The sequence below is a fragment of the Exiguobacterium sp. S22-S28 genome (assembly GCF_043359615.1).
GTDB lineage: Bacteria > Bacillota > Bacilli > Exiguobacteriales > Exiguobacteriaceae > Exiguobacterium_A.
This window is the reverse complement of sequence record NZ_JBHFFC010000006.1, coordinates 1-48,417: the sequence shown is the minus strand read 5'-3', so window position 1 is coordinate 48,417 and position 48,417 is coordinate 1. Positions and strand designations below refer to the sequence as shown.

Annotated in this window: 47 protein-coding genes and 7 tRNA genes; 40 read left to right on the top strand and 14 right to left on the bottom strand. The window is 49.3% G+C overall.

Annotated elements, in window-relative coordinates:
* The first annotated feature begins 14 nt into the window (after positions 1–14).
* The 20 genes from ACHA8N_RS02075 (at position 15) to ACHA8N_RS01980 (ending at position 13,880) form a co-directional block, all read left to right on the top strand.
* Positions 15–89: transfer RNA gene (locus ACHA8N_RS02075), tRNA-Asn, on the top strand.
* A 2-nt stretch (positions 90–91) separates the two neighbouring features.
* Positions 92–166: transfer RNA gene (locus tag ACHA8N_RS02070), tRNA-Glu, on the top strand.
* 12 nt (positions 167–178) lie between these two features.
* Positions 179–251 (top strand) — tRNA-Thr (locus ACHA8N_RS02065).
* 35 nt (positions 252–286) lie between these two features.
* Positions 287–370: transfer RNA gene (locus ACHA8N_RS02060), tRNA-Tyr, on the top strand.
* Positions 371–374: 4 nt separating this feature from the next.
* Positions 375–447, top strand: a tRNA-Lys gene (locus ACHA8N_RS02055).
* Between the two features lie 6 nt (positions 448–453).
* A tRNA-Gly gene (locus ACHA8N_RS02050) sits at positions 454–525 on the top strand.
* Positions 526–539: 14 nt separating this feature from the next.
* Positions 540–615: transfer RNA gene (locus ACHA8N_RS02045), tRNA-Ala, on the top strand.
* Positions 616–836: 221 nt separating this feature from the next.
* On the top strand, positions 837–1,745 hold the full coding sequence (gene rocF, locus ACHA8N_RS02040) for an arginase (protein WP_393964574.1): 909 nt from the start codon (positions 837–839) through the stop codon (positions 1,743–1,745).
* Between the two features lie 125 nt (positions 1,746–1,870).
* Positions 1,871–2,434: an RNA polymerase sigma factor SigW gene (sigW, locus tag ACHA8N_RS02035; RefSeq protein ID WP_026834285.1), complete on the top strand. Its 564-nt coding sequence runs from the start codon at positions 1,871–1,873 to the stop codon at positions 2,432–2,434.
* 16 nt (positions 2,435–2,450) lie between these two features.
* Positions 2,451–3,065 carry an anti-sigma factor gene (locus ACHA8N_RS02030; RefSeq protein ID WP_393964573.1) on the top strand — a complete coding sequence of 205 codons (615 nt, stop codon included), beginning with the start codon at positions 2,451–2,453 and terminating at the stop codon, positions 3,063–3,065.
* 80 nt (positions 3,066–3,145) lie between these two features.
* Positions 3,146–4,006 carry a diadenylate cyclase CdaA gene (gene cdaA, locus ACHA8N_RS02025; protein WP_147511508.1) on the top strand — a complete coding sequence of 287 codons (861 nt, stop codon included), beginning with the start codon at positions 3,146–3,148 and terminating at the stop codon, positions 4,004–4,006.
* Positions 4,006–5,292, top strand: a complete 1,287-nt coding sequence (locus ACHA8N_RS02020; RefSeq protein ID WP_147511509.1) for a CdaR family protein — start codon at positions 4,006–4,008, stop codon at positions 5,290–5,292. The genes cdaA and ACHA8N_RS02020 overlap by 1 nt, the downstream gene beginning before the upstream one ends.
* Positions 5,293–5,321: 29 nt before the next feature.
* Positions 5,322–6,677: a phosphoglucosamine mutase gene (gene glmM / locus ACHA8N_RS02015; protein ID WP_393964572.1), complete on the top strand. Its 1,356-nt coding sequence runs from the start codon at positions 5,322–5,324 to the stop codon at positions 6,675–6,677.
* Positions 6,678–7,155: 478 nt separating this feature from the next.
* Positions 7,156–8,952 (top strand): glutamine--fructose-6-phosphate transaminase (isomerizing), encoded by a 1,797-nt coding sequence (glmS, locus tag ACHA8N_RS02010; protein ID WP_147511511.1) that lies wholly within the window; start codon positions 7,156–7,158, stop codon positions 8,950–8,952.
* Between the two features lie 83 nt (positions 8,953–9,035).
* Positions 9,036–9,569, top strand: coding sequence for an Imm64 family immunity protein (locus tag ACHA8N_RS02005; protein WP_147511512.1), 534 nt, complete (start codon positions 9,036–9,038; stop codon positions 9,567–9,569).
* Positions 9,570–9,588: 19 nt separating this feature from the next.
* On the top strand, positions 9,589–10,164 hold the full coding sequence (locus tag ACHA8N_RS02000; RefSeq protein WP_393964571.1) for a hypothetical protein: 576 nt from the start codon (positions 9,589–9,591) through the stop codon (positions 10,162–10,164).
* Positions 10,165–10,269: 105 nt separating this feature from the next.
* On the top strand, positions 10,270–10,869 hold the full coding sequence (locus tag ACHA8N_RS01995; RefSeq protein ID WP_393964570.1) for a short chain dehydrogenase: 600 nt from the start codon (positions 10,270–10,272) through the stop codon (positions 10,867–10,869).
* 372 nt (positions 10,870–11,241) lie between these two features.
* A complete protein-coding gene (locus tag ACHA8N_RS01990; RefSeq protein WP_393964569.1) occupies positions 11,242–11,802 on the top strand; it encodes an isochorismatase family protein in 561 nt (186 codons plus the stop codon).
* 126 nt (positions 11,803–11,928) lie between these two features.
* Positions 11,929–12,825, top strand: coding sequence for a phosphotransferase enzyme family protein (locus ACHA8N_RS01985; RefSeq protein WP_393964568.1), 897 nt, complete (start codon positions 11,929–11,931; stop codon positions 12,823–12,825).
* Between the two features lie 65 nt (positions 12,826–12,890).
* Positions 12,891–13,880 carry an NAD(P)/FAD-dependent oxidoreductase gene (locus ACHA8N_RS01980; protein ID WP_393964567.1) on the top strand — a complete coding sequence of 330 codons (990 nt, stop codon included), beginning with the start codon at positions 12,891–12,893 and terminating at the stop codon, positions 13,878–13,880.
* A gap of 51 nt (positions 13,881–13,931) precedes the next feature.
* On the opposite strand, the gene ACHA8N_RS01975 is transcribed toward ACHA8N_RS01980, so the two are convergent.
* Positions 13,932–14,285: a winged helix-turn-helix transcriptional regulator gene (locus ACHA8N_RS01975; RefSeq protein WP_393964566.1), complete on the bottom strand. Its 354-nt coding sequence runs from the start codon at positions 14,283–14,285 to the stop codon at positions 13,932–13,934.
* 125 nt (positions 14,286–14,410) lie between these two features.
* On the opposite strand from ACHA8N_RS01975, the gene ACHA8N_RS01970 reads away from it, so the two are divergent.
* From ACHA8N_RS01970 to ACHA8N_RS01935, 8 genes are all read left to right on the top strand, one after another.
* Positions 14,411–15,268 (top strand): SDR family oxidoreductase, encoded by an 858-nt coding sequence (locus ACHA8N_RS01970; RefSeq protein WP_393964565.1) that lies wholly within the window; start codon positions 14,411–14,413, stop codon positions 15,266–15,268.
* Positions 15,269–15,342: 74 nt separating this feature from the next.
* On the top strand, positions 15,343–16,194 hold the full coding sequence (locus ACHA8N_RS01965) for a PPK2 family polyphosphate kinase (RefSeq protein ID WP_393964564.1): 852 nt from the start codon (positions 15,343–15,345) through the stop codon (positions 16,192–16,194).
* A gap of 152 nt (positions 16,195–16,346) precedes the next feature.
* Entirely contained in the window at positions 16,347–16,685 is a 339-nt protein-coding gene (locus tag ACHA8N_RS01960; RefSeq protein ID WP_028107224.1) for a zinc ribbon domain-containing protein YjdM, read from the top strand.
* Positions 16,686–16,824: 139 nt separating this feature from the next.
* The gene (locus ACHA8N_RS01955) at positions 16,825–17,250 is read left to right on the top strand and encodes a DMT family transporter (RefSeq protein WP_026829591.1); all 426 of its coding nucleotides are present in this window, start codon (positions 16,825–16,827) and stop codon (positions 17,248–17,250) included.
* 12 nt (positions 17,251–17,262) lie between these two features.
* Complete coding sequence (locus ACHA8N_RS01950; protein WP_393964563.1) at positions 17,263–17,931, top strand: Crp/Fnr family transcriptional regulator; 669 nt, start codon at positions 17,263–17,265, stop codon at positions 17,929–17,931.
* 12 nt (positions 17,932–17,943) lie between these two features.
* Positions 17,944–18,414: a DMT family transporter gene (locus ACHA8N_RS01945; protein ID WP_393964562.1), complete on the top strand. Its 471-nt coding sequence runs from the start codon at positions 17,944–17,946 to the stop codon at positions 18,412–18,414.
* A 3-nt stretch (positions 18,415–18,417) separates the two neighbouring features.
* On the top strand, positions 18,418–19,131 hold the full coding sequence (locus tag ACHA8N_RS01940; RefSeq protein WP_393964561.1) for a YjjG family noncanonical pyrimidine nucleotidase: 714 nt from the start codon (positions 18,418–18,420) through the stop codon (positions 19,129–19,131).
* 100 nt (positions 19,132–19,231) lie between these two features.
* A complete protein-coding gene (locus ACHA8N_RS01935) occupies positions 19,232–19,711 on the top strand; it encodes a GNAT family N-acetyltransferase (RefSeq protein ID WP_393964560.1) in 480 nt (159 codons plus the stop codon).
* A 70-nt stretch (positions 19,712–19,781) separates the two neighbouring features.
* On the opposite strand, the gene ACHA8N_RS01930 is transcribed toward ACHA8N_RS01935, so the two are convergent.
* On the bottom strand, positions 19,782–20,384 hold the full coding sequence (locus ACHA8N_RS01930) for a hypothetical protein (RefSeq protein ID WP_393964559.1): 603 nt from the start codon (positions 20,382–20,384) through the stop codon (positions 19,782–19,784).
* Between the two features lie 123 nt (positions 20,385–20,507).
* On the opposite strand from ACHA8N_RS01930, the gene ACHA8N_RS01925 reads away from it, so the two are divergent.
* From ACHA8N_RS01925 to ACHA8N_RS01915, 3 genes are all read left to right on the top strand, one after another.
* On the top strand, positions 20,508–21,560 hold the full coding sequence (locus tag ACHA8N_RS01925; RefSeq protein ID WP_393964558.1) for a YcjF family protein: 1,053 nt from the start codon (positions 20,508–20,510) through the stop codon (positions 21,558–21,560).
* Positions 21,561–21,614: 54 nt separating this feature from the next.
* Positions 21,615–22,250 (top strand): peroxiredoxin-like family protein, encoded by a 636-nt coding sequence (locus ACHA8N_RS01920; RefSeq protein ID WP_393964557.1) that lies wholly within the window; start codon positions 21,615–21,617, stop codon positions 22,248–22,250.
* 170 nt (positions 22,251–22,420) lie between these two features.
* Entirely contained in the window at positions 22,421–23,380 is a 960-nt protein-coding gene (locus ACHA8N_RS01915; protein WP_393964556.1) for a type I phosphomannose isomerase catalytic subunit, read from the top strand.
* 33 nt (positions 23,381–23,413) lie between these two features.
* On the opposite strand, the gene ACHA8N_RS01910 is transcribed toward ACHA8N_RS01915, so the two are convergent.
* Positions 23,414–24,745, bottom strand: a complete 1,332-nt coding sequence (locus tag ACHA8N_RS01910; RefSeq protein WP_393964555.1) for a sugar phosphate nucleotidyltransferase — start codon at positions 24,743–24,745, stop codon at positions 23,414–23,416.
* Between the two features lie 35 nt (positions 24,746–24,780).
* Between ACHA8N_RS01910 and ACHA8N_RS01905 the strand changes: the two genes are divergently transcribed.
* Positions 24,781–25,392, top strand: a complete 612-nt coding sequence (locus tag ACHA8N_RS01905) for a response regulator (RefSeq protein WP_393964554.1) — start codon at positions 24,781–24,783, stop codon at positions 25,390–25,392.
* Here the strand turns inward: ACHA8N_RS01905 and ACHA8N_RS01900 are convergent.
* From ACHA8N_RS01900 to ACHA8N_RS01890, 3 genes are read right to left on the bottom strand one after another with little or no spacing between them, the layout of a single operon-like run.
* Positions 25,376–26,242, bottom strand: coding sequence for a glycosyltransferase family 2 protein (locus ACHA8N_RS01900; protein WP_393964553.1), 867 nt, complete (start codon positions 26,240–26,242; stop codon positions 25,376–25,378). The genes ACHA8N_RS01905 and ACHA8N_RS01900 overlap by 17 nt on opposite strands.
* Positions 26,239–27,378 carry a glycosyltransferase family 4 protein gene (locus ACHA8N_RS01895; protein ID WP_393964552.1) on the bottom strand — a complete coding sequence of 380 codons (1,140 nt, stop codon included), beginning with the start codon at positions 27,376–27,378 and terminating at the stop codon, positions 26,239–26,241. Before ACHA8N_RS01895 ends, ACHA8N_RS01900 begins: the two co-directional genes overlap by 4 nt.
* Complete coding sequence (locus ACHA8N_RS01890; protein ID WP_393964551.1) at positions 27,375–28,562, bottom strand: lipopolysaccharide biosynthesis protein; 1,188 nt, start codon at positions 28,560–28,562, stop codon at positions 27,375–27,377. The genes ACHA8N_RS01895 and ACHA8N_RS01890 overlap by 4 nt, the downstream gene beginning before the upstream one ends.
* Before the next feature lie 50 nt (positions 28,563–28,612).
* On the opposite strand from ACHA8N_RS01890, the gene ACHA8N_RS01885 reads away from it, so the two are divergent.
* Positions 28,613–29,767 carry a glycosyltransferase gene (locus tag ACHA8N_RS01885; RefSeq protein WP_393964550.1) on the top strand — a complete coding sequence of 385 codons (1,155 nt, stop codon included), beginning with the start codon at positions 28,613–28,615 and terminating at the stop codon, positions 29,765–29,767.
* Between the two features lie 47 nt (positions 29,768–29,814).
* Here the strand turns inward: ACHA8N_RS01885 and ACHA8N_RS01880 are convergent, their stop codons facing one another.
* Positions 29,815–34,275 carry an MFS transporter gene (locus tag ACHA8N_RS01880; protein WP_393964549.1) on the bottom strand — a complete coding sequence of 1,487 codons (4,461 nt, stop codon included), beginning with the start codon at positions 34,273–34,275 and terminating at the stop codon, positions 29,815–29,817.
* A 141-nt stretch (positions 34,276–34,416) separates the two neighbouring features.
* Complete coding sequence (locus ACHA8N_RS01875) at positions 34,417–35,943, bottom strand: methyl-accepting chemotaxis protein (RefSeq protein ID WP_393964548.1); 1,527 nt, start codon at positions 35,941–35,943, stop codon at positions 34,417–34,419.
* A 204-nt stretch (positions 35,944–36,147) separates the two neighbouring features.
* Here ACHA8N_RS01875 and ypfJ point away from each other — a divergent pair, with 204 nt between their 5' ends.
* Complete coding sequence (gene ypfJ, locus ACHA8N_RS01870; RefSeq protein WP_393964547.1) at positions 36,148–36,993, top strand: KPN_02809 family neutral zinc metallopeptidase; 846 nt, start codon at positions 36,148–36,150, stop codon at positions 36,991–36,993.
* A 48-nt stretch (positions 36,994–37,041) separates the two neighbouring features.
* Here ypfJ and ACHA8N_RS01865 read toward each other — a convergent pair whose 3' ends face one another.
* Together ACHA8N_RS01865 and ACHA8N_RS01860 are read right to left on the bottom strand one after the other, a co-directional pair.
* Positions 37,042–37,431: a nuclear transport factor 2 family protein gene (locus tag ACHA8N_RS01865; RefSeq protein ID WP_393964546.1), complete on the bottom strand. Its 390-nt coding sequence runs from the start codon at positions 37,429–37,431 to the stop codon at positions 37,042–37,044.
* 14 nt (positions 37,432–37,445) lie between these two features.
* On the bottom strand, positions 37,446–37,928 hold the full coding sequence (locus tag ACHA8N_RS01860; protein ID WP_393964545.1) for an RrF2 family transcriptional regulator: 483 nt from the start codon (positions 37,926–37,928) through the stop codon (positions 37,446–37,448).
* A 211-nt stretch (positions 37,929–38,139) separates the two neighbouring features.
* On the opposite strand from ACHA8N_RS01860, the gene cydD reads away from it, so the two are divergent.
* From cydD to ACHA8N_RS01845, 3 genes are all read left to right on the top strand, one after another.
* Positions 38,140–39,870, top strand: a complete 1,731-nt coding sequence (gene cydD, locus ACHA8N_RS01855; protein ID WP_393964544.1) for a thiol reductant ABC exporter subunit CydD — start codon at positions 38,140–38,142, stop codon at positions 39,868–39,870.
* Positions 39,867–41,585: a thiol reductant ABC exporter subunit CydC gene (gene cydC / locus ACHA8N_RS01850; protein ID WP_393964543.1), complete on the top strand. Its 1,719-nt coding sequence runs from the start codon at positions 39,867–39,869 to the stop codon at positions 41,583–41,585. The genes cydD and cydC overlap by 4 nt, the downstream gene beginning before the upstream one ends.
* A gap of 134 nt (positions 41,586–41,719) precedes the next feature.
* The gene (locus ACHA8N_RS01845; RefSeq protein WP_393964542.1) at positions 41,720–42,370 is read left to right on the top strand and encodes a cyclase; all 651 of its coding nucleotides are present in this window, start codon (positions 41,720–41,722) and stop codon (positions 42,368–42,370) included.
* A 45-nt stretch (positions 42,371–42,415) separates the two neighbouring features.
* Here ACHA8N_RS01845 and kynB read toward each other — a convergent pair whose 3' ends face one another.
* From kynB to kynU, 4 genes are read right to left on the bottom strand one after another with little or no spacing between them, the layout of a single operon-like run.
* Positions 42,416–43,039 (bottom strand): arylformamidase, encoded by a 624-nt coding sequence (gene kynB, locus ACHA8N_RS01840; RefSeq protein ID WP_393964541.1) that lies wholly within the window; start codon positions 43,037–43,039, stop codon positions 42,416–42,418.
* A 13-nt stretch (positions 43,040–43,052) separates the two neighbouring features.
* The gene (kynA, locus tag ACHA8N_RS01835) at positions 43,053–43,892 is read right to left on the bottom strand and encodes a tryptophan 2,3-dioxygenase (protein ID WP_393964540.1); all 840 of its coding nucleotides are present in this window, start codon (positions 43,890–43,892) and stop codon (positions 43,053–43,055) included.
* 20 nt (positions 43,893–43,912) lie between these two features.
* Positions 43,913–45,295, bottom strand: a complete 1,383-nt coding sequence (locus tag ACHA8N_RS01830) for an amino acid permease (protein WP_026834236.1) — start codon at positions 45,293–45,295, stop codon at positions 43,913–43,915.
* A 9-nt stretch (positions 45,296–45,304) separates the two neighbouring features.
* Positions 45,305–46,582 (bottom strand): kynureninase, encoded by a 1,278-nt coding sequence (gene kynU, locus ACHA8N_RS01825; RefSeq protein ID WP_393964539.1) that lies wholly within the window; start codon positions 46,580–46,582, stop codon positions 45,305–45,307.
* 111 nt (positions 46,583–46,693) lie between these two features.
* On the opposite strand from kynU, the gene ACHA8N_RS01820 reads away from it, so the two are divergent.
* Genes ACHA8N_RS01820 through ACHA8N_RS01810 form a run of 3 tightly spaced genes read left to right on the top strand, consistent with a single transcriptional unit; the run spans position 46,694 to position 48,394 of the window.
* The gene (locus ACHA8N_RS01820; RefSeq protein ID WP_393964538.1) at positions 46,694–47,317 is read left to right on the top strand and encodes a TetR/AcrR family transcriptional regulator; all 624 of its coding nucleotides are present in this window, start codon (positions 46,694–46,696) and stop codon (positions 47,315–47,317) included.
* 45 nt (positions 47,318–47,362) lie between these two features.
* A complete protein-coding gene (locus ACHA8N_RS01815; protein WP_147511544.1) occupies positions 47,363–47,815 on the top strand; it encodes a DUF4385 domain-containing protein in 453 nt (150 codons plus the stop codon).
* A gap of 45 nt (positions 47,816–47,860) precedes the next feature.
* A complete protein-coding gene (locus tag ACHA8N_RS01810; protein ID WP_393964537.1) occupies positions 47,861–48,394 on the top strand; it encodes a DM13 domain-containing protein in 534 nt (177 codons plus the stop codon).
* Positions 48,395–48,417: the final 23 nt, after the last annotated feature.

The window sequence follows — 48,417 nt, the reverse complement described above, 5'->3', positions numbered from 1 at the left end:
TTATTTTTATTTATTCCGCAATAGCTCAGTGGTAGAGCAACCGGCTGTTAACCGGTAGGTCGTAGGTTCAAATCCTACTTGCGGAGCCAATGGCCCGTTGGTCAAGCGGTTAAGACACCGCCCTTTCACGGCGGTATCACGGGTTCGATTCCCGTACGGGTCACCATTTTTATTTTTCGCCGGTGTAGCTCAGCTGGTAGAGCAACTGACTTGTAATCAGTAGGTCGCGGGTTCGACTCCTGTTGCCGGCACTGTTTTTTTCAATTGTATAGTTCCTAGACAAACTGGGGGGGTAGCGAAGTGGCTAAACGCGGCGGACTGTAAATCCGCTCCCTCGGGTTCGGCGGTTCGAATCCGCCCCCCCCCACCATGTCGAGCCATTAGCTCAGTTGGTAGAGCATCTGACTTTTAATCAGAGGGTCGCAGGTTCGAATCCTGCATGGCTCATATTTTGCGGAAGTAGTTCAGTGGTAGAATACGACCTTGCCAAGGTCGGGGTCGCGGGTTCGAATCCCGTCTTCCGCTTTTTATTTTTATTTGGGGCCTTAGCTCAGCTGGGAGAGCGCCTGCCTTGCACGCAGGAGGTCAGCGGTTCGATCCCGCTAGGCTCCACCAAATTTTGCTTAAAGATCTTAAGCGAGTTTCGTTCGACTTAAGTTTTTTTATATTTGAAATGCCTGCAATTAAAGTACGTACGCGAAAGCACTGTGAGAATCCTCACGGTGCTTTTTTGTCGTCTGATCTTTGTATAATCATGCGTCATCGTGTCGAGTTGAACCATCGTCTTGTTACCGCTTACAATTAAGGTAACTTACTAAGTAAAGGGGAACAGGTCGATGAACATTGCATATATCAGCGTACCGTATCGGTATGGTCAAGGAAAACCGGGGACAGAGCAAGGACCGGCTGCAGTCGAAGAAGCAGGATTACTCGAGACACTTGCGGTCAACGGACAAGAGACAGCGCGCTATGGGGAAGCAGCTGTTTTATCTGAAGATGCGGTCCGGGAAGAAGATTCGCAATTGAAACGGCTAGAAGGTGTCGTTCATACGACAAACGACTTACATTTGATTGTCCGCGATGCACTGAGTGAGCAACGTTTCCCGTTACTCGTCGGAGGCGATCACAGCATGGCGATCGGAACCATCGCCGGGTTGCGACAAGCCGTTCCGCGTCTTGGTGTCATCTGGTTTGATGCGCATGGTGATTTGAACACACCGGAGACTTCACCGTCCGGTAATATTCATGGAATGCCGCTTGCTGTAGCACTGGGAGAAGGTCACCAGCGTTTAACGGAAATCGGTGGAAACGATATTAAATTACAACCGGAACACCTTGTCTTCATCGGCTTACGAGATGTCGATGCCGGAGAACAGGAACTGATCGATCGTCTTGGCATCCGTGTATATGACATGGAAGCGATTCGGACACGGGGCATGGATGTCATCATGGAAGAAGCAATTGCCTATTTAAAAGAGACGACTGATGCGTTTTACCTCAGTTTCGATATGGACGGACTTGATCCAAGCCTCGTGGAAGGAACCGGAACACGAGTCGCCGATGGGATCATGCTTGATGATGCGAAGACGGTTTTACGTCATTGCGCCGGACAAGATGATTTTATTGCTGCTGAATTCGTAGAGGTCAATCCATTGTTGGAAGAAGAAAACGGGACAGCGATTCTTGCAAATGAATTGATTGGAAACTTGCTCCAGTATATGCAGGCGCACCGTTTAGTAAAATAATGGATGGAACTTGAACTCTTTTCGTCAGAGTTCAAGTTTTTTTTGTTACAATTCAAATTGAGATGAAACATTTGTTGGTCGACTCCGTATAAGAGATTGACCGCATAGAGCGGGGGGTATTCAAAGTGGAAGAAACAACACTACGCTTGATTGAGCGGGTGAAGCAGGGCGACCGTGATGCATTTGCGGCACTTGTTGATCTATATAAAGAAGGTGCCTTTTTAGTCGCCTTCCGTGTTCTACGTGATCGAATGGAAGCAGAGGATGCTACGCAAGAAGCCTTTATCCGTGTGTTCACGAAAATTGAATCGTATAATGCCCAGTGGAAGTTCCGAACGTGGTTGTACCGGATCGTGACGAACGTGTCGATTGATCGACTTCGCAAGAAACGTCCCGATTATTCCCTTGATGCCGAGATGTCGGGGACTGAGGGATTGACGTTGTATTCCCAGCTCGAAAGCAAGGACCAGTTGCCGGAAGATCAAGTCATTGATTCTGAACAACGCCAAGATGTGGGGGAAGCGATTGCCGGCTTACCTGAAAAATACCGGATTCCACTTGTTTTGAAATATATTGAAGATCTTTCGCTCAAAGAAATCAGTGAGCTGATCGATTTACCAGTCGCTACGGTTAAAACTAGAATTCATCGAGGACGCGAAGCGCTGAAAAAGCATTTTGCCAAACGATGAGAAGGAGGCACTCACCATGACACGAGAAAAAGTGTATGAACGGATACAGGATTATTTAGATCAAAACCAACCTCCGGAAGACTTCAAACGACTTGAAGCGGAGTTACGGGAAGCAAATGCGATGGACGAGTTCGAAGAGTATCGGCTCCTCGATGCTGAGTTACGTACGCTTCCAGCACCCAAGCTTTCGGCGGACTTTACATCCCGCGTGCTGGCACAATTGCCCGAACAGGTGGACCAACCGAATGTAACTCCGCTCAGAAAATCGTCCCGCTTCGGCGGGAAGATGAAGCAGTATCCGTTACTTGCGGCCGCTTCGATCTTCATGTTGTTATCCGTCGGCAGTCTCGGCGGTTACCTGACACAGGAAGAACACGATTTGTCCTATACGAATGTACCTGGCATCGTCGCTGAGAATGGTGAAGTTGTTGTTCCGAAAGGGGTTACCGTCAATCAAGATCTTTATGTTGAAGGGGGAAACGTCCGGATTGAAGGCAACGTCAACGGCGACGTGACGACAGTGGATGGAAAAGCCTACACGGCCAGTGCCGGAAACGTCACGGGCGAGATCAAACAGATTGATCAACTGTTTGAACGGGTCTGGTACGGAATTAAACGAATCTTTGAATGAGTCAGGTGGGACGAGTCTAACTCGTCCCTTTGTGCTATAATGAAAGCTGTTTAAATCAGATGAGATAGGGGGCACGGTTGGTGAATTACTTCAACTGGCAACCACTTCAATTTCAATTGTTGAAACTGGGAGAAAACGTACATTGGTACGATTATATTAACGACGTGATTGATATCGCGGTCGTGACATTCGTCATTTACCGTCTGATGATCATTGTCAAAGGCACAAAAGCAGTCCAATTGATCAAAGGGATTTCGGTTATTTTGATCAGCTGGTTCTTAAGCGGATTCTTCGGACTGAAGACGTTACAATTTCTGCTGAACCAAATCATTACGTATGGTCTGCTCGGGATCATCATCATTTTTCAACCGGAGTTACGCCGAGGGCTCGAACACCTTGGACGAACGAGTAAATTCTTTTCACGGAGTGCAGTGAGTGATGAGGATGAACAAGTCCGGATTGTTGATGCATTGGTGACATCAGCACAATACATGTCCAAACGCCGGATTGGAGCACTCGTCACAATCGAGCGGGAGACAGGGCTTAGTGAGTACGTTGAAACCGGTATTCCGCTGGGATCACAAATCACGAGTCAGTTGCTGATCAATTTGTTTATTCCAAATACGCCGCTCCATGATGGAGCCGTCATCGTTCAACAAGGAAAACTGGCGGCAGCTGCTTGTTATCTGCCGTTGTCTGAGAGTGCACATATCTCGAAAGATCTCGGAACACGTCATCGGGCAGCGATTGGCGTCAGTGAAGTGACGGACAGTGTCACACTCGTGGTTTCTGAAGAAACAGGCGGTGTCTCGCTCGCCATTAACGGTCGACTGTACCGGGAGCTTGACGAAGCTTCACTGCGGACAAAATTAATCGAAACGATCGTGAAAGCCGAACCGACGAATACTTCCTTCTTCAACTGGATGGGGGCGAAAAAATAATGTTCGAGAAATGGTTCAATGAACGTTGGTTTCTCCGAATCGTTGCTGTTTTGCTGGCGGTCATGCTGTATCTGATGGTGGCAGGCACGAATTCGAGTGGGAAAAGTGATGCTGCCAGCCTGTTGCCGGTCGCTGGTCAAGGATCGACGAAATTCGATGTACCGGTGACGGTCAAGTATGACGAAGCACAATGGGTTGTCTATAACACGCCAAAAACAATCGAGACGACAGTCAAAGGGCCGTCGAGCAGTTTAACCATGCTCCGGCTCGTCAAAGACTTTGGTTTGTCGATTGATTTGACAGGTCTGGATCCCGGATACCATCGTGTCCGCCTGGCTGCCAGCGGGTTTGGCAAAGATGTTGAAGTGACCCCGAAACAGGAAACGATTGAAGTGTTCCTCGATAAAAAGGTCACGAAAGAAGTCCCGGTTCAAGTCGCTTTGTTAAATAAAAATAAGATTGCAGAAGGTTACGTTGTTGGTGAAGCGCAACCGACCCAACAAACCGTCTCCGTGACAGGCGGGGCAGAGAAATTACAAGCCATCACGGCGATTCAAGTTCCGATTGATGTCACGGGGCGGGCCGAGACGTTTAAAGAATCGTTTAACGTCAAAGCCACAGATGCAAACGGGAATGCCATCAGTGCAACGTATGATCCCGAGCAACTCGAAGTAACCGTTCCGATTTATAAAGAAAGTAAAACCGTCCCGATTAATGTCGAGACAAAAGATGCTGTCAAAAAGGGATATAAAGTCGTCAAAATTGTTCCGGTCACGACGGAAGCCCGTTTATATGGAACAAAAGAGGAACTGTCCCGCATCGGTTCGGTCGAAACGGAAGCCGTCTCCTTAAAAGGATTGACACAGACAGTGGATCGAACCGTCAAATTGATGGAGCCGGACAATGTGACTGCAATGGAGCCAACGTCCGTCACGGTCAGTATCGTCGTCGAGAAAGAGAATGCCAAAGCGACGACCGAAACTGTCGAAGATCGGGCGGAAAAAACGATTTCCGGTATATCGGTGACGTTAAACGGATTCGATGAATCGAAGTATACGATTGATTACGAACAAACGATTGATCTTGTCGTCCGTGGTAATGAAGCGGATCTCGCTTCGATTGATGCGACGGATATAAAAGCTGTCTTAGATGTGACAGGTTTAAAAGAAGGTACACACGGCTTACCGATTTCATATCAGACGTCCAAAGCGTTTGATGTGTTGCGTCCGGATAACATGGATATCACACTTAAAGCGATTCCCCGGACATCGATTCAAACCAATTAAATCAACTTTTTGAAATGAGGAAATTATATATGGGTAAGTATTTTGGAACTGACGGCGTCCGCGGCGTCGCAAACGTAGAACTGACACCTGAACTGGCATATCGTCTTGGCCGGACAGGCGGATATGTCTTAACGAAACACGAAAGCACACGTCCGAAAGTCTTGATCGGGCGCGATACACGCGTCTCCGGACAAATGCTTGAGAATGCCTTGATTGCCGGACTCTTGTCAATCGGAGCGGAAGTCATGCGTCTTGGTGTCATCTCGACACCGGGGGTCGCGTACTTGACGAAAACAATGGATGCGACAGCGGGCGTCATGATCTCCGCGTCACACAATCCGGTTGAAGACAACGGAATCAAATTCTTCGGTTCAGACGGCTTTAAACTTGATGATGCGACAGAACTTGAAATCGAAGGACTGCTGGACGAAGCGGAAGATACGTTACCACGTCCGTCCGGGAAAGAACTCGGATTCGTCCACGATTACTATGAAGGCGCACAAAAGTACCTGCATATGTTACGTCAGACATCGGATGAAGATTTCTCAGGCATCCACGTCGCGATCGACGGGGCACACGGTGCGACGTCAAGTCTTGCACCACGCCTGTTCGGTGATTTGGAAGCGGAAGTTTCGACGATTGGAACGACGCCAAACGGCTTGAACATCAACGAAGGTGTCGGTTCGACGCACCCTGAACATTTGGCTGACTTTGTCCTTGAAAAAGGCGCAGATATCGGTCTGTCATTTGACGGCGACGGCGATCGCCTGATTGCGATTGATGAGAACGGTAAAATTGTCGACGGCGATAAAATCATGTTCATCTGCGGGAAACATTTCAATGAAATCGGTCGCTTAAAAGACAGTACGATTGTCGCGACCGTCATGAGTAACCTCGGTTTCCATAAAACAGTCGCAGAACACGGCATGACGGCGTTGCAGACAGCGGTCGGTGACCGCTACGTCGTTGAAGAAATGCGTAAAAACAACTATACACTCGGCGGCGAACAGTCAGGTCACATCATCTTCATGGATTATTCAACAACGGGAGACGGTATGCTGTCAGGCGTCCAGCTCTTGCAAATCATGAAGGCGACAGGCAAGAAATTGTCGGAACTCGCAGCAGAAATGCCGGTCTTCCCGCAACGTCTCGTCAACATTCGTGTATCGGATAAAAACGGTGCGATGAATGGTCCTGCCGTTCAGTCAATCATTGCGGAAGTCGAATCTGAGATGGCTGGAAACGGTCGGATTCTTGTGCGGGCATCGGGAACAGAACCACTTGTCCGTGTCATGGCGGAGGCGCCGACGCAAGAAGCATGTGACATGTATGTCGAGCGGATCGCGAACGTTGTCCGTGAAAACTATGCGTTGCAAGAAAACTGAGTGAACGAAAGGAGCGGATGAACATCCGTTCCTTTTTTTATTATTCTGGGATTTAGAAGTTTAGCAAAATAAAAGAGAGGTTTCTTGTGCTTCAGAGTATCGCCGGTGAATGAAGCAAACATGGGATAATTTTTTACAAAATCTAGGTATTAGAGGTATCATTTAGAAAAAAATCGGGAATAGTTACAGATACGTTACCTTTCTTGCTTTTTCTAAATAAAGTTCGTATGATTGTAAAGTCGGACAGAAACGGGGTCGGACAGAATTAAAAAGCGCCAGGGCTGTCTATGTGATAGGCAGCTGACGAGGTGGAGGTTTATCGAATCATTCGGCGGATGCCTCCCGGTACCATGTCAGTACCGTAAACGTGTCTGAAATCGTTTAAGTGATTAGACGGACAAGCAGATGCGTGATGACAGCTCTCGACAAGAGCCGTTTCCTCTTCAGGGAAATACTTGTAAATGGGAGAGAAACAATTATGTGCGGTATCGTAGGTATGATCGGACAAGTGAACACAAAGGAAATTTTATTAAAGGGACTCGAAAAACTCGAGTACCGCGGTTATGATTCGGCTGGTCTTGCGTTCGTCAACGACGGCGTTCAAGTCCATAAAGAAGTCGGCCGGATTGCTGCGCTACGCGAAGTTGTTCCTGCAGAAGCAGATGGTCTTGTTGGAATTGGTCACACACGTTGGGCGACACACGGTGTCCCAAGTGTACCGAATGCCCACCCGCACCAAAGTGCTTCATCACGTTTCACACTCGTGCATAACGGTGTCATCGAAAACGATGAGCAGTTAAAAGCAGAACTCAATGTTGATTTACTCAGCGACACGGATACAGAAGTCATCGTTCAGATGATCGAAAAGAACTTTGCCGCAACAGGTGACGTGACAGAAGCATTCCGTCAAACACTTCGTGTGCTTCACGGTTCGTATGCACTCGCTTTAATCGATGCAGAGAACCCGGATGTCTTGTACGTCGCAAAAAATAAATCACCACTTCTTGTAGGTCTCGGTGACGGTACGTTCAACGTTGTTGCGTCTGACGCAATGGCTATGCTTCAAGTAACGGATCAATTCGTTGAGTTGCATGACGGCGAAATGATCATCTTGACGCGTGACAGTGTCACAATCCAAGATTTAGACGGGAACGTCAAAGAGCGTGACGCGTATACAGCAGAAATCGATGCATCAGATATCGAAAAAGGCACGTACGCGCACTACATGCTCAAAGAAATGGACGAACAGCCGGCAGTTATCCGGAACATCGTTCAGAAATACCAAAATGAGTCAGGCGAAATCACACTCGATCAGTCAGTCCGTGATTTAGTCCTTGGACGTGACCGTGTCTACATCATCGGTTGCGGAACAAGCTACCATGCAGGATTGATCGGAAAACAATTGATCGAGCAAATCGCGGGTATCCCGACAGAAGTCCACATCTCGTCTGAGTTCGGCTACAACATGCCACTCTTGACTGAGAAACCACTGTTCCTCTTCCTTTCTCAATCAGGTGAAACAGCGGACAGCCGTGCAGTTCTCGTCGAAGCGAAAAAACTCGGTCATCCGGCACTGACAATCACAAACGTCGCAGGATCAACGTTGTCACGTGAAGCAAACGCAACGCTCTTGTTGCATGCAGGTCCTGAAATCGCAGTGGCGTCAACAAAAGCGTATACAGCACAAATCGCTGTGCTCGCAGTCCTTGCGTTTGACCTCGCTCAAGCAAAAGGTGTCGCGGTTAACTTCGATCTCCTGAAAGAACTCGGAAAAATCTCAAGCGCGATGGAGTCGGTCATGTCACAAAAAGAACGGTTCCAAGAAATCGCTTCAGAATACTTGTCTGAATCACGCAATGCCTTCTTCATCGGTCGTGGTCAAGATGCGTATGTCGGAATGGAAGGGGCTCTCAAGCTCAAAGAAATTTCGTACATCCAAGCAGAAGGTTACGCCGGCGGCGAATTGAAACACGGTCCAATCGCTTTGATCGAAGACAACACACCGGTCATCGCCCTCGTGACACAACCACACGTTCACCTCAACAACCGAGGCAACGTCAAGGAAGTCGTCGCACGTGGTGCGAACGCGTGTGTCATCGCAGCAGAAGGTCTTGAATTGCCGACGGATGCATTCGTCATCCCAGCAGTTGAGCCACTCTTGTCACCACTCTTGTCTGTTTTACCGCTTCAGTTGATCTCGTACTATGCGGCACTTGGCCGTGATTGCGACGTCGACAAGCCACGTAACTTGGCGAAATCGGTAACAGTTGAATAATTGACTCATCCTATACCCTTTCAGATGGTTGCATCTGAAAGGGTATTTTTAGTGATGTGTTTTAAAAAGGGGAATATCTCACAATGATCAGTGTCGGATTAGTATATGATGAAACAAACCGAATCGAGAAGGAACTAAGCCGACTCCTTCACCATCTTGAACAGCAAGGGGCACGAATAGTGCACTCCCACGTTTCTTTAGACGAGGACGGGGAGAAGTGGGTGGAGAGTCATCAAAAAGAGGTGGATTGTGCCTTACTCACTCGTTATTACTACGGTGAAGTATCAATCTGTCTAACGGCTTGCCATGAAATGAAAGAAATTCCGATTGGGATCAGTATTCAAAAAGAACAACAGTTTTTTGGTTTTGTTCTTTCCTTTAATGAAATGCGATTTGAAGAAGTAGGGATCGATCGACTAGAAGACATCGCGATTCAGTTCATGCAGCAGCTGACCGGTGTGACCCGCTTTCAATACGCTTTTTGTGATTACGATAGTGAAATCGAAATCCATCCAAAAGAAAAGAAAGAAATAGATGCAGGATACGCAATTATCTATTGGCATGGAGAAAAAGTGATGAAAAATAGTTGGAAAATTGATGGACTAACGACACGATAGATCAAAAGGAGTGAAGCAGATGAGTATCAAAGGGTACTGGGTCCAAGCCTTTCCACAATCCTGTGCAGAAGATGTACGAGTCGTGACACGTCTTTTGCCGCGCCGATGGTTCAGACCCACGATGTCGGGGACAATTGAAATTGCGTATTGGCAAGAAACGTTGATTTTGCCGTCCCGCATGTACTTCGATGAAATAGCAGAAGAAAAAATCCACACCTTATCCCAATCCCAGCGATGGTTGCTGTACTGTATGTATACACGTCACCATGACGGCTATGTCCGTGAAAAATACGTCCGCCTGCTGGAAAAAGAACAGGCAACTTCAGACTGGGCGTTGCTTTATCTGTTGGAACTGACCGGAGAATACGTCAAAGAAATTCTCGAACGAATCGAACCGATCTTACATCAGTGGTCAGAGGTACAATTACGTTCCTTTGTTCAAGGACACGAAGTCTATCTTGAACGGATTGAGCAGCGAATCATCAGTTACTGGAATGCCTATTACCGAAAAACAAACGAGCAGCGTAAGGATTCGAGCTATATCGGTTTTCGGATTCTGTATTTCTTACGAACGGGCATGTCATTGACTGTTTGAATGGAGCGTAAAGGACTGTCTATATCAGGGGGCAGTCATCCTTGAAACCGACCTCTTCAATGCAGTAGGCTAAACACGTAGGTGACTCAGAAAGGGGAGAAACAGATGAGAATTTTAGTAGTCGGAGCGAGCGGGACAATCGGTCAAGCAATCGTCGCGCAATTAGGGGAGCGGCACGAGATTATCCGGGCCGGACGAACAGGAGCGGACGTCCAAGTCGACATCACGTCGGAAGCCAGCATCCGTTCGATGTACGAAGCGGTCGGTCCGATCGATGCCGTCGTCAGTTCGACCGGCGGAGCACACTTCGGACCGTTGACGGATTTGACACCGGCGTTAAATCAGATCGGAATCGACAGTAAGTTAAAGGGGCAGGTCAATCTCGTCCTGCTTGGTTTGGAGACGGTTCGGGATGGAGGAAGCTTTACATTGACGACCGGTATCATGATGGACGATCCGATTCGCCACGGCGCGTCCGCTGCTCTTGCGAACGGCGGGGTCAAAGCATTTGTCCATGCCGCGGCGATTGAGATGCCACGGGGTATCCGGATCAACAGTGTCAGTCCAAACGTGTTGATTGAGTCACTCGACAAGTATGGACCATTTTTCCGTGGATTCGAAGCGGTTCCGGCATCGCGTGTCGCGACAGCGTTCGAAAAAAGCATCGAAGGGGCACAAACGGGACAAAATTACGAAGTGTATTAAAACAAACAAGACCGCCCACTCGTATCCGGTGGGCGGTCTTGTTTGTCAGCTCATCAAAGATTGTAAGTAAAAGATATTTAATAAGACAAGCGAAATCAAGAAGCAGATCAGCAAATTTTTCAAAAAAACAGGTCGCGTGATCTGACGATTCATAATCATCTTGTCGAGAAACAGATTCACGGCCAAGACGATGATGAAAGTTGTAAAAAAGAGTGGAATCAATTCCATATATAACATCCTTTCCATCGTCTTATTCAACGAATCAAATCGATCAAAAGTTTCGTAAAGGTTTGAAATTTCTTGTAAAAAACAGGATTTTCCAGTAGGGAAGGGAAAAAAGAAAGTAAAGAAACTAAAAGGAGGCGCATTCAGATGCGACAAGCGGTACTTGTCATTGATTTTCAACACGATCTCGTCGAAGGGACAGCAGAAGAATCCGGTGTGCATGCGAAGGAAGAAGTCATTGAGGTCATCAATCATGTGGTACAAGAAGCGCGCGATCATGATCATACGATTGTCTTCATCCGGGATCTTGATGTCGCGAGCGGACAAGGATCCGGTTTTGCGGTGCATCCCTCGATTCAGATTCCGGATCAGGCGGTCACGTTCGACAAAGCCGCAACTAATTCGTTTCACGGTACGCCGTTGCTCAGTCATCTGAAAGAGCAACAGGTCGGACATATCGTCATCCTCGGCTGTAAGACGGAACACTGTATCGATACGGCTGTCCGCAGTGCAACCGTCAACGGATTTGATGTGACACTCGTTGCCGACGGACATACGACGAACGGTTCCGATGTTTTATCGGCGGAGCAGATGATTGCCCACCACAACCAAGTCTTGCACGGACACTACAATGTCGAACATTTTGCGGTTGTCCGTCCCTCATCGGATAAGTTGTTTAAACCGATCCATGACCAATTTAGAACGTAAAAGGAGCAACCTCATGATTGAATTACGAAAAATGGAAGAAGCGGATTATCCCGCCTACGCGACGTACGTTGGACCGATTGACGAGCTGCTAGGTGAAATTACCGAAAAACGATTGGGGGAATCCTCATGACGCGGGAAGACTGGATTCAATTGTTTGATCTCGATGTCGCGGATAGTTTTCCTGTCACCGATTCATACAGTTCGGATGTTGACCGGCTGCTACTGCGCGACGGACGAACCGTGTTTTTAAAGCGACCTTACACTGCCGACAAATGGTATCGGGAACACGGCTGGTTAACGTATTTAGCCAGTCGTGTTGCTGTGCCGAAGATTCTCATGGAGGCGCGACCGACCGGGCAGACGACGGGGGCGTTTGTGCTCGAAGCACTGACCGGTTCGACGATTGAGACGGTTACACCGACGCTCGCCTCGCAAATCGGACAATTGCATGCAACACTCCACAACTGTACACGCGACGCGTACGGCGATTTTGAGAAGAACGGCTTCACCGCGTTTACCTCACAGGACTGGCGTGTCTTCCGAAATGCAAAGATGACCTCATTCGATTCGGCAATCCGGCAGGTCTTGTCACCTGCACTCTATCAAGCTGCTTTTACGGAATTAAAGCGGCGTGAACATGAGTTACCGGAACCTTCCCGTCCTGTCGCAGTTCATCTCGATTTCCGGCTCGGTAATCTGCTCGCGGACGGTGAGACACTCACCGGACTGATCGATTTTGAGACCTCACGTTTCGGAGCGACGGAGATCGACTTCACGAAACTCGACCAGGATGTGTTTCAGGGAGGACCGGAGTTGCTTGACGCCTATCAAAAAGGTTACGGGCAAGTAAGGACATCGGAACCGATTGAAGTCTATTTACCATACTACCGTCTGTTTGAAGCACTGACGGGAATCGGTTGGTGTGTGCAGCGCGGACTGGAGCACCATCAACAGTTTTTCAATCACAACCATGCCCGTGTACTGGTCGAGTTGGAACGGACGAGCATATTCGAAGAACGTTAAAAGACGTCGTTTGACGAGCGAACCGCTATACTTGTGGAAATGAAGCAAGTAGAGGGGGAATTTGGATGGAACAACAAAAACGGATTGGGATTATTGGTGGCGGGCTCGCCGGAATTTTTGCGGCACGTCAATTGGTGACGGAAGGATATGCGGTCGAGGTCATCGAAAAAAGCCAAAGTGTCGGGGGACGGATGGCGACGAGACGGATCGACCAGGGAACAGCGGATCATGGGGCTGTTTTCTTTACGGTCCGGACGGACGAGTTGGCGCAAGAAGTGGACGATTGGCTGGAACAGGGTCTGATCCGAAAATGGTTCGGGGATGACTTTCCCCGCTACATTGCGGTCAACGGGATGAATCAGCTCGTTCAATCGATAGCCCGTGACATTCCGGTGCATCTAAATGAACAAGTTGAACGGATTGTGTCGGATGCACCCGGACTTCAAACCATCGCGTCTGAAGAAACACGGACGTATGATGCCATCCTGCTGACGGCACCGGTGCCGCAAGCTTATGACTTACTGGAAGCATCTCCGCTGACGTTAGTTGAATCCGATCACGCCCGTCTCGGGAAAGTGACGTTTGAGCCGACGTTCGTCGGTTTGTTCGAGATTCAGGAAACGCTCGAAATTGGTGAGGTCGGTCTACTTGATGAAGGTCTCGCAACCGGAATGTTAAAAATCGTCAACAATGCGCAAAAAGAAGTGTCGGCGACCCCGCTTCTGAGTGTCTATATGGCTGGGGACTGGAGTGAATCCTGGTATGACAAAGGGGAAGACGCGACGCTTGCGGAAATTGAACGGTTACTGCAGGAGCAACTCGGACCGGTCACGATCATCTCCCGCCAACTCAAACGTTGGCGGTATGCGCAGGCGCGCGACGTCTTCCGCACGCCTTATCTGAAGCTCGATCAACATCCGCTCTGGCTTGCAGGAGATGCCTTCCTCGATCCGAAAGATACGTCCGGACGGACACGGGTCGAGAGTGCCGTCATTTCCGGATTGCGTGTTGCAGCGGCAATGGACGCGCACTTCAAAGCGGTCGTAACAGAATAATAATCCTTGAAAAAGGGTGATTTCCAACAATGGAAGTCGCCCTTTTTAGCATCACGATTCGGATTCGGGTGGGAAATGGTGGTTACTCCAAGCCGCCATCTGGTCGAGGATCGGCAGAAAACTGTGCCCGGTATCGGTTAAGGAGTATTCGACTTTCGGCGGGAATTCCCGGTAGACTTTCCGATCGATCATTTCGTCTGCTTCCAGTTCCCGTAATTGTCGCGTCAAAATGCCTTTTGAAATTCCCGGCAACAGGTGTTCGAGTTCGTGAAACCGTTTCGTTCCGGTACTGAGATGCCAAAGCAACACGATTTTCCACTTGCCGGTCATAATATTTTGCGCGTGGGTAACAGGACAAGCTGTTCTTTGAGACAGAGGGGAGTCAGTTGTCGAAGCTTGATTCATCGGGAATTCCTCCTATAGTTCGGTTTGTGTGACCTGGTATCGAAAAAGTGCCTACTCCTCATAGTATATCACCTGTAATACAATTGGATACAGGTAGAAACTTATTAGAAAAGGAGCTTACGTCTATGAAACTACTTGTGACCGGAGCAACCGGAAAATTAGGAACGAAAATTGTCGAGCACCTCTTAACGAAAATCGCAGCCGATGATCTGATCGTCAGCGTTCGCGATCCGAAAAAAGCATCGGATTTAGCATCGCGCGGTGTTGAAGTCCGTCATGGTGATTTTGATAAACCGGATACGCTGCAAGAAGCTTTTGCGGGCGTCGACCGGCTCTTGCTCATCTCGACCGACGGCGAAGAAGCGACGCGGATCCGTCAACATACGGCAGCAGTTGAGGCAGTTAAAGCAGCCGGAGTCGGCTTGATTGCCTATACGAGTATCGCCAACGCGGAAGCCAGTCAAAATTTCCTGGCACGGACGCATCAAGTGACGGAACAGTTAATTCGGGAAACAGGGATTCCGTTTTTGTTCTTCCGGAATAACTGGTACTTGGAGAACGAACAGTCGACGATCGATGCGGTCCAAGCCGGACAAGACTGGCTGACGAGTGCCGGAAACGGTAAAGTTGGTTGGGCGCTCCAGGAAGATTATGCCGAAGCCATCGCGACGGTCTTGGTTGACCCGAAGCCGACAAAATCAATTTATGAACTGTCAGGTCCTCTCCATACGCAACAAGAGATTGCAGAGGCACTCGGACAGGTCCTCGGTCGCCCGGTGTATGTGAATCAGGTCGATGCTGTGACCTACACGGCAATTATGGAACAAGCGGGAGTCCCGGAATTTTTGCTGCCGATGCTACAGGCGATTCAAGAAGGGATTGCGGCCGGAACGCTGGCGGTTGAGAGTCAGGATTTTGAACAAATTCTCGGTCGGCCACCGGTCTCTCTCGAAGACGGCTTACGACAACTTGTTCAAAGATAAGTTCACCTGAACGTTTCCTTCTGAAGTGCTTTGGGTAAATATCCCTTACGTACATAAAAACGAGGGGGATTACCATGAACATTAAAAAATACCGTGTGACACCAGGGGAATCAATCCGATTATCCGATTATCCGACGTCGGATGAAAACCGGATTGCAGAAGACGAGTTACTGGATCAGCACATTCCGAAAAGTGTCGAGGAATTAAAAGAATTGCATTGGCGTCTGCATGCCGAAGAAAAAAACGGAGTTCTCGTGATTTTACAGGCGATTGATGCCGGCGGAAAAGATGAAGCCATCAGCTATATCTTCTCGAATCTCAACGCCCAAGGGTTACGGACGCTTTCCGTCAAAAAACCGTCCGATACGGAGCAAAAGCATGACTATCTCTGGCGGATTCACGAAGGATTGCCGGCAAAAGGCGAAGTCGGTATTTTGAACCGGTCGTATTACGAAGAGGTCATCGCACCACGGATTCATGACCTGCTGGAAGAAGAGGAAGTACCGGACGATCAAGATGTCTGGAAAATGCGTTACCGCCAAATCAATGACTTTGAACGTTATCTTGTTGAGAACGGCTTCCGCGTCGTCAAGTTTCTGTTTAACGTCTCAAAAGACGAGCAGAAAAAACGATTGCTCGAACGGATCAAAGATCCGAAGAAAAACTTTGAGTTTTCGTTCAGCGATGTGGAAGAACGGGAGCACTGGGATGAGTATCAGGACATCTTTGCCGAGCTCGTCTCGCACACGTCAACGGAACACGCGCCGTGGCATGTCCTGCCGGCCGATGACGAATGGTTCACCCGTTACATCGTGACGGAAGTCATGAATGACGTCCTGCGTGACATCGATCCGCAGTATCCGAAGCTGACGGACGAGGATCAGGAAAAACTCGATGAAGCGATTAAAAAGTTAGAAAATGAATAAGTGTGCGAACTGACGCAGCAGTCAGTTTTCAGATGACAACGGGAGACAGACTTTAACATCTGTCTCCTTTGTTGTGCGGAAAAACGGCTTTCTTTTGCAGGATCGCTGTTATAATCAAAGAGAAGAATCGATCAAGTACTGGAGGAATCAGCATGAATGAATACCCGAACTGTCCGAACTGTGGCTCAGCGTATACATACGAAGACGGCAACGTATTGGTGTGCCCGGAATGTGCCCATGAATGGACGGCCGCCGATACGGCAGCGGCAGAAGAAGCTAACGTCATCCGAGATGCGAACGGTAATGTACTGAACGACGGTGATACGATCACGGTCATCAAGGACTTAAAAGTGAAGGGCACGTCGCTTGTCGTCAAACAAGGGACGCGCGTCAAAGGGATCCGTCTCGTCGACGGGGATCATGACATCGATTGCAAGATTGATGGACTCGGTGCGATGAAGTTGAAGTCGGAGTTCGTGAAGAAAATTTAAACCTGTACCGCCTGTCTGACGACGAGGCGGTTTTTTCATGAGAAAAGATATACGTTTCCTTTCAGGACAAATGTCCTTTATCATTCAGGGAGGCTTCGTTTAAATGAAGGTATGAAAATCAAGAAGAGGAGGGACAATGATGCGCGGCATTCTTTTTGCAATCAGCGGCGGTTTTTTTCTGACACTCCAAAGTGTCGCCAATGCCCGAATCAGCAACAGCATCGGGACGTGGCAAGCGGCGACCTTGACCCAGATGACCGGTTTTGTCGTCGCCTTATTGATTACGTTAATCCTGCGTGACCGGACGTTCCGGCAGATGAAAGAGGTTAAGCTGCTCTATTTATCCGGAGGAGCATTGGCCGCTGCCGTCTTATTCAGTAACATGACAGCCGTTCATTTGATGGGTGTGACGTTGACGATCTCTTTATTCCTGATTGCCCAGCTTGGCTTAGCACTGGTGATTGATTGGAACGGATGGTTCGGAATGATCAAGCGGCGGTTGCAGTTGCCGCAAGTGATCGGCATTTTGATGATGATCGGCGGCGTGCTGATCTTGAAATGGTAAGGGGGAAAGAACGTGAAACAAGCACAACTGGATGAGTATTTGGCACGGTTTCAATTGACGGAAGTGTTTGCCGGCGGGTTGCGGGAGCATTTACAACCGGTCGCTTTTCAAGCCGGAGACTGGCTGTGTCGTCAAGGCGACGCGGCGGACCGGATCTACTTGTTGCTCGAGGGGAAGCTGAAGATTACCCATATGTCAGCGACCGGAAAACGGCTCGTCTTATCGTTTAAACATCCGTTTGATCTGGTCGGCGATATCGAATACGTCCGCCGGACACCATTGATGAATACGGTCGAAGCGGTCACACCGGTCAAAGCGGTCAGCATTTCCTATGCGGCACTGGAACAAAACGGAGCCGATAATCCGGCACTGCTCCGCTTTTTACTCGAGACGATTACGATGAAGTTTGAGCTGAAGTCGCATTCGATGAGCTTTAACCTGCTGTATCCGGTCGAAGTTCGACTCGCCAGTTACCTCTTATCGATGACACCGGAAACACCGACGTTACCGGTCAGTGATCTCGTCGATGCGGCAGATTTAATCGGCACGAGTTACCGTCACCTGAACCGTGTCCTGCGGCAGTTCAGTCAGGACGGCTTGATTGAGCGGACGAACCGGACGATTACGATCGTGGACCGGGACGGCTTGACGGAACGGGTCGGCGAAAGTATCTATGAGTGAGGAGGAAAGAAGATGACACTTGGAATAGTTCTGGCTTTATTCGGCGGAATGATGGTCTGTATTCAGAATACGTTTAATGCCAAGGTCAAGGAACGGGTCGGCGCATGGGCGACGACGACGCTGGTCCTCGGACTCGGATTCCTGGCCTCACTGACGATCGGACTGCTTGTTGAAGGCGGTGGTCTTTTCTCAACGAGTGGGATGCAACCATGGTTTTGGTTCAGCGGCATCATCGGAGTCGGTGTCGTTTTGTGTGTAACGCAAGGGGTGCAACAGCTCGGACCGAGTTATGCGATTTCAATTGTCATGGTCTCACAAATCTTGTTTGCCTTGCTGTGGGATACGCTCGGGTGGTTTGGTCTCGATCAAGTGGCATTTACGTGGACGAAAGCCGTCGGCGTTGTCCTGATTGGTGGCGGTGTTTTATTATTCCAAATCGGCGGCACGATAACCGAACGACGGATGTTACGAAAAGGAGCCTGACGGATGAACTACACGACATTGTTATTTGATATCGATCATACTTTGCTTGATTTTGATGCGACGGAACGCGCTGCCTTACGGCAACTGTTTGAAGAGGAAGAGCTCGAATGGACGGCCGAACGGGAAGCCCGTTACCGGACAATCAACCGCTCCTTATGGCAGGCACTTGAACGGGGCGAGGTAACACGGCAGGAAGTGATTGCGTCACGTTTTGTAGCGTTTTTTGCCGAGCAGGGCCGGACGGTCGACGGCAGTCGAATGGATACGCGTTACCGCGCGTACTTGAGTCAAGGGACGGAATTGATTGCAGGAGCAATCGAGTTGCTCGACTCACTCAAAGGGAAGTATCAGCTGTATGTCGTGACGAACGGTGTCGCGGCGACGCAACATGCACGACTCAAGGGATCTGGCCTGGCGCCTTATTTTGACGGGATTTTTGTCTCGGAAGAAACCGGCTATCAAAAACCGATGCCGGCCTTTTTTGATTACGTGTTTGACCGGATCCCGGACGCGACGCGCGATCAGACGTTGATCATCGGCGACTCGTTGACGGCAGACATTCAGGGCGGCATCTCGGCAGGAATTGCGACATGTTGGTTTAATCCCGGTCACGCCGCGGCTTCGGCGGAACTGACGCCGACCTATACGATCGAGCGACTCGACCAGTTGGTGACATTGCTTAGGACGAAAGAGGAAGTTCGCGTAACATCGAAATAAAGTCTGCTTACGGATTGCCTTTGAACCGTTTCCGTAACAGGAAAACCCGACCGGACGTTGAACTCCAAACGGGTATCGATTTAACAAGGAGTTGGAGATGATGAATTTACGGGCAATGACCACAGCCGATTATCCGGAAGTCAGTCGGATTTACCAACAGGGCATCGAGACTCAGAACGCGACGTTCCGAACAGAAGTACCTGCGTTTGATTACTGGGATGCCCATCACCACACGCACAGCCGGCTGGTGGCAGAAGAAGACGGGAAAGTGCTCGGATGGGTCGCCATCAGTCCGTTTTCGTCGATTCCCGCCTATCAGGGGGTGGCGGAAGTCAGTCTTTATATTGATGAAGACGCGCGCGGCAAAGGCATCGGCACCGCATTGATGCACGCTGTTATTGAAGCAAGTGAAGCGGCGGGTATCTGGACGTTGCATTCGCAAATCTTTCCGGAAAATACGGCCAGTCTGAAACTTCACCAACGGTTTGGTTTCCGGGAAGTCGGTCGGCGGGAACGGATCGGGCAATTGGCCGGCGTCTGGCGGGATACGGTTTTACTGGAGCGGAGAAGTCAACTATAGAACAGAAACATATCAAAAAGGGAAATGGATTTCAAAATCCGTTTCCCTTTTTGAAAAAATACATGCACCCTCACTTTCGATTGGATAACACGATCCCGAAAATCCGTTCACCCTTTTTGAGCGGGACGTCAGCCGGACGGGTGACGTCGTTTAAATTAAAGCCACGAATCCCGTTGTTTTTCGTCATATGATAAACCATCAGCAGGTTATACGGGGTGGCGGCAGAAGCGCTGGAGCGGAAATCGGCTCCCCGGATCATGTAATCATCAAGATTTGTAAACGTGTCGTCACCCTGAACTGTCGTACCATTGGCATCGATGCCGAGATGAATTTTATCGTCTGAAAATGACTGGCTGAACCGGACTTGTGTATCATATTTTTTAGGTTTGAGTTCGAGCGTAAAAAGGGTGTGTTCTTTTTTATTCGGAAGATATTCGACCGCTTTGAGCCAGTGTGTCTTCGTCAATTTTCCTTTTAACTGGACGCTACCGATCTGTTGATTGCCAAGCGCCGCAAATGTTTCTTCGCCTTCGGTGATGGAGACGGGAGAAATCGTCAGACTCGATGTGTAGTCAGCCGCGGCTGCTTTTTTTGGAACGGTTTCTTGTACCTGTTCTTGATTACATCCGGTCAAGACAAGGGCAGCAAGTGGTATGTAAAGCCATTTCTTCATGAAGAACGCCTCATTTCATCTTTTTTGGTAACATTATCCATAATTAATCGTATCGCTTTTGGGGGATGATTTCAATGGAGAACGGGAAAAGACCGACAGCAGGTATTTTCAGGAGGGATAAAGATGGATGATTTTTTTGGAGAAGGTCTTGAGACCAATGAGCAGAAACGAAAACGAAAACTCGAAGAAGTGTTTGACCAATCGTTTGAGTCGGAACGCCGCGACTTTAACCAGTCACTCGAACAGGAAGTGACCGTCGCCTTGATTGGGGACGTCAATGCGGGCAAATCCTCGACGTTGAATACGATTCTTGGTCGGGAAGTTGCGACTGTCGGTGCAAAACCGGGGGAAACGACACGGATTGATCAAATTCGTCAACATCCGGAAGATAAAGTCGTCTTCGTTGATACACCGGGATTGAACGATGCGAACAGTTTAAACTCGGATACGACGTGGAAGTTTTACCAGAGCGCGGACGTCATCCTCTACTTCTTAAACGCCGCCGGAACCGTCTTATCGGAAACGGAAACAAAAAATTTCAAGAAGATTTATGCCCACAATAAAAACATCGTCATCGTTGTCACGAAAATCGATGCGACGAATGACCTCACGACGATTCTGTCGCATATCGAGTCGAAGTTACCGGGACCCAAAGTCGTGCCGGTCTCAGCAATGGACGGGACGAACATTGATCGTCTGCGACGTGAGGTGCTCGACATCTTAAAAAAGTTCAACAAGGATAATCTGTTTGTTCGCGAGATCGATCCGGCGTTACGGGGGAAAATCGCGAACAATTGGATCGTCGGAGCAGGGACGGCGGCAGGAGCGATTGGAGCCGTCCCGTTTCCGGGAGCCGACATCATTCCGTTGACATCGATTCAAATCGGGCTGATGCTGAAACTGTCGAACTTGTATGAGCGGAATCTTTCGAAGGAAAGTGCAAAGGAGCTACTGGTCGTGACGATTGTCGGCAACTCCGGCAAAACGGCGTTCCGGCAACTGGCGAAGATGGTCCCGGGATACGGGGCCGTCATCGGAGCCGGCGTCGCCTCGACGGCGACACTTGCGCTCGGATACGGGACGAAATATGCTTACGAAAACAAATTGGAACTGACGCCGGAAAGCTTGATGGGCTTCATCAAACAGTTCCGCAAGAAATCAGACGGAGCAAAGTAACGGACGGATTTTTCCTTTCCTGCTATGCTAGGACGAAAACAGGGAGGGGAAGTCATGTCAACACTACTAGAAGAAATCCAAGCGTATCAAGAACAATTTCGTCAAAAGGCGCCGCAGGAAAAACAGCGGTTGATGGCACAAGCGACAAACGAGTTAGCCGCATCAGACGGCGCCAAAGAATTGACCGTCGGAGACGAGGCACCCCACTTCACGTTGCCGAATGCATCCGGTCAGTCCGTGTCGTTAAAGAAACTGCTGCAAGACGGTCCCGTCATCGTGACGTTTTATCGCGGCGGCTGGTGCCCGTATTGTAATCTGGAGCTTCGGGCCTACCAACGGGAATTAGAAAAAATTGAAGCAAAAGGAGCGACGCTTGTGGCGATCAGTCCGGAAACACCGGATCATTCGCTTTCGACACAAGAAAAAAACGACCTGGCATTTCAGGTGTTGAGTGATGTCGATAACGTCGTCGCCCGTCAGTTCGACCTGGTGTTCGACATGCCTGACTATTTAATCGACGTGTACAAGGCATCCGGTCTTGACGTTGCCGGACATAACGGCAACGAGGACTGGCAGTTGCCGAAACCGGCGACGTTCATTATTCAGCCGTCCTGTAAAGTTTCATTTGCTGACGTCCCGGCTGATTATACAAAACGGACAGATCCGCTCACGATTATCAAAGCGTTGTAAAAATCGAATGAATCGAGAACGAAATCCCGTCTTTCATGGAGGCGGGATTTTTTTCTGTGGTGTACCATTCTTTTGTTGATAAATGTATATAAATGGGTATAGAAAGGTAACGAATTGAAGAAATGGAGGTGGGCGTTGCTCCTTTTTCAATCAAGGAGTTCGCAGTGTCTATGTATAAAATCGAGCCAGTATTCAAAGAACGGATTTGGGGTGGTCGTCGTCTTGAAGAGTTGTTTCATTTCGATTTACCGGCAGGATCAATCGGAGAATGCTGGACGGTTTCGGCACATCCGAGCGGACGAACTCCTTTAGCGGACGGTCCGTATCAAGGACAGACGCTAGATCAATTGTGGCAGACCCACCGGACAAGTTTATTTGGTCCATACGCACTGGAGGCTTTTCCTTTACACGTCAAACTGCTCGATTCCTCCTCGTATTTGTCCGTCCAAGTTCATCCAAATGATGACGATGCGAAACGGTTGGAAGGCGAACCGTACGGAAAAAATGAATGTTGGTATATCCTCGAGGCGGAGGAAGGAGCGGAAGTCATTGTTGGTCACCATTTGTCTTGTCGCGAAGAACTCGTGACGTGTGCGGAACGAAAGGAGTGGGATGCCTGCCTTCGTCATCAATCTGTCCGGAAAGGGGACTTCATCTACATTCCGAGTGGAACGATTCATGCTCTTGGACCAGGAATCGTGTTGCTCGAAATTCAACAAATGAGTGACCGGACGTATCGACTGTATGATTATGACCGTCTCGACGCCGACGGAAACCGCCGTGAACTGCACCTTGAAAAAGCAATCGCCGTTACGACGATTCCGGATGAACCGTTGACGATCCGACCAATTCGAGAGACAACGGCTTCCGGGACGAAAACGACATTGTTGGAAGTCCCTTTCTTCACGGTTGTCCATCATGATATCAAGGGGGCGGAGTACTGCTTATCCGACAGTCCGACGTTTCGACTGCTGACTGTCGTATCAGGTCAAGGTGAAGTACGTGCAGCTGATGGTACCGAACAACGCCTGTTACAAAAAGGGGATCAGTATTTCATTCCCTGTTCGGCAGGGGAATACCTGATCTCCGGACAACTGGCGTGCGTGACCAGTGAGGTGTTTCCAAGTTAAAGGCACGTATCGCCTTTGCGATACGTGCCGTCGTTAATTCGAACCGAGTGAAATCGGAAGCGGGTAGTTGTCTTCCTCCGTCCAGTCGATGGAATATTTGATTTCGATCATAATCAAGTCACTCAATGTTTTTAATGTATGCGGTACCTCGCGTGGGATGTGGACGACGGAAGTGGGACCAAGCAATTGATGTTTCCCGTCAATGGTCGCTTCGGCTTGTCCTTGAAGAATGCTCCACGTCGAGTCTGTCTGAGCATGGTAATGATGGCTGATCTGATGGTTGGCTTGGATATGCAGCCGACGTGTCACGGCATACCGCCCGTCGTCCAATTGTTGTTGATGAAGAATCGTCGCATACCCCCAGCGTTTCCATTCAAATTGCGGGGGAAGTTCTTGATCGACAAGGTAATCTTTAAGATGGGGCGTTTCCTCTTTTGACGAAACGAGGACACCGTCGGGACTGACTGAAACGATTAAGTCGGTCAAGCCGATTCCGAGGACAGGCACTTGTAATTCATTGACGATATGCGTATTCGTGGAATGGATCAACCGTGCATTGCCATGAACAGAGCTCGGCATTTCTTCCGTCAAGGTATTCCACGTCCCGAGATCTTTCCAGTATCCTTCATACCGATGAACAAACAGGTGGGTTGTTTTCTCGACGACGGCATAATCAAAAGATGTTTTCTCAAGCGAATCATACGCCGTTCGTAATGCCTGATACGTAACAGGCACCTGTTGCTCGTTCAGGCGTTCCGTCAAGAAGTCGAGCCGGCAGGCGAAGACTCCGCAATTCCACAACGCCCCTTGATCAATCAACTCGACTGCAGTCTCCAAGGAGGGTTTTTCACGAAATTGTTGAACCGGAGACATCGTGCTTGTCGATTCGGGAATGATGTAGCCGTATTTAGAAGTTGGATGAAGCGGTTCGACTCCCATTAAATGAAGCGCGTCAGGGTGAGCCTGGACGGCTTCATCGAGCGCAGAAAACCGTTGGAAAAAAGAAGCGTCGACGTAAGGATCAACCGGCATGACGATGATCGTTTCCGTTGGATCAATCCGTTCTGCCAGGTAACTCGTTGCCAGCATGATGGCCGGGAACGTATCCCGCCGAGACGGTTCATGGATGACGGACACCTTGGTGCCGAGTTGATGTTCAATCGCATCGAGTTGGGCTTCCGTCGTCGTGATGACGGTCCGGTCCGCTAAACCGCTCGCTTCTAACTGTTGAAACACCCGTTCCATCATTGATTGTTTGTGTCCATCGGCATCTTCAAGAATGCGCAGGAACTGTTTGGAATTCAAATCGTTCGACAGCGGCCAAAGTCGTTTTCCGGATCCACCTGATAATAAGAGAATATACATCATCCAACACCCTTTCTGAACTGGAGGTTTTAAAGATGGCACTATACTTATTAGTTGATGCGCACGAGCCGACAAGAAAGATTTTGCAACGGAAGTTACTGGAACGAAATCAGGAAGTACTGGAAGCTGAATCGGCAGAAGAAGCATTATCCATACTTGAAGAGCAAGATGTGGATGTCATCGTGACCGAATTGCGCTTACCACAACTAGACGGGGTCGAACTATTGAAAAAGATTACGTTGCTGTATCCATTGATGAAACAGATTGTTCTGACCGACTACATGCAAGTGCATACGTTACTCGCTGCCGTCAATTCCGGAAATATCAGTCGTCTAATGACAAAGCCGCTGAAAATTAATGAAACGATTCTTCGAATCATGGAGAAAATCGGAGAGGAAGTTGTTGAGACGAAACACCGGAAAAACAACATCGGTGTCATGTTTAACGCAATTTTGACCAATGCCAATCGTCCATATTGCCTGTTCTTTGAAGACGGGACGATTGTCGGACGCCGTGCGCTGGAAATTCCGAATCAAGAAGCGCTGGATGATGAAATGAACGGCTTGCACCGTTTTGAGTTTCCGACGCAATTCGGAACCTATATCTTGTACCAATCAATGAATGGAACGGTCATGAAACACGTTTGAAGACAAGCGACTCAACTCCGATAAAGCTGAGGCGGATGTACATGTAGATTACACCGGCAGCGAGAAGCGGATGGCGCACGTATTTTTTGAGATTCGTTTTGTGATACAAAACCGGTCGGAAAAAGTACCAGCGTTGCAACGCCTTTGCCAGTCCGCCATCTTCGTTTTGAAGTGTCGTCGGCATGACGTCAAAGTAATAGCGTTTCTTTTGGAGCAGGTCGGTCAGTTCGACCTGTTTTTCATTGTGCCGGACGAAGGTGAAGGTCGCCCGCCGGATTTGCCCTCCTTGCTCCAGATAACGGATGGTGGGTTGGGTTTCTTCAAAACTGATTTGCGTCGGATCAATTTCACCTGAAGTTACATAGGCGTCGAGCCGCCAAAAACGAGCGGCTTCAATCGAATTCGCATCGAGCTGATCGGTCGGAATATTAAACAGGTTCCGTTCGAACACTTTGACCTGACTGAAAAAATTCGAATGATCGCTGTATGCCTGTTCCGGGATGACAAGTGCTCCAATATACGGATGGGCTTCGAGGTACAACAGACAACTCTTCAGCAGGTCATCCGACAGCACCATATCCGAATCGATGATATACAGATACTCGACGTCGAGTGCTTTGAGACGATCGATGGCCGTTTTTCGTGCAATCCCGCGTTCCCCATGCGGCAACGCGATGACCTCAAAGCGTTCATCGTGTTGTGTTAACCGTCTGATCGTCTCGACCGTTTGATCAGTCGATCCATCGTCGGCAATGATACAACGAAAAGGTGAAGCTTGGGCTTGGAGAGAACGAATCGTTTCTTCGATAATGGCTTCATTTTGATACGTCGACATCGCGATTCCAATCATACATACTCCTCCTTCACATCAGGTAGTGGAAGTTCGTTCTGGAGCCAGTTTCGAAAATGTTGACCGGTGTTATCCCAGTGCAGTGTCTGGGCGAAGCGATAGGCAGCATAACGAATCGTGTCGTATTGTTCCGTGTCTTGAATGCAAGAACGCATTTCGGAAGCGAGCGCACCGGGCGACTGGGCGAGGGTCATATAACCCGCCATCCCGTACTGGACGGCATCTCGTAAACCGGGGGCGTCATAGACGATCGTCGGTGTGCCGACAGCGGCCGCTTCACTGACCGTCAATCCCCAGCCTTCCCGTTTGGAAGGGAAGAGAAGGGCGGTCGCCCGACTCATCCGTTCAAGCTTTTCCTCTGCGCTGACAAAACCGAAGTACGTAATGTCTCCCCGAATTTCTTCCGGGACAAGCGGGTCCAGCTGCTGTTGGATATAGCGCTCATCTTTTTTGCCGATGACCCAAAACTTCGCTGTCGGAAATTCTTGTTTTAAGATGACGAAGGCCTGAATGGCATCGTCGATTCCTTTATAAGCAGACATCCGTCCGACGTATAAAAAGGTCGGGACCGGCTCTTTCGGCTGCCAGGCATCCTCCTTCCAAGGGATGAAATCAAGTCCTTCGGGCAGAATCGTGATCTGTTGTTTGGAAAAGCCGATGGAGCGTAAGTCATCCGCCGTCGACTGACTGACCGTCAAGGCGCGTCCGTGACGGTACAGCTGAAGCCGGGGCGTCTCGGTCTGTTCGCCGAGCCAGGCGTACGGACGCTTGACGTTGATCTGCCAGATTTCACGCGTGAACTGATGAATGAACAGGGCACGCTTAGCACGTGGAACATACAACGGCGTGAAGAACTGATGGGTGTTGACCTGATCGACGACGAGATCGATCGATGAAGCGTGTTTGTAATAGTAAGAAGCCGCGTAGGGGATGACAGTTGCGAGTGTACCGTGTCGGACATACGTGACGCCGTCCAAAAACTCGACGTCATGTCCCCCTTCAAAGGCGGGGGAAATGTGCGTGATCGTATAGTCATCCGCGACACGGCGAATCATTTCGTGTGTAAAGACCTCGGCACCACCGGCCTTCGGGTGTTTGATGTCACGCCACGATAAAAATAAGAGATGGGGTTTCATAAATGCTCCTCCTTTTTCGCAATTAATCGCTGTTTTGGCAAAATGAATCTCAGGACAAAGGCACTTCCTAACAAGACGACCGCTTGCCCGGTCAACCAAATTTCAATCGTTTGGCGGACGAACATAAGTGAGAGGACCAATAAGACGAGAATCCCCCAAAACCATTTCAGATAGCTTGTCCGGTGTAGCGAAAATTGGACAAGTGCCTCGTACTGGATCAGCGTGATGCCGGCGTAGACGAGCACCATGTATTTGACATATTGTCCGGCTAAGTCATAACCGGATCCGAATAATAAGGGAATGAGATACGGGACAACCGTGACGTAAAAGAGGACGGCACAGGCAAGACCACTTAATAGAAACAGGTACAACTTACGTTCCCAGATGTGAAAGGACTGTTGGTGATTAAGGCTGCTGAGGCGCGGTAAAAGAAGTTGTGATAAGGAAAGGGCGACAAACAACAACAACTGACCGAACCGCAAGGCGACGGAATAGTCGCCGGCAAATGTCGGGAAAAACCGTGTCACGAGCAGGCTGTCGAGTGTAAAGAAGAGGGTCATGACGACTTGGGTATGGATCATATGCGTCAGACCATGCCACCGGGTTGGACCGGTACTCTCTGGGAACGGTGTCTGAAACAGGCTGACAAGATAAGCCATTAGCATCCCAATCAAAATAAAAGCTAAGGCAAGCGTCACGTTCGTGTACTGAAGCAAGAGCCAGGTAGCGATTACTTTCGTTAACGATTCGACATAATACGAAAGGTTTAGTGCGTAAAAACGTTCTTGCGCTTGAATGACACCACGCCTGAAAGATAATAAGATATGGAAGAAGACTGTAAGCACAACAAGAAGAAGGTTTATTCTGGTAAAAGGTAGAAGGATAGGTAAGACATACAGTAAGATAAGTAAAATGACTCCGACGACAGCCAGCAACCGGTTTCGTAAAACACGATAATGATTCGTTGAATGTTGACTGAGATCGCGTGTGACCGTCCACTGCAAGGCGCTTCCGATGATAAGGAGCAGACCAAGTAAAGCGAGATAACCGTTTAAAAATCCATAGTCGACACTCGATAATTGACGGGCTAACAACAAATGATAGGCATAGTTGACGATGTTCAATAAAATATCGAGAACCGGAAAAATCAAAATCACCGCATGACGGTTCAGAAAACTACTCATCAGAAACCTCCCATCAGTCAGTTTAAGTGATACGGAAAGGATGAATCAGTATGAATCAAGGTCATATCGCTATTTTCACGGATCATGGACGACAAATTTCCTACGAAACTTTAATTCCTTATTATCCAGTACTTTTTTACACACAGTCGGGTCAATATCCTGCCTCCTTCGAACAAATTGCCATTACGGAAGTTCAGAGTGCGGAAGAAGAACATGAAATCAAGTTGTATATCGTCGACTATCAAATGCATGAAGACGAGTTGAAAATCGTGAATCAAATCCGTCAGGTCCGTTCCAGGGCAAAGATATTACTGATTCAAGATGTCGTCCCGAAAAAAGGTGATTTCCCGTATGAAGCTGTAAAAGGTGATGGTGTATTAAGGTCATTTCCTTATCGGTCTAGCTACCCGAATGAATTGTTCGCTGAAATCCAGCGAATCATCCATCCTGAATATCCCATTTTAAAAGACACTATAGCCTTTATATTACCAATATTTAACGAAGAGAAACGTTTTATGCATGTAAAACAATTTTTAGAAGCTTTAGCAGAGCTGATCAGTGAAGATTATATTCATGCTTCCATCAACTTCTTTGATGATGCCTCTTCCGATCGGTCAAAGGCATTGTTGCAGGATTATCGCTCCATTGTCATGGACGCGACGGATACGTTATTTACAGTCGGCTATCTCGAAGTCCATCAAGTAGAGCAAAATACACGGAAAGCCGGATTGTTCATTGAGGGAATGAAAAACATCTCCAGTGATTATTACGTGTTCGTCGATGCCGATAATTCGTTTAAGACGGAAGATATCGCCCGTCTACTGACGATTGCCCAACATGATTATTATGACATCGTCGTCGGAACAAAAGATTTGACGATTGAAGACCGCGGTCTTGTCCGGCGCTTACTCAGTTTTGCCAAACGAAATCTGACACGGACCTTTCTGCCAAAAGGGGTGACGGATTCGCAAACCGGTCTAAAAATCATCAATCGTCGTGTCGTTCCGCGGATTTTGCCGTACCTAAACGTTGAGAGTGGACTGGCAATTGATCTGGAGTTGATGTATGCTGCCAAAAAAGAACGGTTGCGTGTGTTCCAACAGCCCGTGACCTGTATCGAACGGGAAGGATCACACGTCAACTTGGTTAAAGACTCGATTGCTTTTTTAAAGACGATGCTTGCCTTGTATCGGCGGCATCGTTAAATACCCTGTACCGACTCGATGTGTAACGGGTCGGTACAGGGTATTCGTCATGTCTTGGATTTTTTAGGCCGACGAATCGTTGAGAATAGTTTCTCGCGGAACCGTTGACGAACCGCCACGAAACGGTGACCCGTCATCCACCAGATCAGCAAACCGCTCATGGGAAACGCGAGCAGCAGGACGGTCAGTCCGACGTAATAGATGGGACGTAAGACGACAGTGACATCGGCGGTTGATTGAGTCGAGCGGTACAGTTGGCTGACGCCGTTCAGCGCGATGTTTCCACGCATCGGTTCGACGCCGTCCCGTAACTCAAAGAGAGGTGTCGGCGAATCGTTGACTGTAAAACGACCAAGAGGCGCATCACTTGTGATGTGTCGATTCATCAATGACGGAGTGATGCCGAGTTTCTCGGCCGGTGTTTTAGAAAACAGTGGTTTTCCGGTCTGTTCCGCCATCACGAACTGATCGACAAGAATCAGTTGATCGTAAGGGAGAAACTCCAGATTTTTAAGCTGTAAGCTGCCTGCCTTTTTTTCATTACCGCGTGTCCAGATGTGGAGCTGCATCCGTACTGCTTTTTTCGGCGGGATGATCATCTGTTCGTAATGATTCCAGCGGCTCTTTTTGTCTTCCTCGACTTCATTGATGAAATCAGTCCCGATGACACGGTCTTTTTCATCCAGATAAAAAACTTTTAAGTGGCGTTGCCGGACATTTTTACTGACCGCATCAAACTGTAGCAAGTATTCATGATTCGGGCGTGCCTTGATTTTTTGGGAGGCGAAGATATACCAGTCACACGAACAAGTTGCTTCATATTCCATTCGATACGTACCGTCTTTTTCGTTCCCGCTAAACATATCGTCCGTGATTGAGACACACGTCGCACAATTGGCTGCTGCTTCCGGTTCCGTAAGCGGCTTGTCGGTGACGATTTCATTCGGATCAAATTGATGCAGATCATCCATCGTAACGAGTGACGGAACGGCACTCGCATAAACCAGTTCAATCTCATAACGCCCCCCCGTCAACGGAATGTCTTCCAGCGTAATCTGATGAAGTGCCGAGTAGACATCCGGCAAAGATTCGAGTTGATACGGAAAATCCCGGTGCAACGGATCGAAGGTCACCGTTTCTTGACCAATCGCTTGCTTTCGGATGTCTGTCGTCTTGAAATCCTGCGCTGTCAAGACACGCCGGTAGATCGTCTCTTTTCCATCCCGCAGTAAGACGGTTAACCGGCCTTTTGGATTCGTCGGTCGTGTCGCCTTCAGTTGAATGTCGTAAGTGCCGTCTTCACGTACATCAATCGTTCGACGCAACGCACCGTTTTGAGCAGCCACACCTTTTCCGAAACTGAATCCGGGATAGTTGCGTTCGGATTGAAGATGTCCCTCGTAATCAAAGGCGGTTTCTGCTTCGAGCACCATCAACGTTTTGGTGATGGCGAGCTTCTTGTCCAGTTGTTCCTGAACTTTCGTCCATTCCGCTTTCGGAATCAAGACGATATTTTGAACGGCATTAAAGCCGGACGTATTCGTAATGCGGAGTGTCGAACTGGTGTTTTTTGCGACAAGGTTTCCAAGAGGCACCCAAACGAGTTTTGCGCCTGCCGCTTGCTTCGTCTTGACCGAGAATGTTTGGTCGTTGAATTCAAAGTCAAGCTGGCCGCCGTTTTGGTTCAATAAGACACGTGCGTAACCGGCATAACGACCGCGGGTAGTCTCTTTTGTCATTTCAATCGTGTTCGGTACCATGTAGTCCTCGAAACTGAAAATCTTGATGTCGTGGACCCACCAATACGTTTTTCGCTCCGGACGCTGAAAACTCAACAAATCAATCCGCATCGTCTTGGCGTCTTTCGGGGTGACGTATTCGCCTTGCAGATGAATCGCGTCGACGTCCCCTGAATCGCTTGGGGCGACAACATACGTCTGATTCAGCTCACGCTCCTGTGCATCATAAAACCGGACTTTGACGTGCAACCGGTCGACGCCACGACCGGACGCCGTGATGTCAAACCGGTACGCATTGTTCGGTAAGGCGTCCAACTTGCCGGATTTCGCGACTTGCCAAATGTATTTCGGATCTCCTTCTGCGACTTCTGCGCGCAGGACAGGCAGATTGTTTTCTTTTGACAAGGGATTCGGCGACAAGTCGACGATGTCCGGATTATCCGCTTTGAAAAACGTCTCGTCCTCAAGCATCGAGTTGAACGACGCGACTTGTTTTGTCTTCAACTGATCAAGTTTATAGACTGGGGCATCGATCTTGGCCGAGGCGAAAGACAAACCGATTCCATCCCCGAAGTCGAGATCAAACGCCGGATTTGCAATCCCCTGTGTCCGTAAATACCAACGCCAATCACTGTTTGCCAAAAAGGTTTTGCCCCAGTTCAGGAACGAGTTGGCGGAGTCGATCGCCTCAAACGGTTTCCAGTAGTACTGTTCCGGAACCTGGCTCAGCAACACATCGTTTTCTTCCGCCATTTCGATGATGTCATCTTGTTTCAACCAGGATAAGCCGTCCTGATGAGCTTGCGTCGCATATAAAATCGACTGGGGACCGAGGGCGTAGTCGTCCAATGTGGAGAAGGTAACCGACCGTTCAAGTCCGTACGGTGTCAAAATCAGTTGCGGAACGGTCCGAGTGTCGAGTGGTTCGATTAAATCGAATAACGTAAACAGACCCACTTGTTTCGTCGCGAGTAGATCACGTTGGGTTGCGAGAATTTTTTTGTTGAAGGCTTGCCGCTCCTTCATGCCCGTATATTCCGTCCGGTATGCAAACTGTTGCAGACCAAACGCCTGTGCAATTTGCCCGGCTTGATCGGAGCGACCCGTATCGAGCAAATATTGCATGAACGTCATCATGTAGCGGACCGTCTGGGTGGTACCTTCGTGGTGAAAGACGGTGTTTGCCTGCGAACCGTAGACGTGGACGTCGCCGGTTGCTTTGGTTTCGCCGTCCGGATGCGGATTTTTATTCCAGGTCGGTGTCGCGACCCCCGTACTCGGTTGTGTCATTTCATCCGCAATCGGAAACTGAAGCCATTTTCCGTCAATCAGTTCTTGAACGGCGGTATATTCTTTCGGCATTTTCACCGGATGATAAAAACCTTCCATGTAGACGGCGCGGTACGGCCAGAAAAACAACCCGAGAGCGATGACCGTCGTCCCGATGGCAAGCAGGCGGTAAACGGGAAGCGGCAACGTTTTGGAAGGGCGGTTGAACACGGTCGCGAGGCTGGAAGCGAGCAACAAACTATAGCTCACCATCAGCAATCCGACTAACTTGTTAGGGTCACGAAACATGGCGCCGATCAGCGGCGTCTTCGTGACGAACAAGACAAAGAGGTCGGCGATCTGCTCATGAGTCCCTGTCGCAAACACAATCAACGGGATGCTGAGTCCGGTGAAGAATAACAGGATCGGCTGACGATAGGAGACGAACGCACCAAGCGAAATCAATAACAGAATAACGCCGCCGCCTAACCAGAAACTGAGTGGTAACGTCGTCAAATCGAACATCGGCCACCAGTAGCTCGTTAAATAAAACACATTCGTCCACGAAGAATGACGGCTGAACAACATCAATGTATCAGAGACATTGATGTTGTGTTGCGAAGCTTGTGATCCGGTCAAGATGGAACCGACATACATGAAAAACCAGTATGAATTAAACAACAGGAACACAAGAGAAAAGGCAATCGTGGAGCGAACATAAAAACCGATCAACGGTTGAATAATCTGCTCCTTCCGACGTGTCCAGAAGGTCTTCGCAAAAATCAGGACGACCATGATTCCCATGTAGATTAAAGAGAAGAAAAAGTAATGGATGCCGGCCGCCATGAAAGCAAAGACGACGGACAGTCCGGTAATGTCGATCCATGTCCGGCGTGATAGCCGGTCGGGTAAGGAAAAGTTCGGATTCAGCTGTTCGCGGAATTTGGGATCAAATATATTAAAAAACAACAACAAGGCGAGTGGAAAGACGGAGTAGCCACATAAGAGATAGATGTGCTGGATCCGCGTGATGACCCATGGATTCAAGGCATAAAATAAAGCGGCGAGACCAAAGGCGACGAGTGATAAAAAAGAAAAGTGAGGTGAGACGTAGACCGAATGCAACCGTTTTGTCAAAGCGAACATCGAAACAGCGGACACGATCAACAAGCCAAAAATAAATGACTTGATCAGAATCGGACCGGACGCACCAAACAGCAGACTGAGCAGATAAAAAGGAAAGATGTAAATCAGACGGGCGACATTCAACAAGGTCGTCGTACTCCAGCGGTTGTTCCAGGCGCCAAAAATTTCCTCGAGATACCGATTGGACGAGAGACCAAATGACATATCACTGAAGACGACCATTCCCGGTTTCAGCAGGGGGGCGCCGTACAGAACAATCAAAACGAGAACGCCGGTTAACACGAGAGCATCTTTGCGGTAGGTTCGACCAAATCTGCGGGCAGCATCGAGTAGTGATTGTAGTGAGGTCTGCATCAAAGAACTCCTCTCTCAAAAAAAGGTCAATTCTTTTACTATTCGGGATGTACTGGGGTGATTCCTAGAACAGCTTCACTTAATTTTAACAAAAATGACAACAGACTCCTCCGTCTGAAGGAGGAGCCTGCATGGTTTACATTACCGTTCGATGTGATTGGTCAATTCATCAACCAATTGTTCCAAAGAACTTGTCATCTGACCGAGTGACTGGGTCATCGTTTCAAATTCGTGTTGGACGGTCGTTTGTTGTTCGAGTGAGACGGCGGTCGACTCAATGCCGTGGCGGACTTCAAGCGAGGCGGTTCGGGTCGTCTCCATCCGCTGTTCGATATCAAGCATCTGGACCCCGACCCCTTGACGGGCTGTTTGAATCGAGCTGATGCTTTGTTCGACCTCCTGGACCAGTTGCGTGATGTCAGCAAACGTCTGCCGGACACGTTTGGTCATCTGCTGGTTTTCCGACAGTGTCGTCGTATAACTGGCTGCCGTTTCCTTGATTTGATCGGTATCGGCAATCAATGCCTGTAAAACTTCCGTCACTTCATTGGCATAGCTGCGGGACTGGACCGCGAGGTGACCAACTTCCGTCGCAACGACGGCAAAGCCACGCCCGGCGTCACCGGCACGTGCGGCTTCGATGGCGGCATTTAACGCCAGCAAGTTGGTCTGGCCGGCAATCGCCTCCAGACTAGCGAGGATTTTTTGGATTTTATCGGATCGGCTGGCCATTGCTGTAACAGAAGTATGCAGACCGTTCGTCGATTCGACCATCGCTTCCACCCGACGGTCCATCAGATGCATTTCTGCATTTCCGGTCAAAGCGGTTTTCGTCATATTTTCCGTCGTCGTGGCCGTCCGCGCCATTTTCGCCTGAATCGTTGCGATGGCCGCATTGACCTGATGCAATTGATCTGTTCCTTGTTGCATCGATTGGTGTTGACCGTCGGCAGAGTGGACAATCGGTGCAATCGCAGTCGCAATTTGATTGGTCGCTTCGACCGATTGGACAGCAGCCTGTTGTAAATGCTTCGTATTGGTCTTCAAACTGCCGACCAGAGATTCAATCTGCTGACTGACATTCGTAATCAATTTCGTCGCATCTTCTTCACGGCGTGACGCCGCTTGGCGTTCCTTATTCTGAACAGCGATTTGAATGATGAGCGCAGCACTCGTCAAAATCAGGAAGACAGCATGAATCATCAGAATGCTGAATGGATAACCGGTCGTCCCGCAAATCAACGCCGGTGCAAAAAAGAAGCCGGCAAAATGTTGAACGGCAAACAGAACGGTACTGACAAGAATCAAATCAATCCGACGGAAGTAGGCAATCAAGGCCAACACCATGAAAATCGAGAAATGGTATTCGACGAGTCCGTTTCCGCCAGCGATAATCGACATACTGGAAAAAGTTAACGTCACCGTCAACAGAAGCGGTACGTTTTTACTGCGCGGGCGCATTCGGTACAGGACTGCAGCAGCAAGCAAACAGAACACCGGCAACAACGCAATCCAAGTCAGAGCGATTGGTGAGGCGGCACTGACGTTTCCACGAATGATTTGATAGCCGTCAGCAAAAATGGTGAATCGGTGTAAACCATGAACGATGAGTGACAAGATGACAACAAACGAACTAATCCCAAGCATAAGCTGATTCCGGTGTTTCATAAAATAAAATTCCTCCAATTTTTAGATGCAGCTGAAATAAAGCACGAATGCACACGCTGAATGTATCTCACTATCGGTTGGCCATTTCAGATTGTTTAGCTTCAAGATATTTAAAACAACATTAATTTTTAAAATAGGAAATCATGGCTAAACCGACACAATATGGGGTATAGAAATGCATTGAGATTTGTAGGAGGAACGCGCATGAAATGGAAGGGCAGAGAAAGAAGTTCGAACGTCGAAGATCGGCGGGGAATGGGCGGCAAAGGAGTCGCCGGGATTGGTGGCGGACTCGGAATCATCATTTTAATCGTCGTTACTTTGATGGGCGGGAATCCAGCGGACATCCTCGGGGGGCTGTCAGATTCGCAAGGTGACAGCCAAGGCGAGTACCAGGAAACTGCCAAAGAAAAAGAAGCGGCTGATTTTGTATCCGTTGTGTTAGCGGATACGGAAAAAGTGTGGACCAAAGAATTTAAACAGGACGGTATGACCTATAAAGAACCAACCCTCGTCTTATATACCGATCAAGTCAGTTCAGCATGTGGGGAAGCTGGGAAGTCAGTCGGACCTTTTTATTGTCCGGGCGATCAGAAATTATACATTGATTTAAGTTTTTATGACGAGTTGCAAACGAAATACGGCGCACCGGGTGATTTTGCAATGGCGTATGTTATCGCTCATGAAGTCGGTCACCATGTCCAGACGTTGCTCGGAACATCGGACGAAATCATGCCGCTCCGTCAAAAGATGAGCGAAGAAAAATTTAACAAGTATCTCGTTCGGTTTGAACTGCAGGCGGATTATTATGCGGGCGTCTGGGCGCATCACGCGCAAGGACAAAACTTGCTGGAAGAAGGGGATCTCGACGAAGCACTCGGTGCCGCGAATGCCGTCGGCGATGATACCTTACAGAAAAAAGGACAAGGCTATGTCGTGCCGGAAAGCTTTACGCACGGGACGTCTGCGCAGCGGGAACGTTGGTTCCAAAAAGGATTTGACAACGGAACGATTGAAGGCGGCGATACCTTCAAAGCGAAGAACTTATAAGCATGAGCAACAGGCACCACTTCATAACGAAGTGATGCCTGTTTTAGATTAATCGTTGTATTGGTTGAACATCGTAGTATCGTCCGGGACATTGGCGAGGTAGACAATTTTTCCGTCTGCATCCAGTCGGGCGATATCTGTTCCGTCTTGCGTGAAGACCGATCCGTCCGCACGCTTACCACAAACGGCCCATCGTGTTTCAAGCGTATCGCCTGTTTCGGAAGGCAGCCATCCTGCATACATGTGCTTAATATCCTGGTTGGTGGTAAAGACCATCCGGACAAACTGTTTCCAGGCGTCAATCCCGTGTTGTTCCTGTCCGTTGAGGACAAAGGTAATATCATCTGAGAAAAGGGAAATCAAGTCCGTAAAGGCTTGTTCGTCGGTCCGGGAAGCGTCAAATAAATCAAAATAGCGGTCAAGTGTCGTAGTAGTCATCGGTCATTCTCCTTTTAATTACGAATCATTTTTTCTTCGATTAAAGCCTGCAGTTTTGTTAGATGATCGGGCGGACAATTTAAATAAATTTCACGGCGGATCGAATCGATCGTTTCACGTTTGAGCGTCGATTGCCACGACTGTTCGGCTTCTGTCATCAAGTCGGACAATAAGCAGATGTTTTGGTTTTGGATGCCCATCAAATCTTCAAAGACTCCGCTTGACGCATACAAAGATTGTTTGCCTTCAATCGCTTCATAGACATCAAAAACACGAATTTGTTCCGGTGAAGCTTTCAGACGGAACCCGCCTTTGGCTCCGGGAACGGATATCAGCAGATCCGCATGAACGAGCTTCCGGAGCAGTTTTTGAAAATAGGTCGGGGAAGCACCGAGTTGTTGGCTGATGAATTCGCCCGGCAGGACCCCTTTATCCGGTAAAAACGTCAATAACAGCATGGCGTAGATCGATTGCTCAACACCGGTTTTCATTTGCATAAGATATTCTCCTTTTTGTATATCGTGGATAACTATTGTCCACGATACAATCAGATCAATGAATTGTCCAGTAAAATGTCTCTCACAAAACCGTCACACCTTTTCAACAGCATACCCGTGGCATCAACAGAATGGATTCGGTATACTGAATGTACGATATGTGAAAATATTCACTAAAAGTCGTTCACACTTTGTGAAAGGGCGTTTGATTATGAATCCACTTAAAGGAATCATCACGATTCCGCGTTCAATTTTAATACAACTGATGCTGGCAGCCGTCTTAATGGGTGTTGCCGTCATCGGTCAATCCTATTTGATCGTCATCATCGTCGATCGGATTTTTCTGCAAGAAGATCCGTTCGCGGCAGTTATTCCGTTGCTTGGTGTCCTGTTGTTGATGCTTGTCCTGCGCGTCGGCGTCACGTATTGGAACGGACGTCTCGGGACGAATCTTGCGGCACGGGTCAAACAAGACTTACGCCAGGCACTTGTTGCGAAATATACGAAAAACTCCGTTGAATCGATGCTTGAAGGACAATCCGGAAAAAAGGTCAGTGTCCTGCTGGATTCGGTCGATGAGATGGACAGTTATTACAGTCAGTACATGCCGAAAGTCATCCAGACGTCAATCGTCCCGCTGATGGTGCTGATCGCAGCCTTCAGCTATGACTGGGTCACGGGACTCGTCATGATGATTACAGCCCCGTTCATTCCGTTGTTTTACATCGTCATCGGAATCATGACCCAAAATCGGGCCGATACGCAGCTGGAGAAGATGAATGCCTTCTCCGGAACATTTCTGGATACGCTACAGGGACTGACGACGTTGAAGTTATTTGGTCGGGCGAAGGCCCAACAGGACGTCATCGAACGGAGTAGCCTCGACTTTCGGGATGCGACGTTGACGGTGCTGAAACTTGCCTTCTTGTCATCATTGATGCTCGAATTCATCTCGATGCTCAGTATGGGAATGATTGCGCTTGAAGTCAGCTTACGCTTGATTCTGTTCCAAAGCATCACCTTTGTCCCGGCCTTTTTGATGTTGGTATTGGCACCGGAATACTATCTGGCGTTAAAGGAAATGGGCGCAGCGTTCCATACGGGACGGGGCAGTGTCGCGGCCGCGAAACAGATTGCGGCGGAACTGACGGAAGATGACCGGAGCGTCGTTTTCGGACAGACGGAACTACCGGCAGCCCGTCCACCACGGATCGAATTAAAGGACGTCGCTTTTTCATACCGCGATGCCCGGTTTGCGATGACCGAACTGAATCTTGCGATCGAACCGTATCAGAAGGTCGCGTTGATTGGTCGCAGCGGAGCCGGCAAATCAACGGTCCTTCAGTTATTGGCGGGTCTCGCCGATCCGCAGGACGGACAACTGTTACTTGACGGTCAACCCCGTCAGATGATTACCGAAGCAAGCTGGTTCCGCCAACTGAGCTATATCTCCCAGCATCCGTATTTGTATGCCGGGACACTTGCGGAGAATATTGCGATTGGTGAATTACGCGAGGCATCCCGTTCAGCGATTGAACAGGCCGCATCTGACGCCGGTCTGACAGAACTGATCGGACAGTTGCCGAACGGACTCGATACAGTGATCGGGGAAGGCGGACGCGGATTATCCGGCGGAGAAAAGCAGCGCGTCGCCTTGGCGCGTGCGTTCTTAAAACGACCAAACATCATCTTGTTTGATGAACCGACGACCGGTCTTGATGTCAAGACGGAACGGTTGCTGCAAGAAGCAATCACGGTTTTAGGACGTGAAGCGACCGTCATCACGGTCGCCCACCGGTTGCATACGATTGAACAATCGGATCAAATCGTCATTCTGGAAGCAGGACGGATTGTCGACCGGGGGACACATGAAGAGTTGATGGGACGTAAATCGGAGTATGCGATGATGCGTGCCGTTCAACGGGGGGAGGAGACACGATGAAAGAGTTGATGGGAATTTTTCGCTTGATGTTGCACCAAAAACGAGACATCGTCTTCTCGATTTTCTTCGGTGTTCTGGCTGGAGTCACAGCGGTCGGTTTGTTTGCGGCAAGTGGATTTTTAATCTCGAAAGCAGCACTGTTGCCACCGATCCAGACACTGGCTGTCTTGATTGCCTTACAGAAGCTGTCGAGCTTGACGCGGGCGGCGAGTCGTTATGCCGAACGCTATTATTCGCACCGGGCGACGTTTACGATTCTCAGTGATTTACGAACGACGTTTTATAAACGGCTTGAACCGCTCGCACCAGGCATCTTTGCCAAGTACCGGAGCGGTGACTTGCTCGCACGAATCGTCGGCGACGTCGAAAGTCTGCAAAATACGTTTCTACGTGTTGTTTATCCACCGATCATCTTAGTGCTTGTTTTTCTTTGTACGATCTTTTTCGTCAGCTTCTTTTCGCTCAGTGTTGCGCTTGTCCTCGTGATCGGTCTTCTGTTGACGGGATTCATCATTCCCGGCTGGTTTGCCTACCGGGAACAACGCTTTGCGCGGTCCGTTCGGGCACGGCGCGGGGAACTGTCGACGGAAGTGACAGAATTGTTCCAAGGTTATCGTGACTTAAAAATCTATCAGCAACTCGGAAACAAGGAAGCAGAACTGAATGCTGTCGCAGCGCGGTACGTCGCGGAAGAAAAACGTAACGGGCTGCACGCCGTCTCGAATCTTGCATGGAACACACTCGCCACCTTGATCATTTCCTGGATTGTCCTTGGTCTCGGTGCTTATCTGGTCGCCGACGGTCAGCTCGAAGGTGTTTTCCTGGCCTTACTCGTCATGACCTCGTTGACGGTGTTTGAAAATGCAGCCCCAATGGCGATTTTGCCGGGCTTCTTTGAAGACAGCCGCCACGCGGCGCGACGGCTCGATGATGTGGTCGAAGCGACGGTTGAACCGAACTATCGTCCGTTTGAGCTGACACGGGCACCGGAACTCCGGGCCGAACAGGTCACGTTTGCCTTTCCCGATCAGGAACGTCCGGTCTTACGAGACGTCAGCGTGACGTTTCCTGCCGGCAGCAAAACAGCAGTCGTCGGAGCGAGCGGCTCCGGGAAATCGACCTTACTGCAACTGTTGTTGCGCATGTATCCGGCAGACGGAATTCGGATTGAGGGAACGCCCGGTCAAGAGATTGATCCGGAAGCGGTATGGCGACAGTCGAATGTCGTCTTGCAACAAAACCATTTCTTTTATGGAACGATCCGCGACAATTTGAAGCTGGCCAGTAGCGAGGCAACGGATGATCAGATGATCGAAGCACTGGATCAAGTTGGTCTTTCGTTGCTCGCTCTTGACGACCGGGTGCTCGAAAAAGGGGAAAACCTGTCCGGTGGTGAAAAGCAACGGCTGGCGATTGCCCGGATTTTCTTGCGGCAAGCTTCGCTCTACTTGCTCGACGAACCGACCTCATCGGTCGATGCCTTGACGGAACAGACCATCTTACAGCATTTGTTCGCACGTGCGGCGGATGCAACGCTGTTGTTGGTCAGTCACCGTCTCGCAGGACTTGAGGAGATGGACCAAATCGTTGTCATGGAGCAAGGTCAAGTCGTCGAAGTTGGCAAGTATGCCGATTTGATGGCACGACAAGGTGCTTTTTATGCCTTAAAACAAGTTGAACAGTCAGTCTTTACACCGGATCAACTGGTCCGCTGAACCAAAAGCCACATCCTTCGCTGACAGAGCGTGGGATGTGGCTTTTTTTGATCAAGAAAGCTATAAACAGAATTCAAATGGACGGTTGATAGTGAAGATGGTAAAGTAAGGAAAAAATTAAAGGGGGAGCATCAATGGAAATTCGTCGCTGTCAGACACAATTGGGGGATCAAGCGATAGCCTATAATCATTATTATTCCGATTCGAACGAGGTCTGTTTTATGTTGTCCGGCGCAGGCTATGCTTATGACCATCCGTACTTTTACTTCAGTCGGATGATGTTACTAAAGCGGGGAGTCAACGTGATCGAGGTTCAGTATGTCTCGGACGACTTGTTCAGTATGTCGGACGAGCAGGGGAATGCGGAGATGAGTCGGCGGATTGAAGCGGTCATCGATGAGGTGTTACGGTCACGTACGTATAAAACGATTCACTTCATTGCCAAATCGCTTGGAACAGTACCTCTGGTTTCCTTGATCCGGCGCGGACTTTTTCCGGATGCGACAATCGTTTTGCTGACACCCTTGTTAAAAGATCAGGCAATCGTCGAAGCGATTGCGAACAGCCGACAGTCCGGATTACTGGTCATCGGGGATCAGGATCATCAGTACAGTCCGGAAGCATTTGAACGTTGTCGCAGCTCGAACCTCGTACTAGAAAAAATAAAGGGGGCCAATCATTCTCTTGATCTCGATTTTGAGGTCGGTCCGTCCCTTCAAGTACTCGGACAGATCATGCAACGGACGGAAGAAGTTTTATTCCCCGTATCGGTTAAGGAAAACTGAAAAAACCGACAGAAAACTCTTGGAAGAGAGTTCTGTCGGTTTTTTTTAATACGGTCGCATCAACGCACGGACAGGACTGCCGTCACCGTCGACAATCGGAAGCGGAACGGCGTTTAGATGATAGTCACCCGGCGTGATCGCATCGAGCACGAGTCCCTCCAGGATGTGGACACCGTGTGCTGCGAGGGCATGGTGGGCACTCATCTCTTTACTGTCAATCGCGTCAACAGACGGCAAATCAAGTCCGATCAATTCGATGCCGAGTGCTCCGAGACGTTCGGCAAGATTCGGTGTCAGGACCGGAATTGTTTCCGGGAAAATCGACTTGTCGACCCAGCCATCCGTTTTGATGATCAGTCGGCGGACATCGGTTAAATCAAACGCATCGAGGTCACTTGCGATAATTTCTGTTCGACCGGGCAGATAGATGACACGGGCATGGCCGATATAGAGGTCCGGATCAAGATCGATGACTTTTTGACCGGCATCGTCAAAGTGAAACGGTGCGTCGATGTGGGTGCCGGTATGCAGACTCATCGTGACTTGACCGACGTTGACGGAACCGGTGTCGGCTTTACTCCAATTGATTGTGTAGTTGAACTTCGTATCGCCCGGCCATGTCGTAATCGACGAGTTTAACGGTTGTGAGACATCGATCCAACGGTTCATTTCACATTCCTCCTCAAAGTTTTGTCCGGACTGACCAAAGTTCCGGGAAGAACCGGTGGTCGAGCACCCGGCGCAGGTAACTGACACCGGATGAACGGCCCGTGCCCGGTTTTTGACCGATGATTCGTTCGACGGTGCTCATGTGGTTAAAGCGCCACATTTGTTGCTGGCTGCCGATATCGAGTAACTTTTCACCGAGTTCATATAAATCCCAGTACTGTTCGACGTCTTGATAGACGATGGCCCAGGCCGCTTCCACACTCGCGTCGGCTTCCCAGTCTTGCGTGACATCCCGGTTGAGGATCGCCTCATCAATCGGCAAGCCGCGTCGCTTCATCGCCCGCACGGTTTCATCATAGATGCTCGGTGTCTTCAAGTTTGCCGTTAATTGAGCGAACAGCGCCGTTTCGTGCTCATAGACCCGAAGCATCTGTGCATTCTTAAATCCGAGGGCAAACTCGATTTGCCGGTTTTGGTACGACTGGAATCCAGACGAATGTCCAAGCGAATCACGGAACTCCAGATACTCAGCCGGTGTCAGTGTCGACAGGACACTCCATGATTGAATCAGTTGTTGTTGAATTTTCGAGATTCGGGCGAGCATCTTAAACGACCGCTCGAGCTGATCGTCGGCAATCGCTTTAGTGGCAGCCGTCATCTCATGCAAAATCAACTTCATCCACAGCTCGCTTGTCTGATGGATGACGATGAACAGCATCTCATCATGGTGGTCCGATAAGCGTTGCTGGCTCGTCAAGAGTGAGTCGAGCTGTAAATAATCCCCGTAAGACATGTCTTTTTTGAAGTCGGTTTGAATCGTTTCTTCGATTTGCGTCGCATCCGTCTGTTTCATTCCAATCGATCCCCTTTACATCAAAGTGATTGTGAACGGTCTGTCTGATCCGCTTGCGGCGGATTGTTGCGTTTCCAAAATACATAGGCAATCGTCAAGAACAGTAACCATGGAACTCCGAACTTCAAGACGATTTGGAAATCTGTGAACCAGGTCGTGATGACGAGGGCAAACAGCAGGATGGCCCCGAGTGCCGTCAAATACGGATAGCCCATCATGCGGACCGGCAGTTTCCGTCCACCATCCCGTTCCCAGGCTTTCCGGAAATAGAGGTGGGAGATGAAAATCATGAACCAGGTGAAGATGGCCCCGAACATTGAAATTCCCATCATGAACGGATAAGACACGCTCGACTGGCTGCTGATGACAGCGGCGAGGAAAATCCCCAGTGTCGAGACGGCAAGTGCAAACAAAGGAACACCTTTCGTATTCAAGCGGCTGAAAATCCGCGGTGCGTACGTTGCTTTTGACAACGAGTACATCATGCGTGTCGACGCATACAACTGACTGTTCATCGCGGACAAGGCAGCCGTCAGGATGATGAAGTTCATGATGCCGGCAGCTCCGGGAATCGATAACATCTCCATCACTTTGACGAACGGGCTTTGATCAACGCCGCCCGCCTGTTGCCACGGCACGATCATCAGCATCAAGGCAATCGTGATGACATAAAACGTCGATAAGCGGAAGACGGTGGCCTTCAGTGCTTTTGGCACCGCGACGTCCGGATCTTTCGCTTCGCCGGCCGTGACGGCAATCAGTTCCGTCCCGAGAAAACTAAACAACGAGATGAAGACGGCAATCCAGAGACCGGAAAAACCAAACGGCAGGAATCCGCCGTCATTCGTGAAGTTTTGTGGCCCGATGTCCGGTGAGTTGCTGCCGAAGACCAGATAGGCACCGAGAATCATGAACATTAAAATCGCACTGATCTTAATGACGGAGAACCAGTATTCAAACGTCGCAAACGTATTGACGGTCGTGGCGTTGATATAAATCAAGGCTACTGCAAAGACTAAAATCCAGACATACCCGGGGACGTCCGGGAACCAATATTTCATATAGATGGCGATCGCACTGACTTCAACGCCGATCGCCAGGACGTTTGCCACCCAGTAGGAGTAGCGGACCAAAAATCCGGCGTATGGACTGATGTATTGTTCAGCAATCGTTCCGAATGAGCCGGAGGTCGGGTGGGCGACGGTCATTTCTGCGAGGCAACCCATCAACAGCAGGACGATGAAGGCGCCAATCGCATAACTGACGAGGACGCTTGGTCCGGCGAGACTGATGGCGAGACCGCTTCCGAGAAAAAGTCCCGTTCCAATCGCACAACCCATCGCAATCATCGTCAGTTGGCGTGTTTTTAAGTCACGCCGTAGTTCAGTAGGGTGTTCTTTCATAATTCCTCCTTACGCGACGACTTCGCGTTCGTTCTTGAACTGTTCATATTGTTTTTCGTCCATGATCGTTTTCAAAATTGAGACGACCTCATAGACATCTTCAAACTTATTATACAAGGCAACAGGGGCCAGGCGGACAATATTCGGTGCCCGGAAATCAGGAATGACGTGATGCGCCTTCAATGCTTTACAGATTCGTGCCGCTTCCGGATGTTCGAGACTCAGGTGAGCACCACGTCGTTTGTCATCACGCGGGTTCCCGATCACAAAACCGTACGGCGTCAATTCCTGATCGACGAGCGTCATCATGTAGTCCGTCAGTGCGAGTGACTTTGTCCGGACCGCGTCGATCCCGACTTCTGCAAACAGCTCGAGTGCACCGATTTGTGGGGCAAGGCTCAAGACGTGCGGCGTTCCGATCTGGAAGGCACCGGCGTTTTCGGCGGGAGTCATCGTATGATCCATATCAAACTGTTTATCTTTACGGGAGCCGAACCAGCCGGTCAGACCCGGCAACGTGCCGAAATGGCGTTCATGGACAAACAGTCCGCCGACCGTTCCCGGACCGCCGTTTAAATGTTTGTAGTTGCACCAGTAGGCAAAGTCGACGCCCCAGTCATGAAAGGCATGCGGAATCGCACCGACGGAATGACAGCCGTCAAAGCCGATCAAGATACCGCGGGCATGGGCTTCCCGTGTCAGACGTTCCATATCTAAAATCTGACCACTCCGGTACAGGACGGTCGGTAAGACAATCAACGCAATCTCTTCCGTCATCGCGGCAATGATATCCGCTTCATCGAGAAACCGTCCGTCACGACTCTCGACTTGGACGAGATGTTCTGCCGGATCGAGTCCGCGCAACCGTAGCTGGCTTTGGAGCGCATAAATATCAGACGGGAATGTTAAGCTGTCGGCTAAAATCTTTGTCCGTTGTCCGGATGGGGCAAAAAACGTTGCCACAAGTTGATGCAGATTGACCGTCGTCGAACCGGTCACCATTACTTCATCCGCACTTCCGCCAACGAGTGGTGCGTTTAAGGCGGCCAGTTTTTCCGACAGTTCAAACCACGGATGGCGTCCTTTCATCCAACCGTCAATCCCAAGTTCCCGCCAATCGGCGAGTGATTCCAGCAACGTCGCTTCCGCACGTTTTGACAACAATCCAAGTGAATTGCCGTCCATGTAAATCGAGCCTTCCTGCAGATAAAATTCGTTCCGGTAAGGGGCCAGTCGATCCTGTTCGTCTCGTTCGATTGCTTCCTCACGCTTAGCGGTCAATGCCATGTCCGTTCCTCCTTAAAATGAATCAGTAATCAATTTTGACAAAAGCGTAGCAAACAAATTGACATTGTGTCAATATTATCGGATAGAGAAGCAGGAGAGGTGGGGAAAATCATGAACTCAGACGACATGAAAATCGATAAACGGCATCTTCGGACGATCCGGACGCGGGAAAAACTGTTGGTGGCAGCCCGGGAAGTTTTTCTCGAAAACGACTTTCAAACGACGACGATTTCACAAATCATTAAGCGGGCCGGAGTGGGGTATGGAACGGCCTACGTTCACTTTGAAGGGAAGGATGAACTGCTGATCGTTTTGATCGAAACCGTGATGGATCAGTTCCATCAGGTCGCAGAACAGCCGTTTGAGCCCCGAACCGCCGAGGAAGCACGGGAGAAAATCGAACAGCAGGCGACGGCTTTCTTACAGCTTGCCGAACAAGAACGCGAGCTACTCCGGATCGTCGAACAGGCAATCGGCGTATCGTATGCCATCCGGACCAAATGGAAACAAATCCGCGAACGCTTTATTGAACGGATCAGTCGGGACATCCGTTATGCGCAAGCCACAGGACTCGCCCGTTCGGACCTCAATCCGACACTCGTTGCCCGCGGATGGTTTTTTGCGAACGAAATGTATCTGTTTGAAGTCATCCGGGAAGAGACGACAGCGACGATTGACGAGATTGCGAAAACCTTGACGGCTGTTTATACGACCGGACTGTATCCACACGATTAAAGCCGGCCGTTCCCGGGAATCCCTTAAGGAAAGGGAGCGATGCGCATGGCATTTGATTACGATTTGGATTTTGAGACGACGGATTTTCGGAAAGAACCGGAAAAGTATCGGGTCGGACGGGGGGAGCAGGGTGTCCTGCTCGTTGAACCCTATAAAGGAGAAATTTTGCCGCACTGGCGATTTAAGACGCCGGAGATTGCGAAGGAATCTTCTGAAAAAATCTATCAGATGTATCTCGATTATAAAGCAGCCGGAGACTTCGTCGGAATGGACATGGCGCGGAAGTTCATTCAGATGGGACATACACGGGCACGCCGGTACACGAATTACAAAGGCGGACGCAAATATAAAAACAAAGCGACCGGTGAATTAAACGAGCGGGAAATCGATCCCGAAAAAGCGAAGTCAGCTGAGATTTTTCAAGAAAAGTGGGATTTGATTCGGGCGGATGAAGAATATTTAGCGTTAAAAAAAGCCCATCAAAAACAATACGGATAAACGAACGGTCAGGGGTTCTTCAGGTGAAGGAATGGAGTGAAGACGGTGCGAAACGGATCAAAAATCATATTGGCAATCGTGGTTGTCTGTGTATTGGCGTTGAGTTGGTGGCTCGTGTCGCCATTGTTCTTGAATCAAGCCGTGGACGAAGAGTTGCCGCCGAGTTCTTCGACGGTAAAACAGGAAGAGGAGACACCAGCATCCGAGGCGGACAAGTCGGAACCTACAACACCGGCTCCCGAAGAAGCACCGGCTGACTTCTCCGGAACGTTCGTGGACGGTGAAAAAAATTATCAAACGTCCGGAAACGTTAAAACAGTACCGGCAGACGATGCGTTATATCTGCGATTTGAAGATTTTCAAACGACGAACGGACCGGACTTGTTTGTTTACTTGGTCGAGCCAGGTAAGGAGACAGCAGACGGGATCCGACTCGGGGCGCTAAAAGGGAATCAAGGAGACCAAAACTACGTCCTGCCGAAAGACGTGGATTTGAAGAAATACAGTCGTGTCGTCATCTGGTGTCGCGCCTTTGATGCCGATTTTGGCACGGGGGATTTAAAAGCAACAGGTAAATAAAAAAGCAACTTGCTTCCGTATGT

Coding starts and splice junctions, on each gene's coding strand:
- ACHA8N_RS01845 (WP_393964542.1), top strand. CDS start 41,720: ATGGAAATTCGTCGCTGTCAGACACAATTGGGGGATCAAGCGATAGCC.
- ACHA8N_RS01920 (WP_393964557.1), top strand. CDS start 21,615: ATGTCAACACTACTAGAAGAAATCCAAGCGTATCAAGAACAATTTCGT.
- ACHA8N_RS01880 (WP_393964549.1), bottom strand. CDS start 34,275: ATGCAGACCTCACTACAATCACTACTCGATGCTGCCCGCAGATTTGGT.
- ACHA8N_RS01935 (WP_393964560.1), top strand. CDS start 19,232: ATGAATTTACGGGCAATGACCACAGCCGATTATCCGGAAGTCAGTCGG.
- ACHA8N_RS01925 (WP_393964558.1), top strand. CDS start 20,508: ATGGATGATTTTTTTGGAGAAGGTCTTGAGACCAATGAGCAGAAACGA.
- kynA (WP_393964540.1), bottom strand. CDS start 43,892: ATGAAACAGACGGATGCGACGCAAATCGAAGAAACGATTCAAACCGAC.
- ACHA8N_RS01860 (WP_393964545.1), bottom strand. CDS start 37,928: ATGCAAATGAAAACCGGTGTTGAGCAATCGATCTACGCCATGCTGTTA.
- rocF (WP_393964574.1), top strand. CDS start 837: ATGAACATTGCATATATCAGCGTACCGTATCGGTATGGTCAAGGAAAA.
- cydD (WP_393964544.1), top strand. CDS start 38,140: ATGAATCCACTTAAAGGAATCATCACGATTCCGCGTTCAATTTTAATA.
- ACHA8N_RS01890 (WP_393964551.1), bottom strand. CDS start 28,562: ATGAGTAGTTTTCTGAACCGTCATGCGGTGATTTTGATTTTTCCGGTT.
- glmS (WP_147511511.1), top strand. CDS start 7,156: ATGTGCGGTATCGTAGGTATGATCGGACAAGTGAACACAAAGGAAATT.
- glmM (WP_393964572.1), top strand. CDS start 5,322: ATGGGTAAGTATTTTGGAACTGACGGCGTCCGCGGCGTCGCAAACGTA.
- ACHA8N_RS01875 (WP_393964548.1), bottom strand. CDS start 35,943: ATGAAACACCGGAATCAGCTTATGCTTGGGATTAGTTCGTTTGTTGTC.
- ACHA8N_RS01995 (WP_393964570.1), top strand. CDS start 10,270: ATGAGAATTTTAGTAGTCGGAGCGAGCGGGACAATCGGTCAAGCAATC.
- ACHA8N_RS01990 (WP_393964569.1), top strand. CDS start 11,242: ATGCGACAAGCGGTACTTGTCATTGATTTTCAACACGATCTCGTCGAA.
- ACHA8N_RS01915 (WP_393964556.1), top strand. CDS start 22,421: ATGTATAAAATCGAGCCAGTATTCAAAGAACGGATTTGGGGTGGTCGT.
- kynB (WP_393964541.1), bottom strand. CDS start 43,039: ATGAACCGTTGGATCGATGTCTCACAACCGTTAAACTCGTCGATTACG.
- kynU (WP_393964539.1), bottom strand. CDS start 46,582: ATGGCATTGACCGCTAAGCGTGAGGAAGCAATCGAACGAGACGAACAG.
- ACHA8N_RS01905 (WP_393964554.1), top strand. CDS start 24,781: ATGGCACTATACTTATTAGTTGATGCGCACGAGCCGACAAGAAAGATT.
- ACHA8N_RS01830 (WP_026834236.1), bottom strand. CDS start 45,295: ATGAAAGAACACCCTACTGAACTACGGCGTGACTTAAAAACACGCCAA.
- ACHA8N_RS01955 (WP_026829591.1), top strand. CDS start 16,825: ATGCGCGGCATTCTTTTTGCAATCAGCGGCGGTTTTTTTCTGACACTC.
- ACHA8N_RS01820 (WP_393964538.1), top strand. CDS start 46,694: ATGAACTCAGACGACATGAAAATCGATAAACGGCATCTTCGGACGATC.
- ACHA8N_RS01965 (WP_393964564.1), top strand. CDS start 15,343: ATGAACATTAAAAAATACCGTGTGACACCAGGGGAATCAATCCGATTA.
- ACHA8N_RS01865 (WP_393964546.1), bottom strand. CDS start 37,431: ATGACTACTACGACACTTGACCGCTATTTTGATTTATTTGACGCTTCC.
- ACHA8N_RS01960 (WP_028107224.1), top strand. CDS start 16,347: ATGAATGAATACCCGAACTGTCCGAACTGTGGCTCAGCGTATACATAC.
- cydC (WP_393964543.1), top strand. CDS start 39,867: ATGAAAGAGTTGATGGGAATTTTTCGCTTGATGTTGCACCAAAAACGA.
- ACHA8N_RS02000 (WP_393964571.1), top strand. CDS start 9,589: ATGAGTATCAAAGGGTACTGGGTCCAAGCCTTTCCACAATCCTGTGCA.
- ACHA8N_RS01980 (WP_393964567.1), top strand. CDS start 12,891: ATGGAACAACAAAAACGGATTGGGATTATTGGTGGCGGGCTCGCCGGA.
- ACHA8N_RS01910 (WP_393964555.1), bottom strand. CDS start 24,745: ATGTATATTCTCTTATTATCAGGTGGATCCGGAAAACGACTTTGGCCG.
- ACHA8N_RS02020 (WP_147511509.1), top strand. CDS start 4,006: ATGTTCGAGAAATGGTTCAATGAACGTTGGTTTCTCCGAATCGTTGCT.
- ACHA8N_RS01940 (WP_393964561.1), top strand. CDS start 18,418: ATGAACTACACGACATTGTTATTTGATATCGATCATACTTTGCTTGAT.
- ACHA8N_RS01885 (WP_393964550.1), top strand. CDS start 28,613: ATGAATCAAGGTCATATCGCTATTTTCACGGATCATGGACGACAAATT.
- ACHA8N_RS01930 (WP_393964559.1), bottom strand. CDS start 20,384: ATGAAGAAATGGCTTTACATACCACTTGCTGCCCTTGTCTTGACCGGA.
- ACHA8N_RS01975 (WP_393964566.1), bottom strand. CDS start 14,285: ATGAATCAAGCTTCGACAACTGACTCCCCTCTGTCTCAAAGAACAGCT.
- ACHA8N_RS02005 (WP_147511512.1), top strand. CDS start 9,036: ATGATCAGTGTCGGATTAGTATATGATGAAACAAACCGAATCGAGAAG.
- ypfJ (WP_393964547.1), top strand. CDS start 36,148: ATGAAATGGAAGGGCAGAGAAAGAAGTTCGAACGTCGAAGATCGGCGG.
- ACHA8N_RS01815 (WP_147511544.1), top strand. CDS start 47,363: ATGGCATTTGATTACGATTTGGATTTTGAGACGACGGATTTTCGGAAA.
- ACHA8N_RS01945 (WP_393964562.1), top strand. CDS start 17,944: ATGACACTTGGAATAGTTCTGGCTTTATTCGGCGGAATGATGGTCTGT.
- ACHA8N_RS01970 (WP_393964565.1), top strand. CDS start 14,411: ATGAAACTACTTGTGACCGGAGCAACCGGAAAATTAGGAACGAAAATT.
- ACHA8N_RS01900 (WP_393964553.1), bottom strand. CDS start 26,242: ATGATTGGAATCGCGATGTCGACGTATCAAAATGAAGCCATTATCGAA.
- ACHA8N_RS02030 (WP_393964573.1), top strand. CDS start 2,451: ATGACACGAGAAAAAGTGTATGAACGGATACAGGATTATTTAGATCAA.
- ACHA8N_RS01895 (WP_393964552.1), bottom strand. CDS start 27,378: ATGAAACCCCATCTCTTATTTTTATCGTGGCGTGACATCAAACACCCG.
- ACHA8N_RS01985 (WP_393964568.1), top strand. CDS start 11,929: ATGACGCGGGAAGACTGGATTCAATTGTTTGATCTCGATGTCGCGGAT.